The organism is Kitasatospora sp. cg17-2 (assembly GCF_054031055.1).
In genome coordinates, this window is sequence record NZ_CM132923.1 from 57672 (window position 1) to 115342 (window position 57671).

At 73.6% G+C, this 57671-nt stretch carries 51 protein-coding genes (2 of these 51 cut by a window edge); 18 read left to right on the forward strand and 33 right to left on the reverse strand.

Annotated features, from left to right (window positions below):
- The 4 genes from ACW14Y_RS00220 to ACW14Y_RS00235 all read right to left on the reverse strand — a co-directional run.
- A protein-coding gene (locus ACW14Y_RS00220; RefSeq protein WP_456985418.1) for a cellulose binding domain-containing protein crosses the window boundary here: on the reverse strand, nt 1–1337 show its 5' portion. It extends 253 nt beyond the left edge of the window; only the first 1337 of its 1590 coding nucleotides appear in the window; it begins with the start codon at nt 1335–1337; its stop codon lies beyond the left edge, outside the window.
- A 162-nt stretch (nt 1338–1499) separates the two neighbouring features.
- Nucleotides 1500–2459, reverse strand: coding sequence for a hypothetical protein (locus ACW14Y_RS00225; protein WP_456985419.1), 960 nt, complete (start codon nt 2457–2459; stop codon nt 1500–1502).
- A 206-nt stretch (nt 2460–2665) separates the two neighbouring features.
- The gene (locus ACW14Y_RS00230; RefSeq protein ID WP_380395085.1) at nt 2666–3601 is read right to left on the reverse strand and encodes a sugar kinase; all 936 of its coding nucleotides are present in this window, start codon (nt 3599–3601) and stop codon (nt 2666–2668) included.
- Nucleotides 3598–4248 carry a bifunctional 4-hydroxy-2-oxoglutarate aldolase/2-dehydro-3-deoxy-phosphogluconate aldolase gene (locus ACW14Y_RS00235; RefSeq protein WP_380395086.1) on the reverse strand — a complete coding sequence of 217 codons (651 nt, stop codon included), beginning with the start codon at nt 4246–4248 and terminating at the stop codon, nt 3598–3600. Before ACW14Y_RS00235 ends, ACW14Y_RS00230 begins: the two co-directional genes overlap by 4 nt.
- A 110-nt stretch (nt 4249–4358) precedes the next feature.
- Between ACW14Y_RS00235 and ACW14Y_RS00240 the strand changes: the two genes are divergently transcribed.
- Genes ACW14Y_RS00240 through ACW14Y_RS00250 form a run of 3 tightly spaced genes read left to right on the forward strand, consistent with a single transcriptional unit; the run spans nt 4359 to nt 7195 of the window.
- Nucleotides 4359–5531 carry a mandelate racemase/muconate lactonizing enzyme family protein gene (locus ACW14Y_RS00240; protein WP_380443380.1) on the forward strand — a complete coding sequence of 391 codons (1173 nt, stop codon included), beginning with the start codon at nt 4359–4361 and terminating at the stop codon, nt 5529–5531.
- Between the two features lie 3 nt (nt 5532–5534).
- Nucleotides 5535–6476, forward strand: a complete 942-nt coding sequence (locus tag ACW14Y_RS00245) for a dihydrodipicolinate synthase family protein (protein ID WP_380299928.1) — start codon at nt 5535–5537, stop codon at nt 6474–6476.
- Nucleotides 6473–7195 carry an SDR family NAD(P)-dependent oxidoreductase gene (locus tag ACW14Y_RS00250; protein WP_380443384.1) on the forward strand — a complete coding sequence of 241 codons (723 nt, stop codon included), beginning with the start codon at nt 6473–6475 and terminating at the stop codon, nt 7193–7195. Before ACW14Y_RS00245 ends, ACW14Y_RS00250 begins: the two co-directional genes overlap by 4 nt.
- Before the next feature lie 196 nt (nt 7196–7391).
- Here ACW14Y_RS00250 and ACW14Y_RS00255 read toward each other — a convergent pair whose 3' ends face one another.
- From ACW14Y_RS00255 to ACW14Y_RS00305, 11 genes are all read right to left on the reverse strand, one after another.
- The gene (locus tag ACW14Y_RS00255) at nt 7392–8273 is read right to left on the reverse strand and encodes an SMP-30/gluconolactonase/LRE family protein (protein WP_456985420.1); all 882 of its coding nucleotides are present in this window, start codon (nt 8271–8273) and stop codon (nt 7392–7394) included.
- Complete coding sequence (locus ACW14Y_RS00260) at nt 8270–9097, reverse strand: IclR family transcriptional regulator (RefSeq protein WP_380395446.1); 828 nt, start codon at nt 9095–9097, stop codon at nt 8270–8272. The genes ACW14Y_RS00255 and ACW14Y_RS00260 overlap by 4 nt, the downstream gene beginning before the upstream one ends.
- A 194-nt stretch (nt 9098–9291) precedes the next feature.
- Nucleotides 9292–10602: an ABC transporter substrate-binding protein gene (locus tag ACW14Y_RS00265; RefSeq protein WP_456985421.1), complete on the reverse strand. Its 1311-nt coding sequence runs from the start codon at nt 10600–10602 to the stop codon at nt 9292–9294.
- Nucleotides 10603–10716: 114 nt separating this feature from the next.
- On the reverse strand, nt 10717–11595 hold the full coding sequence (locus tag ACW14Y_RS00270; RefSeq protein WP_380299933.1) for a carbohydrate ABC transporter permease: 879 nt from the start codon (nt 11593–11595) through the stop codon (nt 10717–10719).
- Nucleotides 11595–12533, reverse strand: a complete 939-nt coding sequence (locus ACW14Y_RS00275; protein ID WP_456985422.1) for a carbohydrate ABC transporter permease — start codon at nt 12531–12533, stop codon at nt 11595–11597. The genes ACW14Y_RS00270 and ACW14Y_RS00275 overlap by 1 nt, the downstream gene beginning before the upstream one ends.
- A gap of 142 nt (nt 12534–12675) precedes the next feature.
- Nucleotides 12676–14205 carry a glycoside hydrolase family 16 protein gene (locus ACW14Y_RS00280; protein WP_456985423.1) on the reverse strand — a complete coding sequence of 510 codons (1530 nt, stop codon included), beginning with the start codon at nt 14203–14205 and terminating at the stop codon, nt 12676–12678.
- 221 nt (nt 14206–14426) lie between these two features.
- The gene (locus ACW14Y_RS00285) at nt 14427–17318 is read right to left on the reverse strand and encodes a helix-turn-helix transcriptional regulator (RefSeq protein WP_456985424.1); all 2892 of its coding nucleotides are present in this window, start codon (nt 17316–17318) and stop codon (nt 14427–14429) included.
- 125 nt (nt 17319–17443) lie between these two features.
- Nucleotides 17444–17968, reverse strand: a complete 525-nt coding sequence (locus ACW14Y_RS00290) for an ATP-binding protein (protein ID WP_456985425.1) — start codon at nt 17966–17968, stop codon at nt 17444–17446.
- A gap of 149 nt (nt 17969–18117) precedes the next feature.
- Nucleotides 18118–18813, reverse strand: coding sequence for a response regulator transcription factor (locus tag ACW14Y_RS00295; RefSeq protein WP_456985426.1), 696 nt, complete (start codon nt 18811–18813; stop codon nt 18118–18120).
- Nucleotides 18810–19994 (reverse strand): sensor histidine kinase, encoded by a 1185-nt coding sequence (locus ACW14Y_RS00300; RefSeq protein WP_380394599.1) that lies wholly within the window; start codon nt 19992–19994, stop codon nt 18810–18812. Before ACW14Y_RS00300 ends, ACW14Y_RS00295 begins: the two co-directional genes overlap by 4 nt.
- Before the next feature lie 155 nt (nt 19995–20149).
- Nucleotides 20150–20890, reverse strand: coding sequence for a hypothetical protein (locus tag ACW14Y_RS00305; RefSeq protein ID WP_456985427.1), 741 nt, complete (start codon nt 20888–20890; stop codon nt 20150–20152).
- 222 nt (nt 20891–21112) lie between these two features.
- Here ACW14Y_RS00305 and ACW14Y_RS00310 point away from each other — a divergent pair, with 222 nt between their 5' ends.
- From ACW14Y_RS00310 to ACW14Y_RS00325, 4 genes are all read left to right on the forward strand, one after another.
- Complete coding sequence (locus tag ACW14Y_RS00310; RefSeq protein ID WP_380299941.1) at nt 21113–21643, forward strand: hypothetical protein; 531 nt, start codon at nt 21113–21115, stop codon at nt 21641–21643.
- A 42-nt stretch (nt 21644–21685) separates the two neighbouring features.
- A complete protein-coding gene (locus ACW14Y_RS00315; protein ID WP_456985428.1) occupies nt 21686–21919 on the forward strand; it encodes a hypothetical protein in 234 nt (77 codons plus the stop codon).
- Nucleotides 21920–22053: 134 nt separating this feature from the next.
- On the forward strand, nt 22054–22656 hold the full coding sequence (locus tag ACW14Y_RS00320) for a hypothetical protein (RefSeq protein WP_456985429.1): 603 nt from the start codon (nt 22054–22056) through the stop codon (nt 22654–22656).
- A 395-nt stretch (nt 22657–23051) separates the two neighbouring features.
- On the forward strand, nt 23052–23588 hold the full coding sequence (locus ACW14Y_RS00325) for a DUF2716 domain-containing protein (protein WP_456985430.1): 537 nt from the start codon (nt 23052–23054) through the stop codon (nt 23586–23588).
- Nucleotides 23589–23633: 45 nt separating this feature from the next.
- On the opposite strand, the gene ACW14Y_RS00330 is transcribed toward ACW14Y_RS00325, so the two are convergent.
- The 3 genes from ACW14Y_RS00330 to ACW14Y_RS00340 all read right to left on the reverse strand — a co-directional run bounded on the left by ACW14Y_RS00330 (nt 23634) and on the right by ACW14Y_RS00340 (nt 25181).
- A complete protein-coding gene (locus ACW14Y_RS00330; RefSeq protein ID WP_456985431.1) occupies nt 23634–24020 on the reverse strand; it encodes an ATP-binding protein in 387 nt (128 codons plus the stop codon).
- 415 nt (nt 24021–24435) lie between these two features.
- Nucleotides 24436–24717 carry a hypothetical protein gene (locus ACW14Y_RS00335; RefSeq protein ID WP_380299946.1) on the reverse strand — a complete coding sequence of 94 codons (282 nt, stop codon included), beginning with the start codon at nt 24715–24717 and terminating at the stop codon, nt 24436–24438.
- Between the two features lie 128 nt (nt 24718–24845).
- Nucleotides 24846–25181, reverse strand: coding sequence for a hypothetical protein (locus ACW14Y_RS00340; RefSeq protein WP_456985432.1), 336 nt, complete (start codon nt 25179–25181; stop codon nt 24846–24848).
- Between the two features lie 500 nt (nt 25182–25681).
- Between ACW14Y_RS00340 and ACW14Y_RS00345 the strand changes: the two genes are divergently transcribed.
- Together ACW14Y_RS00345 and ACW14Y_RS00350 are read left to right on the forward strand one after the other, a co-directional pair.
- Nucleotides 25682–26233 carry a YciI family protein gene (locus ACW14Y_RS00345; protein ID WP_456985433.1) on the forward strand — a complete coding sequence of 184 codons (552 nt, stop codon included), beginning with the start codon at nt 25682–25684 and terminating at the stop codon, nt 26231–26233.
- A 1545-nt stretch (nt 26234–27778) separates the two neighbouring features.
- Complete coding sequence (locus ACW14Y_RS00350; RefSeq protein ID WP_456985434.1) at nt 27779–28528, forward strand: hypothetical protein; 750 nt, start codon at nt 27779–27781, stop codon at nt 28526–28528.
- Between the two features lie 277 nt (nt 28529–28805).
- Here ACW14Y_RS00350 and ACW14Y_RS00355 read toward each other — a convergent pair whose 3' ends face one another.
- Nucleotides 28806–29321 (reverse strand): hypothetical protein, encoded by a 516-nt coding sequence (locus ACW14Y_RS00355; RefSeq protein ID WP_456985435.1) that lies wholly within the window; start codon nt 29319–29321, stop codon nt 28806–28808.
- Nucleotides 29322–29735: 414 nt separating this feature from the next.
- Between ACW14Y_RS00355 and ppnP the strand changes: the two genes are divergently transcribed.
- Nucleotides 29736–30020, forward strand: coding sequence for a pyrimidine/purine nucleoside phosphorylase (ppnP, locus tag ACW14Y_RS00360; protein WP_380443185.1), 285 nt, complete (start codon nt 29736–29738; stop codon nt 30018–30020).
- Nucleotides 30021–30090: 70 nt separating this feature from the next.
- On the opposite strand, the gene ACW14Y_RS00365 is transcribed toward ppnP, so the two are convergent.
- The 5 genes from ACW14Y_RS00365 to ACW14Y_RS00385 all read right to left on the reverse strand — a co-directional run bounded on the left by ACW14Y_RS00365 (nt 30091) and on the right by ACW14Y_RS00385 (nt 36399).
- Complete coding sequence (locus ACW14Y_RS00365; protein ID WP_380299953.1) at nt 30091–30513, reverse strand: hypothetical protein; 423 nt, start codon at nt 30511–30513, stop codon at nt 30091–30093.
- A gap of 62 nt (nt 30514–30575) precedes the next feature.
- The gene (locus ACW14Y_RS00370; protein ID WP_456985436.1) at nt 30576–32261 is read right to left on the reverse strand and encodes an ABC transporter family substrate-binding protein; all 1686 of its coding nucleotides are present in this window, start codon (nt 32259–32261) and stop codon (nt 30576–30578) included.
- Nucleotides 32262–32310: 49 nt separating this feature from the next.
- Nucleotides 32311–34440: a dipeptide ABC transporter ATP-binding protein gene (locus ACW14Y_RS00375; RefSeq protein ID WP_456985437.1), complete on the reverse strand. Its 2130-nt coding sequence runs from the start codon at nt 34438–34440 to the stop codon at nt 32311–32313.
- Complete coding sequence (locus ACW14Y_RS00380) at nt 34437–35402, reverse strand: ABC transporter permease (protein WP_456985438.1); 966 nt, start codon at nt 35400–35402, stop codon at nt 34437–34439. The genes ACW14Y_RS00375 and ACW14Y_RS00380 overlap by 4 nt, the downstream gene beginning before the upstream one ends.
- A 13-nt stretch (nt 35403–35415) precedes the next feature.
- Complete coding sequence (locus tag ACW14Y_RS00385) at nt 35416–36399, reverse strand: ABC transporter permease (protein ID WP_380299957.1); 984 nt, start codon at nt 36397–36399, stop codon at nt 35416–35418.
- A gap of 422 nt (nt 36400–36821) precedes the next feature.
- Between ACW14Y_RS00385 and ACW14Y_RS00390 the strand changes: the two genes are divergently transcribed.
- The 4 genes from ACW14Y_RS00390 to fxsT all read left to right on the forward strand — a co-directional run bounded on the left by ACW14Y_RS00390 (nt 36822) and on the right by fxsT (nt 45354).
- Entirely contained in the window at nt 36822–37229 is a 408-nt protein-coding gene (locus ACW14Y_RS00390; protein WP_380299958.1) for a CU044_2847 family protein, read from the forward strand.
- Between the two features lie 5 nt (nt 37230–37234).
- Nucleotides 37235–39448, forward strand: a complete 2214-nt coding sequence (locus ACW14Y_RS00395) for a VMAP-C domain-containing protein (protein ID WP_456985439.1) — start codon at nt 37235–37237, stop codon at nt 39446–39448.
- 76 nt (nt 39449–39524) lie between these two features.
- The gene (locus ACW14Y_RS00400) at nt 39525–40505 is read left to right on the forward strand and encodes an AAA family ATPase (protein ID WP_402725073.1); all 981 of its coding nucleotides are present in this window, start codon (nt 39525–39527) and stop codon (nt 40503–40505) included.
- Nucleotides 40506–40509: 4 nt separating this feature from the next.
- Nucleotides 40510–45354 (forward strand): FxSxx-COOH system tetratricopeptide repeat protein, encoded by a 4845-nt coding sequence (gene fxsT / locus ACW14Y_RS00405; protein WP_456985440.1) that lies wholly within the window; start codon nt 40510–40512, stop codon nt 45352–45354.
- A 29-nt stretch (nt 45355–45383) separates the two neighbouring features.
- On the opposite strand, the gene ACW14Y_RS00410 is transcribed toward fxsT, so the two are convergent.
- Together ACW14Y_RS00410 and ACW14Y_RS00415 are read right to left on the reverse strand one after the other, a co-directional pair.
- Entirely contained in the window at nt 45384–46823 is a 1440-nt protein-coding gene (locus tag ACW14Y_RS00410) for an MFS transporter (protein ID WP_456985441.1), read from the reverse strand.
- Nucleotides 46820–47182: a MarR family winged helix-turn-helix transcriptional regulator gene (locus tag ACW14Y_RS00415; RefSeq protein WP_380443170.1), complete on the reverse strand. Its 363-nt coding sequence runs from the start codon at nt 47180–47182 to the stop codon at nt 46820–46822. The genes ACW14Y_RS00410 and ACW14Y_RS00415 overlap by 4 nt, the downstream gene beginning before the upstream one ends.
- A gap of 1058 nt (nt 47183–48240) precedes the next feature.
- Here ACW14Y_RS00415 and ACW14Y_RS00420 point away from each other — a divergent pair.
- On the forward strand, nt 48241–48753 hold the full coding sequence (locus tag ACW14Y_RS00420; RefSeq protein ID WP_456985442.1) for a DUF6584 family protein: 513 nt from the start codon (nt 48241–48243) through the stop codon (nt 48751–48753).
- A 20-nt stretch (nt 48754–48773) separates the two neighbouring features.
- On the opposite strand, the gene ACW14Y_RS00425 is transcribed toward ACW14Y_RS00420, so the two are convergent.
- A complete protein-coding gene (locus ACW14Y_RS00425) occupies nt 48774–49748 on the reverse strand; it encodes a helix-turn-helix transcriptional regulator (RefSeq protein WP_456985443.1) in 975 nt (324 codons plus the stop codon).
- Nucleotides 49749–49842: 94 nt separating this feature from the next.
- On the opposite strand from ACW14Y_RS00425, the gene ACW14Y_RS00430 reads away from it, so the two are divergent.
- Complete coding sequence (locus ACW14Y_RS00430) at nt 49843–50244, forward strand: RidA family protein (RefSeq protein ID WP_456985444.1); 402 nt, start codon at nt 49843–49845, stop codon at nt 50242–50244.
- 381 nt (nt 50245–50625) lie between these two features.
- Here ACW14Y_RS00430 and ACW14Y_RS00435 read toward each other — a convergent pair whose 3' ends face one another.
- Both ACW14Y_RS00435 and ACW14Y_RS00440 read right to left on the reverse strand, forming a co-directional pair.
- Nucleotides 50626–51861, reverse strand: a complete 1236-nt coding sequence (locus ACW14Y_RS00435; RefSeq protein ID WP_456985445.1) for an alpha/beta hydrolase family protein — start codon at nt 51859–51861, stop codon at nt 50626–50628.
- Nucleotides 51862–52014: 153 nt separating this feature from the next.
- Nucleotides 52015–53037: a hypothetical protein gene (locus tag ACW14Y_RS00440; protein WP_456985446.1), complete on the reverse strand. Its 1023-nt coding sequence runs from the start codon at nt 53035–53037 to the stop codon at nt 52015–52017.
- Nucleotides 53038–53198: 161 nt separating this feature from the next.
- Between ACW14Y_RS00440 and ACW14Y_RS00445 the strand changes: the two genes are divergently transcribed.
- Nucleotides 53199–53726, forward strand: coding sequence for a hypothetical protein (locus ACW14Y_RS00445; protein ID WP_456985447.1), 528 nt, complete (start codon nt 53199–53201; stop codon nt 53724–53726).
- Between the two features lie 273 nt (nt 53727–53999).
- Here ACW14Y_RS00445 and ACW14Y_RS00450 read toward each other — a convergent pair whose 3' ends face one another.
- On the reverse strand, nt 54000–54362 hold the full coding sequence (locus ACW14Y_RS00450) for a hypothetical protein (protein WP_456985448.1): 363 nt from the start codon (nt 54360–54362) through the stop codon (nt 54000–54002).
- Between the two features lie 222 nt (nt 54363–54584).
- Nucleotides 54585–56015 (reverse strand): MFS transporter, encoded by a 1431-nt coding sequence (locus ACW14Y_RS00455; protein ID WP_456985449.1) that lies wholly within the window; start codon nt 56013–56015, stop codon nt 54585–54587.
- Between the two features lie 60 nt (nt 56016–56075).
- Here ACW14Y_RS00455 and ACW14Y_RS00460 point away from each other — a divergent pair, with 60 nt between their 5' ends.
- The gene (locus ACW14Y_RS00460) at nt 56076–56654 is read left to right on the forward strand and encodes a winged helix-turn-helix transcriptional regulator (RefSeq protein WP_456985450.1); all 579 of its coding nucleotides are present in this window, start codon (nt 56076–56078) and stop codon (nt 56652–56654) included.
- 459 nt (nt 56655–57113) lie between these two features.
- Here the strand turns inward: ACW14Y_RS00460 and ACW14Y_RS00465 are convergent, their stop codons facing one another.
- Both ACW14Y_RS00465 and ACW14Y_RS00470 read right to left on the reverse strand, forming a co-directional pair.
- Complete coding sequence (locus ACW14Y_RS00465; protein ID WP_380299973.1) at nt 57114–57404, reverse strand: hypothetical protein; 291 nt, start codon at nt 57402–57404, stop codon at nt 57114–57116.
- A gap of 35 nt (nt 57405–57439) precedes the next feature.
- Nucleotides 57440–57671, reverse strand: the 3' end of a protein-coding gene (locus tag ACW14Y_RS00470; RefSeq protein WP_456985451.1) for a polymorphic toxin-type HINT domain-containing protein. Its footprint extends 3737 nt past the window's final position; the window shows 232 of its 3969 coding nt (coding positions 3738–3969); its start codon lies beyond the right edge, outside the window; it ends in the stop codon at nt 57440–57442.

The following is a 57671-nucleotide window of genomic DNA, read 5'->3' on the forward strand; positions in this document are numbered from 1 at the left end:
TCGACCTTGGCGTTGAAGCCGTCGCCCCAGGACCCGGTGAGGGACATCCGGGCGGTGCAGCCGGTCGGGCCACCGGGCGTCGTGGGAGCGGAGCCGGTGGTGGCCTCGACGGCGGCCGACGGGGCGGAGGCGTTGCCTGCGGCGTCGTGCGCGGTCACCTGGTAGCGGTGGCGGCTGCCCGGGGTGAGCCCGGTGTCGGTGAAGGAGGTGCCGGTGGGCGAGCCCACCCGGGTTCCGTCGCGCAGCACGTCGTAGCCGGTGACCCCGACGTTGTCGGTGGACGGCTGCCATTTCAGGGCCACCGAGCCGGTGTCGGCCGAGGCCACCGCGAGGCCGGCCGGCACGGTGGGCGCGGTCCGGTCGGCGGGCGGGGTGCTCCCGCCCGAGACGGTGTAGGGGGCGGGGGCGTAGTACGTGGTGCAGGGGTCGCAACCCGCCGGCCGGTCGAAACTGTACTCGCGCCCGCCCTGGAGCAGTTGGTCGTCGGCGTCGATCACGCGGATCCGGTAGCCGCGGTGGTCGGCGGTGGCCGGGCGGATCTCGTACCGCTGGCCGTTGTCGGAGGTCATCTGTGCGGGGTGCCAGCCGCCGTCCGCGAAGTACTGGACGCCGTGGATGCCGTTGGGCAGATTGGTGATGATCACCGGCCCGTACGACTCCTTGGCGTCCAGGGCGAAGCCGATGGAGATGTCGCCGCGGTAGTCCGGCGCCGGGACGAACGACCAGCTGAGCTTGCGGTTGTTCCAGCGGTTGGCGGACTCCAGGTCGGGCAGGCGGTTCCCGTTGAGCGTGAACTGCGACAGCGTCGGCTTGGAGAGGTCGAGGTGGTCGCGGCTGGAGCGGCACCACTCGTTGCGGTCGCCACAGCTGTCGGTCACCACGGCGTCGACGGTGGCGCCGTTGTACGCGTCGGCGGCCCAGGTGCCTCGGGCGCAGATGCCGTCGCCGGCCTGGCCGGGGTTGTCGCCGTTGCAGTAGTCGCCGAGCGTGATGCGCACCCAGCGGCCGCAGTTGAGGCCGTTGGCGAAAGTGCCGGTGATCGCGGCGCGGTCGGCGGGGACGGGCCTGGGCAGGCCCTCGCCGAAGTATCCCGGGGTGTCCCAGACGTTCAGGGCCACGAACCGGTCGCTCTCGATCTGGGCGGGCGGCACACCGCAGCCGCCGGCCTTCTCGCCGGTCCCGTCGAAACGGGTCCCGACGCCCTGGTGGATCTGGGTGCCGGCCGCGGTGGCCGGGCCTGCCGCGAGGGCGGGCACCAGGGAGAGGGCAAGGAGCAGGACGGTCAGGATCGCGGCGGTTGTCGCCGGTCGTCGCCGTCGGGGCAGGGCAGTCAGCACGAACGTCCTCCGTCTGAGGAAGTGGGACTGGAAGGTGCCTGACACGGGCCGGGGAGGGTGACGCTCCCCTTCGGCCCGACTGAAGACCAGTGTGGCAGATCTCATCCATAATGAGGATTCGTATCCCGCATTGTGGATTGTGGATTTGACCAGTGCAGCCCGTCAGGGCGTGATCACCGCGTCGACGCCGCTGACGGTGGCCCGGAGGTCGGCGCCCCTGGTGCTGTTGACGATCTGGACAGCGATGAGCCGACTGTCCCGGTCGGGCGCCCGGCCCCCCAGCAGGTCACGCAGGCGCGAGGCCAGGTCGGTGAAGTCGACATCGACCCGCGTGTCCACGCCGGGGCTCAGCGGGCGCTCGGTCAGGACCATGACCCGGCAGCCGTCGCCCGCGCAGTGGTTGTCCCAGGTCACCCGGTCGGGTCCGGTCGGGTCGGCCGAGGTGCCGGGGTCGTAGGCGATCACCGAAATGACGTTCTTGCGCCCGTCCGGCTGCAGGTACACCAGGTCGGTGGTGAGGATCGCCCGCCGCTCGGCACAGCGGAAGCCCGAACGCAGCTCGACCCGGACGGTGTAGCCGACCCGCAGATGACCGTCACCCAGACCGTAGGCACTGCCGTCGGGGCGCCGGCGCAGCGAGCTGGACGGGTACTGGTAGGAGAGCGAGGTCTCGCGCAGGAGGCAGTCGCCGGCCTCGGCGCTGTCGTTGTCCAGGGTCAGGGCGAGCCCGCCGGAGGGCGGGCCCGCCACCGCGGTGGTGTAGCCGGGGCGGTGGCCGAAGTCGGCGCCGTTCCAGTTGACCGTGACGAAGTCCCAGGCCGGGCACTGCGGTCCGGCCGCGCCCTGGTAGGGGAAGCCCGGTGGTGCGCAGGTGCTGTCGACCCGGCCCGGGAGGTCGACCGCGCCGCACGCCTCCTTGCTGTGGTGATTGGCGGGGTCGGCCGTGCGGGCGACCCCGTAGAACTCGCGGACGGTGGAGAAGCAGCGGGTACGCGGACCGGGGTCGAAGAGGATCGAGGTCCCGGCGGCGTGCGCCGGGACGGCCGGCATGCCAGTGGCGAGGAGGGCGGCGACGGCGGTCGCCGCTCTCGGGACGGTGCGGCGCGGGCTGCGCGGACGCATGGGAAGGTGCCTCCTGTCGGGTGGAGCTGACGGGTCGAGGGGCTGTCGGGAACGGCGGACGCGGTGCGGCGGGGACGGATCCAGTTCTAGGGCCCGGGCACGGCGGGCCGCGTCGGGGTGGCACCCCGACCCGGCCCCCTAAGTTCCGGGCCGGCACGCCACCGCGGAGCACGCCACGGACGGACCGGCGAAAGCGAAGGCGAAGGTCAGCGCAGCGCGGTGCCGTCGCCGTGGGCGAGCAGCGCGAGGTCGGCGCGGGAGGGCAGGGCCTCCCAGTCGCCGTGCGCGCCGACGCAGAACGCCCCCGCGGCGATGCCGCGGGCGAGGCGGTCGTCCGTCGGCAGGCCGTCGAGGGCGGCGGACAGATAGCCGGCCACGAAGGCGTCGCCGGCGCCGATGCTGTCGGCTACTGTGGTCGGCACCGCGGCCCGGAAGAGGCTCTTCCCGGGGGCGTGCGCCCGGGCTCCGGCGGCCCCGGCGGTGACCACGACCTCGGACGCCCCGGCGGCCAGCAGCGCCGGGACGGCGTTCTCGGCCCCGGTGAGCAGGTCGAGTTCGTCCTCGGAGGCGAAGACGGTGTCGACCCAGGGCAGCAGTTCGCGCAGGACGGCGGCGGCAGCGTCCCTGCTCCAGAGGCGGGCCCGGTAGTTGACGTCGAGACTCACCCGGGCACCGGCGGCCCGGGCGGTGCGGGCGGCGGCCAGGGTCGCCGCCCCGGCCTCGGCGGACAGCGCCGGGGTGATGCCGGTGAGGTGCACGCGGTCCGGAGCGCAGGCGGTGACGGCGGCCTCGGCCTCGGCGGCGGTCAGGGTCGATCCCGCCGATCCGCGGCGGTGGTAGCTGACCCGGGTGATGTCGTGGGCGGCCCGGTCGAAGACGACGAAGCCGGTGGCGGCGTCCGGCGTGGTGCGGGCGTACCGGAGGCCGACGCCTTCGGCCCGCAGGGTCCGCAGCACCAGCTCGCCCGGCTGGTCGGCGCCGACCACGCCCAGCCAGTGCGCCTCGTGGCCGAGCCGGGCGAGGCCGATCGCGACGTTGCTCTCCGACCCGGCGACGGAGAGGTGGGCCGGGCCGCCGAGGCGCAGCGGGGCTGCCGTGCGCAGGGCCGCCATGGTCTCACCGAGGGTCAGGACGCCGCTCACCGGGCCTCCCCGGAAGGGGTGGCGGTGCCGGCGCCGACCGCGTGGAGCAGTGCGCCGGCGCGGTCGGCCAGCTCGGCCAGGCTCCCGCCGCGGCCGGCATCGCCGAGCAGCGGCGAGCCGATGCCGACGGCGAGCGCGCCGGCGGCGAGGTAGGCGGGCGCGGTGCGGGCGTCGATGCCGCCGATGGCGATCAGCGGCGCGTGCGGCAAGGGGGCGAGCAGGTCGCGCAGGTAGACGGGGCCGTGCGTGGCGGCGGGGAAGACCTTGACGGCGGCGGCTCCGGCGTCCAGGGCGGCGAGGACCTCGGTCGGGGTGAGCGCGCCGCAGAGCAGCGGGAGCCCCAGGGCCGTGCTCCGGGCGGCACCCGGGGTCAGGCCCGGGGTGACGGCGAAGGAGGCGCCGGCCGCGGCGGCGAGTTCGGCGTGCTCGGCGGTCAGGACGGTGCCCGCGCCGATCAGGACGTCGGGCGGACTGTCGGCCCTGGCACGGGCGATGGCATCGAGCGCGCCGGGGGTGGTGAGGGAGATCTCCAGGGCGCCGATCCCGGCCTCGGCGAGCGCGTGGACACAGGCGACGGCGAGGTGGGGACTGTCCGCCCGGACGACGGCCAGGACCTTGCGGTCGGTGAGTTCCTTCAGCAGATTCACGGGTTCCTCCAGTGGTCAGGGGGTTTCTCCCAACCCGACGAATGTGGATACTACTTTCAACATACGCACATGAACAGTCATGATGTGGATGCCGAACCTATGGAGCCTTCTTGCGCATCATCGATGTGAAGACCTTCGTCCTCAAGCAGCCCACCGGGCCGTCCGGCCCCGCGTACGGCGGCGAAAGCCGGGCCGACGCCGAACGGCCGGACCCGGGGTACTTCACCCGCCCGCCGTGGCGCAGTCTCTACTCGGCCCGGATGGAGACCCTGCTGGTCCGCCTCACCACCGACGACGGCCACCAGGGGTGGGGCGAGGCACTCGCCCCCGTCGCCCCCGAGGTGGTCGGGGCGATCGTCGACCGGATGCTCGGACCCTGGCTCGCCGGCCGCGACCCGCGGGCCGTCCGGCCCCTGTGGGACGCGATGCGCGATCTGATGCGCGAGCGCGGCCATCTGACCGGCCATCAGGCCGATGCCATGGCCGCCCTCGACATCGCGCTCTGGGACCTGCTCGGCCGCATCACCGGCCTGCCCGTCGCCCAGCTGCTCGGCGGCGCCTACCGCACCGAGATCCCCGCGTACGTCTCCGGGCTCGCCGAACCCACCGACGAGCTGCGCGCCGCACTCGCCGCCCGGCTGGCCGCCGAAGGGGCCACCACCGTCAAGCTGGCGGCGGGCCACGGCGTCGAGGCCGACCTGGCCACCTACGACGCGGTCGCCGCCGCCGCGCCCGGCGTCCGGATCGCCCTGGACGCGCACTGGGTCTACTCGCTGGCCGACGCGCTCCGGCTCGGCCGCGAGCTCGACCGCCGCGGCGCGCTGTTCTTCGAGGCCCCGATCGCCCCCGAGGACATCGAGGGCCACCGCGAGCTGGCCGCCCGGATCGCCACCCCCGTCGCCGTCGGCGAGTGCCTGCGCAACCGCTACGAGTTCCGCGACTGGATCACCCGCCGCGCGCTGCGCGTCGCCCAGCCCGACGTGGCCCGCACCGGCCTCACCGAGGCCGCCGCCGTCGCCGCGATCGCCGACGCCCACCACGTCCCGGTCGCCCACCACCACTCGGTGGGCCTCGGCGTCTCGCTCGCCGCGGGGCTGCACGCCTCGGCCGCGGCCGCCGACTGCCCGTTCTTCGAGTACCAGCCCGGCCCGCTGCCCTACGCCCAGCGCATCCTGCGCACCCCGATCACCGCCGGCCCGGCCGGTTTCGTGCTGCCCGAGGGCCCCGGCCTGGGCATCGAGATCGACACCGAGACCGTCGAACGCCTCGCCGAGGAGAGCTGACCCGTGTCCCCCACCCACACCCCCACCGGTCTCGTGCCCATCCTCGCCACGCCGTTCGACGACACCGGCGCGCTCGACCTGCCCTCACTGCGTTCCCTGGTCGAGTTCCAGCTGGCGGCGGGCGCGGACGGGCTGGCCGTGTTCGGGATGGCCAGTGAAGGCTTCGCACTCACCACCGCCGAGCGCCGCACCGTGCTGTTCGAGGTGCGCTCCGTCGCCGGTCCGCACGTCCCGCTGATCGCCGGCGTCAACGGCACCGGCACCGCCGTGGCGGTCGAACAGGCCCGACTGGCCGCGGACGGCGGCGCCGACCAGCTGATGGTCCTGCCGCCCTTCCTCGTCAAGCCGAACCCCCGGCAGGTGATCGACTTCTACGCGGCCGTCGCCGCCGCCACCGACGCCTCGGTGATGGTGCAGGACGCGCCCGGCGTCACCGGCGTCACCATCGACGCCGCCGCGATCGCCGTGCTGGCCACCGTCCCCGGCATCACCTCGGTCAAGGTGGAGGCCCCGCCCACACCGGTCAAGATGGCCGCCGTCGCGGCCGCCGCCCGTCCTGGCTTCGCGGTCCTGGGCGGCCTGAACGCGGCCGCGCTGTGCGAGGAGTACGACAACGGCAGCGTCGGCACCATGCCCGCCTGCGAGTTCACCGACCTGCTGCGGCCCGTGCTCGACGACCTGGCCGCCGGACGGCAGCAGCCCGCCCGGGCCGCGTTCACCCGGCTGCTGCCGCTGATCCACCTCGGTATGCGGCCCGGGCAGGCGTGGGCGGTGCACAAGGAGGTGCTGCGCCGGCGCGGGGTGATCGCCTCCGCGGCCGTCCGGCTGCCGGCCCAGGAGCTGGACCCGCTGACCGCCCGGGCCCTGGACGCGGTCCTCGCCGACCTGGAGCCGGTGCCGCCCGCCGGCCTGCTGCCCTCCGCGCGGCGCGGGGGCCTCCGATGAGCCGGGCCGTCCTGCTGATCGGCTCCTCCTCCCCCATCGGGCGGGCGATCGCGGAGGCGTTCGCCCGCGGCGGCGACCGGGTGGTCGGCGTCAGCGTCGAGCCGGACCCCAATCCGGCGCTCGCCGACACCCTGGTCCTGGACGCGGGGACCCCCGAGGGCGCCGACCGGGCGGTCGAGCACACCACCGCCCTTCTCGGCGGCCTGGACGTGCTGGTGCTCGCGGCGGCCGTGATGGCCCCCGGCCGGGCGCACGAGATCGGGCCCGAACAGTGGCGGGCCGCTCTCGACAACACCCTGGACACCGCCTTCTTCCCGGCCGCCGCCGCACTGCGGGTGCTGCCGGCCGGCGGGGCGATCGTCGCGGTCGGCTCGGTCAACGCGACGCTGGCCGCGCCCTGGCTGCCCGGGTACGCGGCCGCCAAGGCCGGCGTCGAGGGCCTGGTGCGCCAACTGGCCCTGGACTACGGGCCGCGCGGGGTACGGGTCAGCGCGGTGGCGCCCGGGACGATCGGCAACGAGCAGGTGCCGCAGGTCGCCGACGGCTACCCGCTGGGCCGGGTGGGGCGCCCCGAGGAGGTCGCCGAGGCCGTGCGGTTCCTGGCCGGGGCCACCTTCGTGACCGGCGTCGTCCTCCCGGTCGACGGCGGCCTGTCGATCGCCTCCCCGGCGGCGTTCCTCCGCCCCGATCTGCGGGAGCGCCTGTACGACGGGGCCTGAGCCGCAACGACGCCGGTGCCCTGCGGTCCCCTCCGAGACGGGAGGTGCCGCAGGGCACCGGCGTACCCGGCCCGCGCGCGGCGGCGACGAGGACGCAGCCCGGCCGGCCGACGGTGGGACCGAGCGGCCGCGGTGCACCGGAGCACGCCGCGCGGACGCGGCGGACGCCACCGGCCGACGGAAGGACGCGGCGGCGTCAGCCGACGGCGGGAAGAGCGGCCCGGCGCGCGGCGGGGCCGCTGACGCCGACGTCCACGGTGTAGGTCCAGCCGGAGGCGTCCTCGCCCTCGACGGTCGCCGTGGTGACCACCAGCTGCCGGCCGACGAAGGCGCAGGCCGTCGGCCGGGAGCAGGGCATCCCCACCCGGCCGAGCTCACCGCCGTCCGGGGCGAGCCGGACCACGGCGGCGCCGTCCCACAGCGCCACCCACAGGCAGCCCTCGTCGTCGACCGCGAGCCCGTCCGGCACCCCCTGCGGCACGGGCAGCGGCTCACCGTGCGGCCGGGGGACGCCGTCGCCGTCCAGGCGCAGCCGGTGGATCAGCCGAAGCCCGGTGTCGACGACATAGGCCAGCGATCCGTCGGGGCTCCAGCCGATGCCGTTGGCGGCGAGCATGCCGTCGAGCAGGACGGCCGGGGGCCGGTCGGGGGCGAGCAGGTGGAGCCGCGCGACGGGTTCCAGCGGGCGGCGGTGGCCGATCGAGCCGACCCACAGCCGGCCGAGCGGGTCGACGGCGCCGTCGTTGAGCCGGGCCCGGCCCGGGTCGGGCTCCGGCCGGGCGGCGACGGCGGCCCGCTCCGGTGCGGTGCCGGGCCGCCAGCGGAGGACGGCGCCGTCGAGAGCGAGCAGCCAGTCCTCCCCCGCACCGGCCCGGACGGCGCAGCCGAGCTCGCCCCCGAAGTCGGCGAGCGGGGTGGGCGCGGTCAGCGGTTCGGGGGCGTCCGGGCGGGCCTCGGCCAGCCAGAGCCTCCCCGCCACCAGGTCGACCCAGCTGAGGGTGCCGGTGGCGGTGTCGAACCGGGGTGCTTCGCCGAGGCGCGTGCGGGGCAGCGCGGTGCGGACCGGGCCGCCGCTCACCTGCCGGGCTCCGCCGCCAGCGGTGTCTGGCGCGGCTGCGGCGCCCGGATCGCGGAGAAGCCGAGGCCGACGGAGAGCTCGTCGGCGGCCTCGATCACGGTGAGCGCCCAGTCCTGCTGACGGTTCGGCAGGTCGAGTTCGGAGAGCGGGCCGCTGATCGAGAGCGCGGCGACCACATTGCCTCCCCGGCCGCGGATGGGGGCGGCGACGCAGGCCCGGCCGAAGGCCAGTTCCTCGACCTCGGTGGCGCAGCCGCGGCTGCGGACCTCGGCGAGGGCGGCCTCCATGGCGGCCGGGTCGGTGAGGGTGTGCGGGGTGTAGGCGTCGGCGCGGCCCTCGGCGTAGTAGGCGCGGACGTAGGCCGGGTCGAGGTCGGCGAGGACGGCCTTGCCCATCCCGGTGGCGTGCAGGGGGGCCGTGCGGCCGGCCATGGTGAAGTTCTTGGGCGCCCGCGCGCCTTCGAAGTTGCACAGGTAGGAGAGCTGGTCGTCGCGGAACTCGGCCAGGTTGACGCCCAGTCCGGTGCTCTGGGCGAGGTTCTGGACGATCTGACGGGCCGTCCGGAACAGCGGGGAGCTGTTGAGGGCCACCGAGCCCAGGGTGACCGCGGTCGGGCCGAGGCGGTAGAGCCCGGTGCGGGGGTCCTGCAGCACGAATCCAAGGCGGTCGAGCGAGGCGACCATCCGGGAGACGGTGGACTGGCCCAGCCCGGTGCGGGCGCACAGTTCGGAGATGCGCAGTTCGCTGTCCTCGTCGGAGAAGCAGAGCAGCAGCGACATGGCGCGTTCGACGGCCTGGGTGCCGGCCCCGGATTCGGCGGTCATGGTCCTCCTCGGTCGGGCGCGGCACTGCACGCTCGCGCCATCGGTCATCCACAGCTTGCAATACGCTTGCATATCATGAGCGCCGCACTTGCGCCATTGTGGACCTCCGGGCCCACCGACGGCTGCCCCGCCGCCCGGTCGGGCGGCGGGGCAGCTGGACGCGGCAGCGGGCGGCTCGGCGCCGCGGGGGCGGGTCAGGCGTTCTGGGCGAGGATGTCCTCGACCTTCTTGCGCAGCGCGTTCAGGCCGCTCTGCACCTGGGACTGGCCCGCCATGATCGCCGCCACCCCGTCGCCGATCGCGGTGTCGATCTGGGCGTAGGAGGCGAGCCGGTCCCAGGCGGCCGCCCGGGCGTGGTCGGCGACCTCGGTGCGGAAGCCGTTCTGGAAGGTGTCCTGGGCGAGACCCGGCACCTGGGCCGCGACCTTGGCGTCCGCGGGCGCGAGGGCCGACTGCTGGTACAGCGCGGTGGCGGCGGACAGGTCCCCGGCGACATAGGCGATGAAGTCCTTGCTGGTGCGCTCGCCCTTGCCCGCGCTGCAGAACAGTCCGCTGCCCCAGAACCGGTTGCAGGACGGCGCGCCCTTGGCCCGGGGCCGCTCCAGCGGGCGGATCGCCGCGACCAGCTCGGCGCTGCCGCCGTTGGTGGTGACGAACTTCCGGGCCAGCGGGGCGTCGTCGTAGACCACGGCCTGGCCCCGGCCGAACAGGATCCGGGCGTCGCCCCGGGCCACCCCGGACTTGGTCAGCCCGGCGTCCTGGAGCTGCTTGTACCAGGAGACGGCGGCGACCGACTCGGCGTCGCCGATGGTCACCTCCAGGCTGTCGGTGACCACCGGGCTGCCCCAGCCCCACATCCAGTGCACGGCGTCCTTGAGGTCGGGGTTCTTGGTGACGGCCGCGTACGGGACGAGCTTGCCGTCCTGCTTGCGGATCCGCTCCAGGGCGGCCGCGAAGTCCTCCACGCTCAGCCCCGACCGCAGGCCCACCTCGTCGGCGATCCGCCCGTCGCAGACCATGCCGATGCCGGAGGCGTTCACCGGCAGGTAGTAGAGCTTCCCGTCGACCCGCAGCGAGTCGACGGTCCGGGTCGGCAGACTCATCCCGGCCGCCAGGTCGGAGACGTCGGCGAGGATGCCGGTGGGCACCAGCACCTGCCAGGGGCCGGCCTGGCCGACACCGGCGAAGTCGCCGGATCTCGCGGCCAGCGCCAGCTGGGTGGACGCCTGGTCGTACGGGTAGATCACCGGCTTGACGGTCCGGCCGCTCCGCTTCTGCCAGCCGTCCACGGCGGTCTGCCAGGCCGCCTTCTGGGACTCCTCGCCGAGGACGTTGTTGTAGAAGTTGATGGTGCCGATCTCGGTGGCGCCACCGGACCGGTCCGTGGCCGGGGCGGGGGTCGAGCAGCCGGTCAGGCCGGCGGCGCCCAGCGCGCCGAGTGCGCCGATTCCGGCGAGCAGACCGCGGCGGGACAGGGGTCGGTGGGTGTCGGGGGTGCGGGACATCGCTGCTCCTGGGGAGGGGTGACGGCGGGACGGGCAGTGCGGGCGGTAGGGGCGGTGACGGGACGCGGCCGGGCGGGCGGTGGGGGCGGTGACGGGACGCGGTCGGGCGGGCGGTCAGCCCTTGACCGCTCCCGCGGCGAGGCCGGAGACGAAGTGGCGCTGCAGGACCACGAAGACGAGCGCCAGCGGGAGCGAGGTCACCACCGAGGAGGCCATCAGCGCGGGCCAGTCGGCCGCGCCTTCGTGGATGAAGGCGGTGGTCAGGCCGACCGGGAGGGTCTGCTTGTCCGGGCCGGCCAGGGTGAGGGCGAACAGCAGGTCGCTCCAGGCCCGCATGAAGGCGAACATTCCTGCGGTGACCAGGCCCGGGGTGATCAGCGGGAGGACGATCCGGAACAGGATCGCGAGGTTCGACAGGCCGTCGACCCGGCCGGCCTCGATCAGCTCGCCCGGCAGGCCGTCGATGATGCCCTTCAGCAGGAACGCGGAGAGCGGCAGCGTGAAGGTGGTGAAGGCCAGTACCACGGCGGTGTAGGTGTGCAGCAGCCCGGCCGAGCTGAACATCAGGTACAGGGTGACCAGCAGCAGGGCGCCGGGCAGCAGTTGGCCGAGCAGGAACATCACCATGATCGCGCTGCGGCCGCGGTAGCGGAACTTGGAGAGCGAGTACGCCATCAGGCCCGAGACCAGGACCGACAGCAGCGCGGTGGCGGTGGAGACCACCACCGAGTTGCCGAAGGCGTGCAGCAGCGCCGGGTCGTCGAAGAAGGCGCGGAAGTTCTCCAGGGTCGGGTGCAGCGGGAACAGCGGGCGGTCGGCGGCGAAGACGTCCGAACGGTGCATGAACGCCGTCGCGAACAGCCAGTAGACGGGCAGCAGGCCGAACAGGCCGAGCAAGGTGAGGGCGACCCGGCCCCACGGGCCGAGGGCGGGGGTGGCGATGCCCTCCCCGACGTGGCGCGAGGGGCGGCGGCCGGCGGCGGTCAGGGCCATCAGCGGGACTCCAGCTTCTTGTCCAGCAGGAAGTAGCCCGCGCACACCGCGGACAGGGCGACCAGCCACAGCACGCCCATGGCGGCGGCCCGGCCGAGCGAGAACTCGGTGAAGGCGTAGCGGTAGAGGCTCACGGCCAGGGTCATGGTCGAGGTCCCGGGGCCTCCGCCGGTCATCACGAAGATCATGTCGAAGGACCCGAAGTTGTAGATGAATTCGAGCATCGCGACCAGGGCGAGCGGCCCGGCCAGGTGGGGCAGCGAGACGTGCCGGAAGCGCTGGGCCCGGCCGGCGCCGTCCAGGGCGGCGGCCTCCAGCTGCTCGCGCGGCAGGGACTGCAGGGCGGCCAGCGCGACCACCATCACCCAGGGGAAGGAGTTCCAGGTCTTGGCGACCACCACGGCGGCCATCGCGGTGGCCGGGCGGCCGAGGAAGTCGACCTCGGGCAGGCCCGCCGCGGAGAGCAGGTGGTCGAGGACGCCGTAGCTGTCGTTGAAGATCCAGGCCCACAGGAAGGACACCACCACTCCGGGCAGCAGCCAGGGCAGCATCAGCGCGCCGCGCAGCAGGCCGCGGCCGCGCATGCGGGAGTTGAGCAGGACGGCGAGGGCGAGGCCGACGGAGAGCGGGAAGACCGTGGCCAGGCCGGAGAAGACCAGGGTGGTGCCGAGCCGGTCCACGAAGTCGGGCCAGACGGCGGCGTAGTTGTCGAGGCCGGCGAAGCGCCGCTCGGGACGGATCAGGGACTGCTCGTAGAAGCTCGTCGCCACGCCGGCGAACAGCGGGTAGACGGCGACCACCAGGAACAGCGTCAGCGCGGGCGCGGCCAGCATGAATCCGAAGGTGCGGTCCCGGGCGGCGGCCGACCGCAGCCGGCCCGGGGTGGCGACGGTGCGGGCCGCGGTGCGGACCGGCGGGGGTTCGGTCGTTATCGCCATATTGACTCCTCATAGTGTGACGACACGTCACCGTAGCTCAGAAGACACATCCAGTAAATAGATGTCTGTTGCACTATATGCATGGGATCGCCGCCGGGGGTGCAGCGGGTCGGGGTCGTCGCACCCCCGGCGGCGGCCGCGGTCAGCCCAGGGCGGTGACCGTCAGGCCGGAGACGGTGAAGGGCTGCTGGTAGCCCTTCACGCCGATCCGCCCGGTGCCGAACACGAAGTCGTCCTCGGCCAGCTTCCGCACGCCGTCGACGTAGCCGGTCAGGGTGTTGTCCACGACCGTCAGCCGCAGCCGGTGGACCTCCCCGGCGGCCAGCGACGCCGGCGCGGTGGCCAGCACGGTGGAGACCCCGGCCACCTTGCGCACCAGCGCCACCTGCTGCTTGGCGGGTTGCAGTTGCAGGTAGTAGTAGTTCTGGTCGTCCTTGGCCCGGGCCATCAGACCGGCGCCCTGGCCGTCGCCGTCGAGGGTCACGTCGGCCTCGACGGCGACGTTGGTCCAGTCCGGCGCGAACGGGAGGGTGTTGGGCAGCGGCGGATCCGTGACGGGCTGGCCCAGCAGGGCGATCGCGTCGCCCTGCGCCGAGGGGTGGCGCAGTCCGCCGCCGGCCGGGACGGTCGACCAGACGGACCCGGGCTTCTTCCACCAGCGGGACCCGCCGTCCGCGAAGTCCTCCCCGACGGTGGTGAACGCGGGCGGCAGCGGCGTCGGGTCGTCGACCGGCGGGACCTGCCCGCCGGGGGCGTAGTAGGCGACCCGGTTCACCTGGTAGGTGCCGAAGGTGGTTCCGACCGGCACGTCGGCCCCGATGTAGGCGGCGGTGGTCAGCACCGCCGAGATCCAGATCGACATCGGGGAGTTGTAGGCGGCGGCCGGGTAGCTGGCCGTACCCGGCATCGGGTCCCGGACCGGGTTGGGCACGGTGCCGACCGGCTTGCCGTCGAGCACGTAGGTCAGCGAGGTGGGGGTGTAGTGGAGGCCGTAGCGGTGCTCCTCGTTCCACAGCGGCGTGCCGTCCGCCTTCTTCCACGGGAACCGGGGCTTGAACTCGGTGTTCTTGATGTCGTTGCCGGAGGTGTTGTTGTTCCAGGTGATGACACCGCCGTCGAGCTTGGTGGTGGCGGGCACCGTCCCGTGCGGGGCCACCGACTGGACCTCGAACACGTCGAGTTCGCTGAACGGCCGGTCGTACACCGGACGGCCCTCGGCGCCGTCCCACATCTGGGTCCAGAACGCGGGGTGCCAGCCCGGGGTCAGCGACGGGAGGGTCGCGGTGATCTCGTAGTACCCGTAGCCGAAGCGCTGCCTGGAGGAGATGCCGCCGCCGCGGAAGCCGTCCTTGCCGGCGGACGCGCTGACCCGCCGCATGTCGATGCGCAGCTTGCCGCCGCTCACCGAGACGTTGGAGTCGTTCGACCAGGAGGTCTGGCGGACGTTCCACTTCTCGGGGTCGAGCGCGGTGCCGTCGAAGTCGTCCGCGAACACCTCCGACAGGCAGGGCAGCGGGTAGCTCACGCCGGTCGGGTCGGCCGGCGCGGTGCACGGCGCACCGGCCTCCGCGCTCGCCGGGCCGGTGACCGACAGGACACCGAGGGCGGTGACGAGGCAGAGGGACACGGCGAGCGAGCGGCGACGCGGGCTGGTGGTCTGGCCAGCAGTCATGGGGGACCGCCTTTCGAGCTGATGGGTGGTGGGACATATGGTGGTCAGCTCATCCACTTTTAGCAATAGCCATTCATCATTTGGTTCACTCATCCATATGCGGGCACGGCTGGCTCGGCCATGGTGCCCGGTGCCACCGATCCAAGGCCCGGACATGCCGAAGGACCACCCCGCTCCTGGCGGCGGCGGCAAAGATCAGGGGGTCGGGTAAGGGGTCGCGCTCAGTCGCGCAGAGCGTCCGCGAGCTGCGCGCGGGCGGAGATGCCGAGCTTGCGGTAGATCCGCGACAGATGGACCTCGACCGTCTTCGGCGTGATGAACAGCTGCTGCGCGACCACCCGGTTGGTGGCCCCGGCGGCCGCCAGCTCGGCCACCCTCAGCTCACTGGGGGTCAGCGCCCCAGGCCCGGACAGCGCCGACCTCCGAGGACGCGCTCCGGCCGCGCGCAGCGCCGCGCGCACCCGCTCCGCGAGCGGCCGGGCGCCGCACCGGTCGGCGGTGTCCAGCGCCGACCGCAGCACCGAACGGGCCTCCGCGCCCAGTCCGGCCGCCTGCAGGGCGGTGCCGAGGTCCGCCTGCGCCGCCGCCCGCTCCAGCAGCGCCGTCGAACCCGACAGCACGGCCACCGACTCCCGCAGCAGCTCCAGCGCGCCGTTCCGCTCGGGCGCGAGCGCCGCCAGCGCCCGCAGCGCCCGCCCGACCGGCGCGGGCGCCCCCCACCCGCGGGCCAGCTCCAACTCCTCCGCCACCAGCTCCCGGGCCTGTTCCGTCCGGCCCTCCGCGTGCAGCGCCAAGGCCGCCGGCACCCGCCACTGGACCACCGCCGGATTGAGCACACCGAGTTCCCCGGCGGCCCGCCCGACCTCCAGGGCGTCCCGCGCCACCAGCGCCGGGGCGTCACCGCGAGCCAGCCGCAACCGGGCCCGCGGCCCGCCCAGCAGGTGCGCCGGACCCTCGCCCCGCAGCACCCGCCCGGCCTCGTCGAGCTCCCCGCGCAGCAGCAGCGTGTCGCCCAGCGCGGCCCGCACCACGGGGCCGAGCACGGTGGTGCGCAGCCCCGCCCGCTCGTAGATCCGGGCCGCGTCCAGACCCTCCCTGGCATCGCTCTCGGCCTCGGCCAACTGCCCGGCCTGCAACCGGCCGCGGGCCCGTACGGTGCTGACCGAGGCCAGGATCCGCAGTGAGCCGCGCCGCCGGGCGTCCGCCATCAGGGCGTCCAGCCGGGGCATCGCGCCCGGGTCCTCCGCGAGCAGCAGCACAGCGAGCGCGAGCGCCAGCGCGGTGACGGTGTGCTCGGAGGTCTCCAGCAGCCCTCCGGACAGCGCCCGGCGGGCGCGCTCCGCCGCGTCCGGGCGGCCGGTCATCGCGTCCTGGTAGGCGATCGCGCAGTCCAGCATCCGGGCCCCGGGTCCCTCGCGTTCCGCCAGCCGCCGCAGCGCCGGCATCCGCTCCGGCAGTTCGCCCCGGCCCGCGCGGGAGGCGAAGGCGGTGAAGAGCATGGTGGCGGCGAGCCGGCACCGCAGGTCCTGCGCCGGGACCCCGCCGTCCTCCCGCTCCAGCGCCGCCACCGCCTCCTCCAGGTCGGCCATGGCCTGCCCGGTCGGCTGGACGTAGGTCGCCGCCTCACCCAGCAGCGCGGCGATCCTGGCCCGCTCCACCGGCCCCGAGGCCGTCCGCAGCGCCGTGCGCAGGTGCCCGGCCGCGCCGGCGATGTCCTCCGTGATGGCCGATTCCGCCAGCTCCAGCAGCAGCGGCACCCGCTCCGCCGCGGGCGGCGGCTCCTCCAGGGCCCGGTGCAGGAAGACCGCCGCCTCGGCGGGTGCGCCCACGGCCGTGGAGCGGTCGGCCGCCCGGCGCAGCAGTTCCACGGTGTGCGGATCGCCGGTGGGAGCGGCGTGCAGCAGGTGCGCGGCGATCCGGGCCGGGTCGCCGGTGCGTGCCTCGACGAGCCGGGCCGCCCGCCGGTGCAGGCGGGCCCGCTCGGCGGCGGGGACGGCGGTGTACACCGCGGCCCGGATCAGGGGGTGGACGTAGCGCACCCGGCGCGGTCCCCGTCCGTCGCCGCCGTCGTCGCCGGCCCGGACCTCGCCGTCCCGGACCGTACCGGGGTAGCCGATCTCCTCCAGGCAGCGCAGAGCGGTGTCCGGATCGATGCCGGCCAGGGCCGCGACGTCGGCCAGCGGCGCGTCGTCCCCGAGCACCGCCAGGGCGGCGGCGAACCGCTGCGCCCGGGGCCCGAGCCTGTTGCGCCGCCGCTCGACCAGCCGGGCGACCGCGTGCGGCCCGAGGTCCACCACGTAGCCGGCGTGTGCCGCGTCCGTCGGCAGGTCCTGCTCGCGGACGGCGCGGGCCAGCTCGCGCAGCAGCAGCGGGTTGCCCGCGGTGGCGTCGTGGCAGGCCCGGACGAACGCCGGATCGACCTCGCCGCGGGCCAGCGACCGGGCCAGGAACCGGCCGGCGGCCACCCGCCCGAGCGGGCGCGGACGCAGCACCGTGAACGCCGGATCGGTGGCGACCTGGTTGAGCAGCGGCCCGCTGTCGCCGGTCTCGTCGCTGCGCGCGGCGGCCACCAGGGCGACCGGCAGCTCGGCCAGCCGGGGCAGCAGGAAAGCCAGCCAGCGCAACGACGGCGGGTCGCACCAGTGCAGGTCGTCGACGGCGAGCAGCAGCGGGGCGTCCTCGGCCGCGTTGACGGCGAGCCACAGCAGGCTGTTCAGCGCGGCGAAGTCGCCGATCACCGCGGCGTCCGGACCGGGCTCCAGCACCGCGGCAGCGGTCAGCGCCGGACCGGCCAGCAGAGCGGCCCGCCGCTCGGGGGACGCGCCGGCCAGCAGTGGTTCGAACAGTTGCCGCACGACCCCGAAGGCGAACGCGGTCTCCAGTTCGGTGGCCCGTGCGGTGAGCACCCGGGCACCGGCTGCCCGGCCGCGCTCGCGGGCGTGGGCCAGCAGCGCGCTCTTGCCGATCCCGGCCACACCCTCCAGCAGGACGGCCGTGCCCTCGCCCCGTGCCGATGCGGCCAGGGCCCAGTCGAGGACGGCCGCCTCGTGGCCGCGTTCGAGCAGGGCCGGGTCGTCCGCAGGGGTCGCTGGGGGGCCGGGTTCGACGCTCACACGCCCATTTTTGCCGTTCGGACCGGAGCGGGCACACCGCGGCCCGTCCGTGCCGTCGCGGACGGACCGGCCCCTTGGCCAGGCCGGCGGACGGCCCGGCGCGGGCACCCCGGCCGGGGACGCGTTCAGTCCGCAGCGAGGCAGGCCCAGCGCACCACGCTCCCGCCGTGCTGCGGACGGGCCCCGTGCGTGAGGGCGACCGACGCCACCAGGAGCAGGCCGCGGCCGTGCTCGTCGGGCGGAAGCACCGCGCCGCCTCCCTCGGCGGCGGGCCCGCCGTCGGTGACCTCCACCCACAGCCGCCGCCGCGGCCGGTCGTGCCGGAGCCGCAGCGCGATCGGCGGAAGCGCGTGGCGCACCGCGTTGGTCACCAGTTCGGACACCACCAGGACGACGGCCTCGACGGCGGCCGGCCCCACTCCCCACGAGTCCAGCGACGCACGCGCCGCCTGCCGGGCCGGGCCCAGGGCATCGGGCCGGTGCTCGACCGCCCAGTGCTCCCCCGCGCCCGGCGACGCGGGGCCGGTGGAGTCGGGGAGGTCGGGGCAGTCGGTGGAGTCGGGGAGGTCGGTGAGGTCGGTGAAGTCGGTGAGGTCGGTGAAGTCGGGCAGAAGGTCTGGTGCATGGGCGGGCACGGGCACGGCGATCACATCCCGGAGGTGCAGGTACGTCCTCTGCCTCCAGTTGTGCCATCCCGGGCCGGCCCCGGCGTCAGGGGTGCCCCCCTACGAACCCCCACGATTCACCACCCTGCGGGCGGCGGCCGCTCCGGGCGGCGGCGGGTCAGGACGCCGGCGGGTCAGGACGCCGGACCGGCCACCCCGTGGCGCCGGGCGTAGTTGGCCGCGGCGACCCGGTCCCGGCACCCGGTCTTCGCGAAGATCCGGTTGATGTGCGTCTTGACGGTGTTCCCGCTCAGGAACAGGGCCGCGCCGATCTCCTGGTTGCTCAACCCGTCGGCCACCAGGGCCAGCACCTCCGCCTCCCGCGCGGTCAGCCCGTCCGGCGGCGGCCCCGGTGCGGCCGGGGTGCCGCCCGGCGGTGCGGCACCCGCGCCGGCGAGCAGCGCCCCACGAGCCCGCGGGTCGAGCACGGCCAGCCCGCTGCGCGCCGCGTGCAGCGCGGCGGCGATGTCGGCCCGGTCCGCGTCCTTGGTGAGGTAGGAGCGGGCCCCGGCCCGCAGCGCGGTCAGCACCGAGGCGTCGTCGACGTAGGTGGTCAGGACGACCACCGCGATCGCGGGATGCTCGGCGGCCAGCCGCCGGGTGGCCTCGACCCCGTCCATCCGCGGCATGTGCAGGTCCATCAGCACGGCGTCCGGGTGGTGCCGCTCCGCCTGGACCAGCGCCTCCTCGCCGTCCCCGGCGGTGGCCACCACCTCGATCCCGGGCAGCAGGTCCAGCATGATGGCCAGCCCTTCCCGGATGCTGGCCTGGTCGTCGGCGACGACGATCCGCAGCGCGGCGGGCGGGCCGGAGGCGGGCGGTGTGGTCACCTCGGCACGTCCGCGGTGAGGACCCAGGTGCCGTGCGCGCTGCCGGTGCTCAGCGCTCCGCCCAGCAGCGCCAGCCGCTCCCCGATGCCGGTGAGCCCGTAGCCCCCGTCCACCGTCACGACAGTCGGTCCGGGCGGCGGGGAGCCCGCGCCCGGCGGGCGCAGCGGATTGGCGACGGTCAGCGACACGTGGTGCTCCTGGTAGTCGAGGGTGACGGCGACCGGCTGTCCGGGCGCGTGCTTCGCCGCGTTGACCAGGGCTTCCTGGGCAGTCCGCAACAGGTGGAGGTTCTGCTCGGGAGCGAGCGTCCGGTCCCCCGTGCCGCGGAGCTCGAAGGTCGCGGGCGCTCCGTAGCGGGACCGGTGTTCCGACACGGCAGCTTCCAGGGCGTCGGGGAGCGGGATGTCGCCGCCGCGCAGCGCGTGGACCGCGCGCCGGGTCTCGACCAGTCCGTCGGAGGCCATCCGCCGTGCCCGGTCCAGCACCTCCGCCAGGCGGGGGTCGACCGCCCCCGACGAGTCCGGGGTGGCGAGCGCACGGGCCAGCTGGATCTGGATGCCGAGTGCCCCGAGCGAGTGCGCCAGCACGTCGTGGATCTCCCGGGCGATCCGGGTCCGCTCGTCCAGGACGGCGGTGCGGCGCTGCTCGGCACGCAGTTCCTCCGAGCGTCGCAGCAGCAGGTCCGCCTGCTCGGCCCGGATGCGCTGGGCCCGCCGGTTGTGGCCGGCCAGCAGGGCGACCGCGAGCAGCAGCGGATAGCCGAGGAAAACCCCGTGCCCGGCACCCGACAGCACCGCTCCGACCTGGATCGCGAGCACCCCGAGCCCGGCGACCGTCCAGCCCGCGGCCAACGGGAGGTCACTGCCCGCCGCGATCACCGCAACGGCCGTGAGGCCCACCATGGTGCCCGCTCCCGGCTGGGCGGCTGCCACGCCGGAGACCACCGCCACCGTCCCGATCAGCACCGGGACGGCCGCCCCGGGCGGCCGCGGGGCCCGCGCCACGGGGCGGCGCAGGTCCAGGAACGCCCAGGCCGCCAGGCAGCACCCGCAGAGCAGGTACGCGGACGCGACCGCCGTCCGGCCGGCTCCGCCCGGCAGGCCGGTGGAGCGGACGAAGGTGTCGAGGCCGATCAGCGCGAAGGCGACGCCGCGGACCGCCCAGGAAACGATGCGGAGCACAGCTCCACGATAAGCCGCCCCGTCGTCCCCGAAGAGCCGCCCGGACGGGCTGCCCGGCGGCCCGGAGCGCGGGTCGCGTCCCAGGGCCGGAGCGTGCGCAGGAGCCGGGGCGTGTACGGGAGCCGGGGCGGGCACAGGAGCCGGGGCCGGGGACGTCACCGCTCGCCGCCGCGGGGACGGTCGGCGCGGGAACCGGCGGCTCCGCGCCGTTCCCGCTCTCCCCCGGCCCGCCGTTCCGGCCTGCGCGCCGGGTCCCGGTCCAGCCGTACCCGCCGTCGGCGCTGCCGGCCCACCGCGTCCACGGCCTCCCGGTCGTCGGCCCGCTCCCCCGCCCCGGACGGCCCGGCCCCGGCCCGGCCGCGCAGCGTCGGCACCGACCGGTGGCCGGCCGGGCGCGCGGCATCGGCGCCACCGACGGCCGGCCGGTCCGTGGCCCGGACACGCCCCACCAGGACGGCTGCCTGCCCGAGCCGGTTCGCGCCGAGGAACAGCAGGGCCGTGGCGCCGGAGCCGACCAGATCGGCCCCCAGCGCCGGCCCCGCGTACGACATCGCCGCCCGCAGCCCCGCCAGCACGAGCCACCAGCCGAGCCCGGCGAGCGGCATACGCGTCCACGCGACCCCGGCCCGGTACTCCAGCCGCAGCGCCCGCCCCTGGCAGGCGCCGACCGCCACCGCCGCCGCGGCACCCACCGCGAACAGCAGCACGTCCGCCGGACGTGCCTCGCGCAGCGCCGCGGGCCCACCGAGTCCGGCCCTGGTGAACAGCCCGACGGCGAGCAGGACCAGTGGCGCCGTCACCACCCGGCGCAGGTCCAACGGGCCGCCCTGCCACTGGCGCCTCACCACCACGGCGACGATCGCGATCACGGGCAGCACCCGCACAAGGGTCTCCATCGGCAACGTTCCCAACGGTCGGGGCGGCACCGCGAGGCCGCCGGGGACCAGCCACGCTAGGCATCCGCGCCCGGCCGGGCGTCACCCCGTGCGGTGACGCCCGGGGTGACATCGGGCCACCGGACCTCACCCCGGGACCCACCGCCGAGGGCGACGCCCGCCCCGGCCTCGGCGGGAGAGCGTGGGACCCGTCGCACCGCCGAAGCCACCGAGAGGCATCCCGTGAACCCCACCACCCAGGCCCTGGTCATCAACGCCGCCGTGCTCGTCGCCGTCCTGGAGGCCGACCTCGGCCCGCACCGCAGGATCGGGCCGTTCCGGATCCTGCGCCCCGTGCTCGCGGCCGGGGCCATCGTGCCGCTGTTCGTGAAGAACCCCGCCGTCTCCGGAACGGGTCTCGCCCTGGAGATCGGCGGCGTCGTCGCCGGACTGCTGTGCGGCGCACTGGCCGCCGCGACCCTCCGGATCCACCGGAGCCCGCGCACCGGACGGCCCGTCAGCCGGACCGGCTGGGCGTACGCGGCCGTGTGGACCGGAGTCATCGGGGCCAGGGCCGCGTTCTCCTACGGCTCCACCCACTGGTTCTCCGGACCGCTCGGCACCTGGATGCAGGAACACCGGGTCTCCGGCGACGCCCTCACGGACGCGCTGCTGCTGATGGCCGTAGCCATGATGCTCACCCGCACCGCCGCCCTCGCCCTCGGCTTCTGGAGCGTCCGGACCACCGGCCCCCGGTCCGGCGTCGCCGCCTGACGGGAGCAGCACCGGGGCAGGTCGGGGACGACACCCTCCGGAGTGTCGACCGCCTCCGCGAGGCATCGACCGCACCTGGGCCGCACCGCGCTCCGTCCGCAGGGCCCGTCCGGACGGCACCCCGTCCACGTGGTCCCGGACGACCTGTCCGCCCACAAGAACTGGCACATCGCCGGCGGCCCCGGCGATCACTTTCTCCACCGGATCGACCTCCGGCCCGCCGCCCGCACGCGCGAACTCGACGTCCTCAGGCAGGGACCGAACCCCTGGGCCTGACAGGCCGTCCCGGGCAAGAACCACGAACCCGCGGGCCGATCTGAGTACGGATGCTCAGGAACCGCGCCCGGTCGCGCGCCTACGGTGGCGGAACGATACGCAGCAGGGGGTGCGGTTTGTCGGGCAGGGAGTGGGTGAAGGCGGCTCTGGTCGCGGTGGCGAGTCTCGCTGTCGCGTTCGGGGTGATGGTGGTGCTGGTGGCGGTGGAGTGGTGGTCCCTGACCTCCGAGGAACACTCCTCCAAGCCCGAGCCGGAGGTCGTGCAGTACACGCCGGCGCAGTTCGAGGAGCTCGGCGAGCGGACCGTCCAGGAGACGCTGGGCGAGCTGGGCCTGGTGCTGAGCGACAGTGGCTGCACCGTCGAGCGGCACAGGCCGCGCCCGGACGGCACGGCGAGCAAGCTGGCGACCTTCGACCGGCGGTTCACCGCCCGGACCAGGATCAGCGCCGCCCACCGGCAGGAGATCGAGGACCGCGTCCAGGCCGCGTGGCGCCTGCACGGCTACTGGCTGGACCCGGCCGTCTGGACCCCGAAAGTCCCGGGCCAGGGCCCGGACATTCTCAGCGCCGACACGTCGCAGGGCACCGACGTGCGGGTCGAGCTCTCCCCGGAAACGGACGGGACGCTCACCCTCACCATGTCCGTCAGCGACACCCACGTCGCCTACGCTCCGGAGCACGCCCGCCCGCTCTCGCCCCTGCGGCCGGACACCGAGGATGCCTACTGGTCGCACTGAGGCGAACCGGGAACGGACGGGCCCGTGGACCTTGTGTGAGTTTATCGGGTCATATGGGAGCCGCTGCTTCGGCGTGAACGGGAGCCAGGTGTAAGCCATTCGCGGCGGTGTTGTACTCGGCCCTCGTGGGTGTTCTTCGGTGAGTTCGGGAGCCGTTCCGGCGAGATTGGGAGCCACTGATCGGGTGACCTGACGGGTCCGAGCGGAGTGTCCGTGGGGGGCGGGGCGGTCGCGTCGGTAGCGTGTCCTTGCGGGCCCGGGTCGCCTCCCTGACAAGTCGCGGCCGGGGCCTCACCCTGGATGTGCGGGAGGGCAGGACTCGTGAGGTCCAGCCCTCCGGCTGTGGCAGCAAAATTGGGCAGTGGGATTCGTTCTTCTGAGGTTAGGTTCGTCGGATGACCGATGAACCCCTCAAGCGTCTGGCCAGGGCCGAATACGACGGCATCTGGGACCGTTTCGATGACAAGTTCGAATTCCGCCCCAGCATCCATGCCTTTCCCGGAATCACCGAGACTTCGCCGTCGATCACATGGAGCCTCGACGCGCTGAGCGACGACCCCGGCGATCGAAAGCTCGACCGTCTGGTTGATGTGGTGCAGGAAGGACTCGCTGGTTGCAGCGCCCCGGGGGAGTCGTTGTGGATCTTGGACTGGCAGCACACGTGCTATCGGCTCCGTCCGGATCTGCCGGCGACCGACATGTTCCTGCCCCGAGTTCTTGAAGGGCGCTCGCGCGAGGGCTGGCCGCTCAGCCCGTATCCGGATGGGGACTACTTCATCTTCCTGGCAGAGGACCTGCGTTTTGGCACTTTCGGCCACCCCTGGGAACACTCCCTCTGCGTGTTCGGTGGCGAGCTGCTGGAAGCCATCCAGGACGACCTGCAGCAGCTGCTGCAGGTCGTCCTTCGCCGGGACGGGAAGGCTGCCGGCTGAAGCTCACGCCACTCGCTCCCACGCAGAGAGCCACCCAACAGCGCGTCAGTTCGTGCTGGAGAAGAGGGATTCCTGGGTGGCCTGGTAGCGGTAGGACTCGGTGCCGGTCTGGATCAGCGTGCAGCGGAAGGTAATCCGGTCGGCGATGGCCGCGCAGAGGCGGGCGTCGCCGAAGGCCTTGTCCCACTCGGTGAAGGGCGAGTTCGTGGCGACGGCGGTGGCCTTGCGCTCCTCGCGTTCGGTATCGCGTCGATGAAGCCCTCCACCGGCTCCAGCATGCTCTTGCGCGGCGGCGGGGCCTTGCGCTTCGGCGGCACCGGCGACTCCAACGCCTTCTTCACCGTGTTCCGCGACACCTTGAACCGCGCGGCGAGTTCCCGCCCAGACAGCCCTTGTTCGCGCTGAACCCGGCGGATCCTCTCGAACAGCCACTCACGTGACCTGTGCACCAGCGGTCTCCCTGACCTGGACCGTGATCAACAGGCACAGCGTGACGGCCAAACAGCCCAAGCTCTCACGATTACTCCGAAAGCGGCATGTTCCACACCATCACACCTACTGGCTCCCGAACTCACCGAAGAACCGCCGGCTCCCCAACAGGCCGAATCCGTGGCTCTACTTCACCCCGGTGAAAACACCTTGTGGCACTGGCGTGCACCAACGGGGTGGTGTTCGGGCTACCATCGGACGCTGCGATCGGTCCCTGCGGACCGCGCACCCGAACCCCCCGGTCAGGGCCGGCATCGGAGCTTCCCCGGGTGGCCTCGATCACTCCGGGCGGCGTGCGCCAACGGGGGAACCGCCGATCGGCAGGGTCGGGGCGGGATGGGTCGGTGAGTGCCTGTGGTCAGCCCGCGTCGGTCTCGTCGATCAGGTAGTGGAGCTCGTCGAAGACCTGGAGGACGACGACGACCAGGACGTGGTCGGCGACCATGAACTCGACCACGACGCCGGGGGCCGCGTAGGCCTTGCGCAGGTGCTCGTCGGGGCCGATGGGTGCCGTCGCCGTCTTGTGGTACGGGTCGCGGGCGAGCACGGTGAGGGCGCGCTCCAGGAGGTCCCGCCGCTCGGCGGGCAGGGCATCGATGGTCGCCTTCGCCTCGACGGTGAACTGCACGCGGTACGTCATGCCCGCCACCATAGCCGCAGCGCCGAGCGGACCGGAACGCTCCCCCGAACACAAGCCCGAGGCTTTCAGGGCCGCACCCACCCTGCACCGATCGACGACCGGCCTCGGCCTGGGCGCGGGGGCAGTTGTCAGCCCGGCCCGCCGTACGGGATGTGGTTGCCCGGCTCCAGGACGGGCTCGGCCCGTGCGGCGTGCGAGAGCACCGGTCGCCAGGTGAGCGTGCCGCCCTCGTCGTCGGCGAGGCTCGTCCGCACTCGTGGCGTGAGGCGTATCCGGTAGCGAAGGCCCTCGACCTCGACGGTGCCGCAGTCCCCGTCGTCCGGGTCATGCGGCGCGGCCGAAGCACGGGCGGCATGCCAGCCGGCCTTGGCCGCGAGGTGCATCCACACCTCGACGGCACGCTCACGGCTCGCGAAGTTGCCCACCTTCGCGATGATCCGCGCCGGGTCGGTCCGCTCGTCCAAGGCCGTGTCGCCCCTCCATCTGCTCCGCACCGCCCGTGTGGTACCCGGTGCGGGCTCCTCTTCGAGACGATGTGCGATGCCGACCTCGGCCACCGGAGCATCACCGGCGGCGGGCACGTCCGCCCGGACGACGAGCTGACCCACCATGCCCTTCCGGACCGGCCCGACTGTCGCCGGACCCGCCGGTCGGACACCGCCGGCCCCCGCTTGCCGACCGCCCGGAGGACCTCCGTCGAACTCGGCGCCGCCGGCAGGCCCTGGACCGTCCGGGACACCCACAACCTCGCCGCCTCCTGGGGAAGTTCCGCGTCGGCCGCCTGCTCGACGCAGCCCTCACCCACGAAGCCGACCCACGTCGCCTGTCCCTCGTCCTCGGCGTCGACGAGTGACCGCAATCCACTACGCGAACTCGGCGCGTGTGCGTCCGGGTGAGGCTGCCGGGCGCCCGGCGCAGTGAAACCCATTCGACCGGGTCGCCTCCCTGAAGGGACCATGGGGGCATGGAGTTCCTCTTTTACCACCGTGACCGGCCCGGTTCCCTGCCGCTGCGCGACGAGCTGCTGGAAGAGCATTGGTCCTACATGGACCAGTATGCGAAGGAGATGATCGCCCGGGGCCCGACCCTCACCGACGACGGCGACACGCCCACGGGCAGTGTGCACATCCTCGACCTGCCCGATCCCGCCGCTGCCCGCGCGTTCGCCTTCGAGGAACCGGGCTACCAGGCCGGCGTCTACCGGGACGTGCTGCTGCGGCGGTGGCGCAACATGCTGGGGCGCACCATGTGGGACTTCCCCGGCGGCCGCACCGGGGGCAACCGGTATCTGGTGCTCGGCCTCGGCGAGGGGCAGGTTTCCGACCTCGCCGTGCCGGCCGACCGGGACGAGCTGATCGCCTACGGGCCGCTGCTGTCCGACGACGGCGCCACCTGGCTCGGCACGGCGGTGTTGCTCCGGGCACCGGACCCGGAGACGGCACGCGCCGTCCTGGTTCCGGACCGGTACGCCGACATCGAGGTGCACAACTGGCAGTTCGGCGGGCGGCCGTCATAGTCCGACGACGTCCGGCCGATGTCGGAATGTTGTCCGCGGACAACACTGCGATCGGACGGGGCCCCTGACAGGACGGCGGGCGCCGCAACGTCGACGCCGCAGGTCGGATCCTGGTCCGGGGCCACGGACTGCGGTGTAACGGCCTCACCAGCAGGCTTTCGACACCACCCAACCCGGAAACGCTGGTTGGCGTGTTCTCGGGGTGGGTGTCGTACGACGCGCGCAGAACGGCCTGGGGGATGACGCCGCGGGCGGCGCCCGGGGTGGCGGGCTGCTGGCCTGCGCGTCGCGCAGGGGTCTCCAGAAGGGTGCCGGCCGTGGGTGCCCGGCCCGGGCGGGCGGGTGTCTCGTCCCCCGGCCGGCCCCGGCCCCGGTGGCTTCCTCGTTCTCCCGCTTGCGCATCGGGCTCCGCCCCTCCTGGGACCGTCGGCGACGTCCCGTACTCAACCCGACGGCTGCGGCACGGCAGAAGGCGCTTCGGGGCAGAGCCGGGGCCTTTGCGGCGGTCTCCCGCGGCTCTTCCGTACGGGCGGCACGGCAGCGGGGGAAGGAGGCGGTCGGCGCGGTCGACGAGAGCCACCGGCCCCGGACGGGCCAGGCGCGCGTTCCCGGGCCGGCAGGACCGGTCGGGGCGGTGTGCCGGGCGTGGCCGGGGCGGGGCCGGCGGTCGCCGGGTGCCGCGGCGCCCTGCGCTCGCGACACGGGCCTTCACCGGTGGAGCCCGGCGTGCCGCGCCCGGTCCTGGCACCACGGGTCGTTCGGGGAGAGGAGCAGCGCGGCCACCTGCTCGCCCGGTCGGGACCGGCAGCATCAGCGGAACACCGCCCCACCGCCGGGGGTTCCGCCGCGGGGTGCCGCGGGTCGTAGCGGGCCCAGCCCGGGTCGCCGGTGCGGGCCAAGGCGGTCCAGGCACCGTGGACGCGGGCGGCGAGTCCGGTGGGGACGGGATCGGGGCCGAGCAGGCGGGTGTCGGCATGGAGCCAGGGCCGGTGGGCGTTGTCGAACACGAAGGGCAACTCCACGGTGTGGGCGGCGCCGAGTCGTCCGCCCAGGGCTGTGGAGCGGTAGGCGAACGAGTAGCGGTGGGTGCGGCCGCCGGAGATCCGGGCGTGGGCCGCCGCCAGGCGCGCCGTGCCGGCGCCGAACCCTCCTCGCGCGGGCGAGCGGCGCCCGGCCCCCCTCCCCCGGGAACTGCCCCCGCTGACGCCGTCCAGACCGTGCGGCGGCCGGTTCTCGGCCGGCCGTCACCGACCGGACCGGGGTTGCACCGTTCACCGGACCCGGATGCCCCGGGGCCGGACAAGGACGAGCAGCACCCGGGCCGCGAGGCCTTCGCCACCTGGTGAACTGACGCGGCTGCTCTTCGTAGCAGCGCACAGGACGGCTGCAACCGGCCTGCAGGGACAGCGGTTCGAGGCAGAACCGACCCTCGTGCGACGTGGGCCTTCCCCGATCCCACGGCGAGAATTCCGCATTCCGCGTACGGCACGCCGTGTGGGCCGTACATTCGCCGGTACGGATGGTGACAACGCAACGGGAGTGATCGTGGCAACGTTCGGAACGGACACCAGTGTGGGCGCGACCATCCTCGCGCTGGAGGAGCAACTGCCCGCCACGGAGGAACGGTTGCTCCGGGCGCAGGCCGAACTCGACGCCGCGACGACCGAACGGGACGCCGTCCACCAGGCTCTCGAAGCACTGCGACTGCTGTCCGGTCCCCCGGCTCGCACCGACGAGGACCAGAGGACGCCTGCGACCGAGGCCCCGCCCGTACCGGCCGAGGCCTCGCGGGACACCGAACGGGCCGCCTCCGCTCCGGGGGCACCGGTCCCTGCCGGGCCCCCCGCTGCGGCGAGCGCCGCGAAGAAGAAGACGCCCGCCAGGAAGGCCCCGGCCCGGAAAGCGGCCGAGCCGGAGAAGGCAACACCCGCACGGGCCAAGGCCCGTGGCGCGAAGGCTGGCGGCGGCGCCAGGACGGCAGCGAAGCAGGAACCGGCCGCCCGAACCGGACGGGCGGCGCGCCCGCGCCCGGTCGGTGCCGAGCCCCCGACCGCGGCGCCGGCCGCCGGACGGCGGACGGTGACCGACGCGGACAGCATCCTGGCGGTCCTGTCCGGATCGGCAGAACCGATGCGCGCCCGTGAAGTGAGCGACAAGCTCGGACTGGAACCACTGCAGACGAACGTCAACGCGGTCCGCACCCGGCTGGAACGCCTCGCGAAGGACGGCCGCGCACAGCGCCCCGGACGCGGCCTGTACACAGCGACCGCCCAAGCGACCGGGTCCGGGGCCTGAGCCGAGGGAGCGGGCGCCTGCGGGGCCGGGAGATGTGCCCGCTCCGACAGGCCTGACGGACAGTCTCCTCGGCCCCGGCCGGGACACGACCGTTTCGGCGTACCGCACGTCCGTCAGCACCCGCCCGGCGGGCAGGCGCCTCCGGGACGCCTGCCCGCCGGGCCCGCGGCTCGCGGCTCGCCACGGACGGGGCTGTACCGTCCCCGTGCGTCGACGGTGACCACCTCGTCACCACGGGTTGGACTCCGGCTCGGCTCCGGTGGTGGAGACCCGGGGACTACTCCTCGCCCGGGCCGGCCCGGTGCCCGGAAAGGAACTCGCCCATGGCACCCACGACCCGTGCGACTCGTCGGTTGCTTTCGCCGTACCCGGCGAGTGTCAGCAGCTCGATCTCCTTTCCGCCGGTCAGGGTCAGGACCGGAAAACTGGAGACGGCCAACGTCCCGCCGGAAAAGCCCTTACCGATCACCGCCACTTCTCCCCATCCCGCCCTCCTCGTCGCGAACAGTCCATGATAGGCAACGCCTTCGGACGACAGGACAGTGCGGCAGAACGGTATACGCAGGGTCAACCAGATCCCCGGAATCCCGGTCAGGAGAACCGAGAAGGGGTCAGCGAGGACGGACAGTTCCACCATCACCGCCACCGCTATGACCAGCGCCATGAAACCGATGAGAAAATGCACACAGAGCCACGGGTTGCGAAAGGTCCGCACCGCCCCCTTCCGGTCTTTCAACATCACCACACCTTTCCCGTCCGCCTCGAACATGGATACGGCTGCGGGGACCGGCACTCAGGTGTTCCCCACAGTCACTGGAATCAACGGTTCACACTCGTCACACCAAGGGCCCGGTCCTACCATGGACTTCGCCCGGCGTCGCCCGGCCCATCGTGCCCGTCCAAGGCGTGACACTGCTGAGACTCCGTGTCGACATCGGATTCGGCACGCGTTCACCGGCCCTGGCGACCTCCGTCCCGACCCCGGGGAAGCCTGGGGCGTCTTCGCGTTCCTCCACCGCGAAAGTCTCCCCCGTGCTGCCCGACCCTGGCTCCGGGGCCAGGGCCGGGCAGCGGCGGGACGGTGGTCGACTGCGGCTTCGACCTGCATGGAAGGCCGGTGACGGCTACCGGTAGCCTTCCCTCGCCGGGGGCCGGCCCGCGACGGGCGGGACGCCCCCTTGTCTGCCTGTCTTCCGAGAGGATGCCGATGTTCAAGGTCAACGAGTACTTCGACGGCGCGGTCAAGTCGATCGCCTTCACGCCGGAGGAGGGTCCGGCGACCGTCGGCGTCATGGCGCCCGGTGACTACGAGTTCGGCACCGCGAAGCGGGAGATCATGCACGTGGTCAGCGGCGCGCTGACCGTCAGGCTGCCCGGCTCCGAGCAGTGGGAGACCTTCAAGGCCGGCGAGCGGTTCGACGTCCCGGCGGACAGCAGGTTCCAGGTCAGGAGCGCGGTGGAGACCGCCTACCTCTGCGAGTACCGCGACTGACATCGCGGACCGCCCCGCCGCCGGGAGCCGGGATCCGGAGGTCGTCCCGCCGACGGGGTCCGAGCCGGTGTCAGAGGCCACCGAGCCCCGGCGGGTCGTTGATGGGCGTACCGCCGGTGCGCGGTCGTTCGGGCCGGTTGAGGGCGCCGGACAGAGGGCCGAGCCTGCCGCCGAAACTGCCCCGGGGCAGGACCGCGGCGAGCAGCTCGGCGTCCTGCGAGGAGAGGTCGTCGTTGGTGGCGGGCCTCCACGGCCGGTGGCCGTCGAAGTGGGCCTCCAGCGCGGAATACCCCGCCTGCGTCGTGCTGCAGTTCCAGTAGTGACCGCTCACGGCGGGGCTCGCGGCCTTCCAACCGGCGGCGAGCAGGACGGCCGTGGCCACGAGCGGGACGAGGAAGAGGCGGCCGGCCCCGTCCGTGGCCAGAGCGGTGGCCGTCAGCCCCAGGGCGAGGCACGGCACCTGGATCAGGACCAGCAGCTCGTGGCGGCGCACCGCCGGGCCGGTCCGTCCTCACACCCCGAGGACGGGCCGGCCGCGCCCGGGCGCCGGGGGTGCTACTTCTGCCAGCCGATGGTCTCGGGCAGCGGGCTGAGGAAGATGGTGGCGCCGACGTTGGCGAGTCCCTTCCGCAGACCGTACGTCGAGGGTCCGCTGTAGAGCGGCAGCAGGGAGTACTGCTGAAGGGCCTTCTGCTCCAGCTTGTTGACGGCCGCGATCTGCTCGCCGAGGTCGGCGATGTCCCCGGTGGCGCGGATCTCCTGGTCCAGTTCGGGGGTGCCGGCCCCGGTGATGTTCGACTCGCGGTCCGAGCAGTAGAAGTCGCACAGGGACCGCGCGCCGAAGGGGTCCGTCGAGCGGTTGCCGGAGATGAACAGGTCGAAGCGGCGCTCGCTGAGCACCTTGGAGAAGTCGTTCGAGGAGACCTTGTTGACGTTCAGCCGCACGCCGACGGCCTTGAGCATCGCGGTGAACGCCCCGGAGACGGCCTTCTCGACGGGGTCGTCGCCGAGCAGGGTGTAGCCGAGTTCGAGCTCCTTGCCGTCCTTGGCGCGGATGCCGTCGGCCCCGGGCTTCCAGCCGGCCTCGTCCAGGGTCCTGCGGGCCTCCTGCGGGTCGTACTTCAGCACGGCGGCGACGTTGTCCTGGTAGCCCTGCTGGAAGCTGTAGAGGACCGCCGAGCCCGGCAGCGGCTCGCTGTAGTCGAGGCCCTGGAAGCGGATCTTCGTGATCTGCGAGCGGTCGATGCTCTCCTGGACCGCCTTGCGGACCTGGACGTCGCCGAGGAACGGGGACTTGGTGTTGAGGTACAGCGCGTACTCGAAGGGGCTGCCGCCGCTGCGCACCTCGGCGTCCTTGACGGCCCTCACCTGCTTCAGGTTCTCCGCGTCGCCGACCGGGGCGTAGTCGATCTCGCCGTTCTTGAAGGCGTTGATCGAGGCGGCGCGTTCGAGGTTGACGTAGACGCGCTTGTCGAGCTTGCCCTTGCGGCCCCACCAGGCGGGGTTGCGGACGAAGGTGATGTTGCCGGACTGGGCGTCCCAGGTGCCCACGGTGTACGGTCCGGTGCCCCATTCCGGGTGCGCCGTCTTGACGTACGCCTTGTTGAAGTTCTCGACGGTGGCGGCCTGGGGGTGCAGGAAGGTGGTGAACAGCGCGGACCAGGAGGCGTTGACACCCTTGAAGGCGATGACCGCCTGCTTGTCGTCCGCGCCCCGGGTGACGGACGTGATGCGGTCGTAGCCGTCGGTGGAGGAGGCCGCGTACTCCTTGTCCGATCCGTTGTTGGCCTTCCAGGTGGCCTCGACGGCACGCCAGTCGATCGGGGTGCCGTCGTTGAACACGGCCTTGGGGTTGAGGGTGATGACGACCTTCTGGTCGCCGCCCTCGACGGAGACCTTCACGTCGCTGTAGTAGTCCGGGTTGTACTGGACCTCGCCGGTGGGCGAGTACGTGATGGCGTCGGCGTTGTACCAGGACCAGATCCGCAGCGCGTTGAGGGTGCCGTTGACGTTGAAGGGGTTGCCCTGCTCGTCGAAGGTGCCCGCGGTGGTGTAGGTACCGCCGTCCTTGAGGTTCTCGTACGGCTGGGGGTTGTAGTCGGTCACCGAGGACGCGACCTGGGCGGTGCTGCGGGTCTCCTTGCCCGAGGAGTCGCCCGAGGAGGACGAGGAGGAGCAGGCGGTGGCGGCGACCGAGACGGCCGCGACCAGCGCGAGGGGCAGAGCGAACTTACGACGCACGGGATGTCCTTGATGGGGAGGAGGAAGAAAGGAAGGAGGAGAGCGGGTGTCAGAGCGCGTGGCAGGCGTACCGGTGGTCGGAGCCGTCCGGCGCGCCGACCGTCGCGGGCCGTTCGGTGCGGCAGCGCGTGCGCACGCTCTCGTCGGCCTCCCGGTGGAGCGGGCAGCGGTCGACGAACACGCAGCCCGCCGGCAGCCGGGCGGCACTGGGCTGCTCGCCCTGGAGGACGATGCGCTCGCGGCGGCGCTCGCGCCGCGGGTCGGGCAGCGGGACCGCCGACAGCAGGGCCTTGGTGTACGGGTGCCGCGGGTGGGCGAAGATCTCCTCGGTGGCGCCGGACTCGACGATGTGTCCGAGGTACATCACCGCGATCCGGTCGGAGAAGTAGCGCACCACGGCCAGGTCGTGCGCCACCACGAGGTAGGCCAGGCCCAGTTCCCGCTTCAGCCGGACGAGCAGGTTGACGATCTCGGCCTGCACGGAGACGTCCAGGGCGGACAGCGGCTCGTCCAGGACCAGCAGCTTCGGCTCGCGCGCCAGGGCGCGGGCGATGCCGACCCGCTGGCGCTGGCCGCCGGACAGCGCGGCGGGGAACCGGTCCCCCACGGCGCGGTCCAGTCCCACCAGGTCCAGGAGCTGCGGGATGCGGGAGCGCACGGCCCGCCGGTCGGCGCCGGCGGCCTGGAGCGGTTCGGCCAGCAGGTCGAAGACGGTCAGCCGCGGGTCCAGTGCGTCCGTCGGGTCCTGCAGGACGATCTGGATCTCGCGCCGCAGCTCCCGCACCTGCGCCGCCGAGCGCAGCGTCGCGACGTCGGTGCCCGCCACCTCGATCCGGCCGCCCTCGGGGGCGCGCAGGCGCAGCACCTCGCGCAGCGTGGTGGTCTTGCCGCTGCCGGACTCCCCCACCAGCGCGAGGGTCTCCCCCGCGCGCAGCTCGAAGCCGACGCCGTTGACCACCTGCAGGGTGCCCACCCGGCGCTTGAGGAGGGCGCCCTTGGTGACGGGGAACGTCTTGACCAGGTCCTCCACGCGCAGGACCACCTCGCCGACGCTCCCCCGCCCGGCGCGGGCCGGGGGGACGGCAACGGCGGGACCGGCCGGGTCCAGGGTGCCGTCGGCGATCTCCTGCGCGCGGTGGCAGGCGACGAGCCCGGGCCGCCCGGCGGGTGCGGCCAGGTCCGGTTCGGCGGTGCGGCAGACGTCGCGGGCCACCGTGCAGCGCGGCGCGAAGGCGCAGCCGCCGGGCAGGGCGGTCGGGGAGGGCGGCTCGCCGCCGATCGGGACAAGCGGCCGTCGCACGCCGCTGTCCGCGGAGGGGACGGCAGCCAGCAGCCGGGCGGTGTAGGGCATGGTGGGGCGGGCGAAGAGCTCGTCGACACCCGTGTGCTCGACGATCCGTCCGGCGTACATGACGGCGACGTCGTCGGCGTGGCCGGCCACCACACCCAGGTCGTGGGTGATCAGGACCAGGCCGGCGCCGGTCTCGCGCTGGGCCAGGCGCAGCACGTCGAGGATCTGGGCCTGGACGGTGACGTCGAGCGCGGTGGTGGGCTCGTCGGCGACCAGGACGGAGGGCCTGTTGGCGATGGCCAGGGCGATGACGACGCGTTGGCGCATGCCGCCGGAGAACTCGTGCGGGAACGCCTTGGCGCGCTCGCGCGGGTCGGGGATGCCGACCAGGTCGAGGAGTTCCACCGCCTGCTCCCAGGCGTCCTTCCTGGACAGGTCCCGGTGCACGCGCAGGGCCTGGGACAGCAGCCGGCCGACGCTGAAGACGGGGGTGAGCGCGGACATCGGGTCCTGGAAGACCATCCCGATGTCCTTGCCGCGGACGCGGGCGAGTGCGGCGTCGTCCATCGCCGCCAGGTCGCGGCCGCCCAGCAGGATCCGGCCGCCGACGCGGGCGGTGGAAGGCAGCAGGCCCAGAAGGGCGAGGGCGGTGGCGGACTTGCCGGAGCCGGACTCGCCGACGATGCCCAGGGTGCGTCCGGGGAGGAGGTCGAAGTCGACGCCGCGCACGGCGTCCACCGGTCCCTGCTCGGAGGGGAAGGAGACCCGCAGGTCGCGTACGGACAGGACGGGAGCGGGCGGCCCGGCGGGAGCGGGCGGGGCGGGAGCGAGCGGGCCGGGTGCGGGCTCGGCCTCGGGCCCCGTGGGGCGGACAGGTACGGGGTTCATCGTCGGCCTCCTGCCGCGCCGGTGGTGGACGTGGGGTCGAGGGCGTCGCGCAGGCCGTCGCCGACGAAGGTCATCGAGACGGTGAGCAGCACGGTCAGCCCCGCGGGGAAGGCGAAGAGCCAGGGGGCGCTGGTGATGGTGCCCGCGCCGTCCGCGAGCATCGTGCCCAGCGAGACGTCCGGGGTCTGGACCCCGAAGCCGAGGAAGGACAGGGCGGTCTCGCTGAGGACGGTGGAAACCACTCCCAGGGTGAGATTGACGATGAGCAGGGAGCCCAGGTTGGGGACGATGTGGCGCAGGACGATGCGCAGCGGGCGCACGCCCATGAACTCCGCGGCGAGCACGTAGTCACGCTCGCGCAGGGACGTCGACACCGACCAGACCACGCGGGCCGTGGACATCCAGCCGAACACCGTCAGGACGAGGACCAGGACCCGCCAGTCGCCCGCCAGCTTGTGCGACACCAGGGCGAGGACGAGGAAGGAGGGCACGATCAGCAGGAAGTGGATGACGGCGAGGGTGGCCTTCTCCGTGCGGCCCCCGAGGTAGGCGGCACCCGCGCCCACGACCGCGGAGACGGCCACGGTCAGGACGGACACGGTCACCGCGATCACCAGCGAACGCTGGAGGCCGTGCGCGGCGGAGGCGTAGACGTCGTTGCCGCCCTGGTTGGTACCGAACCAGTGCTCGGAGCCGGGGGGCTGGGTGAGGGCGGAGAAATCGGCGTCGGAGAAGTGGTAGGGGGTGAGCAGTTGACCGAACGCGCTGAACAGCACGAGCAGGAGCAGGATCGCCACGCCTACGACGGCGGTCCGGTTGCGCCGGAAGCGGCGCAGGTAGAGGCGGCGCCGGCCGAGGTAGCGGCCGTCGTGCCCGGTGGCGGTGGCGAGGGCGCTGTCGGTGGCGAGGGCGCCGTCGGGGGCGGCGGGGAGGCCGCTGTCGGGGGACGTGGCGGGACTCACGGGGGTACCCATCTCAACTCACCCGCACTCTCGGGTCGAGGAGGACGGTGGTGATGTCCGCGAGGATCGCGCCGATCGCGGTCAGGGCGGCGGCGAAGGCGGCGGTCGCCACGGTGCCGTGCACGTCGTTCTTGTTGATGGTCTGGACGAAGTACTGGCCCATGCCGTTCCAGCCGAAGACGGTCTCGGTCAGCACGGCACCGGTGAAGACGGCCGGGATGCTGAAGGCCACGGACTGCGCGGTGGGGATCAGGGCGGTGCGCAGGGCGTGCCGGCGGATCGCCTGGGCGCGGGTGAGCCCGGTGGCCCGGGCGGTGCGCACGAAGTCGGAGCCGATCACGTCCAGCAGCAGGGAGCGCTGGGTGAGGTGGTGGCCCACGTACCCGGTCAGGGTGAGCGTCAGCGTCGGCAGGATCAGGTGCGCGAGGCGGTCGCCGAGCGTCGCCCAGAATCCCTCCACGTCCGGGGACTGCTCGCCCGCGACGTACAGGAAGTGCCAGCCCGCCTGTTCGTTCAGCCGGATCGCGAGCAGGACCAGGGCGAGTGCGGCGATGGACACCGGGACGTTGAACAGCGCCATGGACACGGCCTGGGCGGCCCGGTCCCGCCAGCCGTACTGGCGCGAGGCGGTGTGGACGGCGAGCGCGACACCGACGAGGACGGACAGGAGCGTGGCGCCGATCACCAGTTGGGCGCTGACGAGGGATCGGTAGCCGATCTCCCCGTTGACCGCGACCCCGACCGGGGAGCGTCCCCAGTCGAAGTGCAGGACCACCCCGGTCAGCCAGTCCCACCAGCGGTGGAGCAGCGGCTCGTGCGGGTCCAGGTTGTAGGGGGCCAGGGCTCGGGAGACCTGTTCGTCGGTACGGACCGGGCGCAGTTCCTTGAAGTTCGAGCGCGGGTCGAGGAACGAACTGGCGAGGAAGTAGGTGGCGTTGGTGGCCACCACGATGACCAGGAACCAGCCCGCCGCCCTGCGTGTCACGTACCGGAGCACGGATGCCACCTCCCCACGGGGTACGGCGGGCAGGGCTGGGAAACGCCGGGTCTGGCGGAGCTGAGCATGGGGTGGCGCTCTTTCGGTCCAAGGGGGGTGCTTGCACTGTGGTGCAGAGGCCAAGTCTGTGTGCGAGCGACACGGGGCACCAGTGGTCCAGACAAGTGGACACGAAGACGAAACAGCCCCGACGTACAAGGACGTGTCCGTGTCACACTCCGGCCGTCCAGGGCCCGTCCGGGCCTTGTCCGACGTCAGTTCCTCGGCCAGGTCGAGCTCCTGGTGTTGCCGAGGCCACTCCGGCTCGGGACGGAACTCGTCACCGTCGGGAGCACCGTGACCCTGCCGCGTTCTGGGCGGCGGGTCGGGAATCTTTGCGGAACACGGCCCCGGGCCGGTGGGAAGTCACGATAATCCTGGCTGTGACGGAGTTCATCGAGTTGGGTCTTCAGGACGGCACGGCGGTCAGGTTACGGGTCTTCCCCACAGGCACCGCGGCCGAGCGGTCGGGGGGTGGGCCGGACCGGCGGCGGCCGCCGGACCTGGACGGCGGGGAGGCGGTGTCCTCCGGTGCCGGGCGGCGGGCCGCCGCGCTCGCCCAGGGCGCGCTGCGGACGGCGCTGCGGCCGCTGGTGCCGCTGCTGCAGGAGGTGCACGACACGGTGGCCGCGGTGCCCTCGCGCCCGCAGGAGGTGTCGGTGGAGTTCGGCGTGCAGTTCGGCTCCGACCTGAGCATCGGCATCGTCGGCGGCACGGCCGAGTCCAGTCTGACGGTGTCCGCGACCTGGCAGCTCCCCGCGACCGGGCCCGCACGGACCAGCGGGACCTGAACGCGGTGCGCACCTGGTTCGGCAGTGGACGGGCGGCCGCCGAGGCCGGCCTCCTGGCCGCGCACGTCACGGTGCTCACGGAAGCCGGCGACCAGGCCGGCGCGGGCCTCTACCTCCGGGACGGGCTGGCGCTGACCTGCGCACACGTCGTCAACGACGCGCTGGGGCACGAGCAGTTCCGTCAGGAGCACCCCGGCGCCGGACCGCTGCGGATCGAGCTGGCCGGCAGGATCCTCCCGGCGCGCTGCCGCCACTGGTTCCCGCCGCGCGCCGCGGACGGCGGGGAGGTGCCGGACTGGGCCGAGTCCTGGGAGGGCGACCTGGCCGTACTGGAGGTCACCGGGTCGCGGCCGCCCGACGCCGCCCCCCAGTACTGGCGGCAACCCGACCGGGACCAGCGGGTCCGGGCCTGGTTCAGCGCGGCGTCCGGCGCGAGCTTCGTGGACAGCACGGTCACCTCCGTGGAGACGTCCGTCGCCTACCTGGACCGGTGCGGCACCGGCCCCCGGATCGGCCCGGGTTACAGCGGCGGCCCGCTCTGGTGGAGCGACGGGGAGGCGGTGGTCGGCCTGGTCCTGGGACGGCTGCGCGGCGACGGCTACATCAACCGGGCCTTCACCGTTCCCTGGCGCACCGTCCACCGTGAACTGGCCGGCCGGCTCGGCGAGGCCGCGGCGGACACGCTGCTGCCCGCCTCGGCCGGAACTCCCCGGGGCCGGCCGGCGTCCGAGCGGGCGCCGGAGGCCGCCGTCGGCCGGTCGGCGCACCACCTCCTGAAGACCCTGATCGGCCGTCACCTGACGGCGGACGTCCGGGCCCAGCACGCCCGGGCGGTGGCCGCCGCGTGCGGGCTTACGGTCCTGAAGGACGCCGGCACCGCACCCGAACCGGACGAGCTGGCCGAGGTGCTGCTCGCCACGCCCCGCGGCCCGGCCGCGTTCGTCGAATCGCTGCGCGGCTCCCGGGACGGGCTCGCCGATCTGCTGCTCGCCAGGATGTCGGCCCTCGGGGTGACCACACTGCTCTCGCCCGAGGAGCACACCTGGCTCCAGCAGCAGATCGCCGAGCCCGTCCCGGGTCTGCCCATCGGCGTGGCCGCGCAGGAACCGCTGGCCGGGATCCTGCTGACCGAGGACCTCCGGCTGCCCCTCGAACCGAACAGCGAGGCGGTCGAACGCGAGCGGTTGCCGAAGCTGGTCGCGCATCTGGAGAGCCTGTACCGGTACCCCTCCCGGCTGGTGCCCGAGCTGCTCCGGTTCACCGAGTACCGGGCCGCCCAACTCGCGGCCACGGACCCCGGAGCCGCGGAGGAACTCCGGGACTGGGGCAGCCGCGTGCTGGACCGTCTGGGCATCCCCGAGGAGGCCCTGCAGGAGCACCGCGCCCGCGCCGAGCAGTGGTCCGCACGGCGGGCCGAGCAGTGGAGCAGCGGGCGGCTGGCCGTCAGCCTGAGCCTGTACGAGCGGCCCGGCAACGGCACCCCCGGCCGCTACCTGTTCCAGGTCTGGGCGGCGGAGCCCGACGGCAGTCTGCGCCTGGCGACCGACGGCACCCCGACGCCCCTGCCGCCCGACGCGATCGCCCGGCAGGTCCGCTCGATCGCCCTGGTCCGGGGCACCGACGCCGTGATCGAGTTCTTCCTCGACGCCCACGAGCTGGCGCTGCCGATCGACACCTGGAACGTGCGCGACCCCGAAAGCACGCTCGGCATGGGCCCGGAGCCGCTCGGCCTGCGCCGCCGGGTGCTGGTCCGGCTCGGCCGCGCCCTCAGCGGGGACGACATGGCCGAGCGCGCCCAGGAGCTGATCCGGCGCTGGGAGCACCGCGAGACCCCTCCCGCCGTCCACCTCGACGAGACGTGCACGGAGCGCCATCACGTCGAATCCGTCCTCTTCCGCGACCTGACCGCCGCCCGCGCCGTGGTCCGCACCCCCCGCGCCGCCGTCCGGCAGCAGCACGCGGCGCTCTGCCTGTACCTCGGGATCCCCACCGTCCTGTGGGACCGCGCGGACCCCGAGGTGCTGCCCGCCGACCACTACGACCCGCTCGACCCCGACGGGCCGCACGACACGCTCGCCGAACGGGTCCGCCGGTACCGCACGCTCGTGAACTACAACGGCGCCGCCTACCCGCTGCGGCCCGTCCTCGCGCAGGAGCGCCCGGACTGGCCCGCGCCGGACGTGCTGGTGTGCTCCGCCCCCGAGGAGGAGCCACCGTGACGGCCGCCGGCACCCCTGCCCGCACGACAGCGACCACGGACCGGCGGCAGCCGGACGGACGAGGGAGAACGGTTCGATGACCGAGGACACCGGCCCGGCCTGGAGCCTGTTCCGGGGCGACGGCGTCAGCCGGCCCGTCACCCGGATGCCCGAGGCCCCGCCCTGGCGGCGCTTCGGGCACACCGCCGGCGAGGGCCCGCCGGTGCACCCCTACCGGCTCGGCCCGGACGAGGCCGACATCGTCAACGCCGCCCTGCACCTGCGCCGCCCACTGCTGATCACGGGCAAGCCCGGCACCGGGAAGTCCTCGCTGGCCCACGCGCTCGCCCACGAGCTGGGCCTCGGCGAGGTCCTGCACTGGCCGATCAACTCGCGCTCCACCCTGCAGGCCGCGCTGTACCGCTACGACGCCATCGGCCGGCTCCGGGAGAGCGCCCGGCCGGCCGGGCAGGACGCGGGGACGGACGCCGCCCCGGGCAGGTTCGTCCACCTCGGCCCCGTCGGCACCGCGCTGGTGCCCGGCGACCTGCCGCGGGTGCTGCTGGTCGACGAACTCGACAAGGGCGACATCGACCTGCCCAACGACCTGCTCACCGTCTTCGAGGACGGGTTCTTCGACATCCCCGAACTCGCCCGCAACGGCGAGGACACCGCGTCCGGCCCGCCCCCGGCCGAGGTGACCGTCCGCCCGGCCGACCCGGACGGCCCGCCGGTCGTGGTCCGCGCCGGACGGATCACCTGCACCGAGTTCCCCGTCGTGGTGATCACCAGCAACGGCGAACGCGAGTTCCCGCCGGCCTTCCTGCGCCGCTGCCTCCGCCTCGACCTGCCCGAACCCGACCGCGACCGGCTCCTCGAGATCATCGACGCCCACCTCGGCAGCGAGGTGCTGGAGGGCGCCGCGGCCCTCGTCAACGACTTCGTCGCCCGCCGTGCGGAGGGCGAGCTCGCCACCGACCAGCTGCTCAACGCGGTCTTCCTGCGCCACGGCGGGATCCCCGCCGACCGCGGCCACATCCACCGCGCGGTCCTGCGCAGCCTCGGCGAGGGCGGCTGACGCCATGGCACGGGACGGGAGCGCGAACGGGGACGGGGACGGGGACGGGAACAGGGACGGAGACGGGGGTGGGGAGGAGGAGGGGACGGACGCGGCGCGGAGGCTGCTCGACGCGCTCGCCGCGGCCGGCTTCACGCCGGACGCGGACACCCTGCTCGACGTGCTCCTGCTCGCCGCACGCCTCCCCCCGCCCGCCCCTGCCGGACCGATCCCCCACTCGCTCCGCCCCGACGACCCGCGCCCACGACCCGCCGTCCCCGGCGCCGAAGACCCGGCGGCCGCCCCCGGGCCCGGCCGGGCCGCCCCGCCCGGCCACTCCGCCCCGGGGCACGACGCACCGGACCCCACCGGGCCCGGCCACCTCGCGGACGGACCCTCCGGGGCCGTACCGTTGCACGCCGCCCGCCGCCCCGGCGGGCCCGGACACACCGCGCCCGGCGGCGGCCGGGCGATCCGCGTCCCCGAACCGAAGGAGCTCGGCCAGGAACGGCTGCTGGTCCGCAGCCTGCGCCCGCTGCGGCTGCACGGGCCCAGCCGGCACGAGCAGCGGGTCGACGAGACCGCCTCCGCCGAGGCCGTCGCCCGGACCCGGCTGCCCACCGTGGTGCTGCGCGCCGAACGGGAACGCTGGCTGCGGTGCGTGCTCGTGGTCGACGACGGGGTGTCGATGCTGCTGTGGCGCCGCCTGGTCGCCGAACTCACCGACCTGTTCCAGCACACCGGCGCGTTCCGGCAGATGCAGGTACTCGGGCTCCGCTCGCGCGGGCCGGACCCGATCGCACTGCGCCCCGGACCGTTCACCTCCGCCCCCGGCACCGTCCCGCCCCGCGCGCTCACCGACCCGACCGGACGGACCCTGGTGGTCGTGGTGAGCGACGGTGCCGGGCTGGCCTGGCGGGACGGCCGCATGCGGCACGTGCTGGACGACTGGGGCCGGGCCGGACCACTGGCCGTCGTCCACACCCTGCCGCGCCGCCTGTGGGCCGGCACCGGCCTGGCGGCCCACCACCACACCGTCCGGACCGAGCGGCAGGGCGCGCCCAACGCCGCCTGGCGGGTGCGCGACCCGATGCTGCCGTGGGCCGACGCCCACCGCCCAGCCGCCCACCGCCCCGGCGACCGGCTCCCGGTGCCTGTCCTGGAACTCACCCCTGCCGCCCTCGCGGACTGGGCCCGGCTGGTCGCCGGCGCCCGCGCCGAGCAGGAGGTCCCGCTGTGGCAGCCCCGCGGTCCGGGCGCCGGGCCACGCCCCGGCGTCCCCCGCCCGGCCGACCCGATGGCCCGGTTCCGCCGCTTCACCGCCGCCGCCTCGCCCGCCGCGCACCGGCTCGCCGCGCACGTCGCCGGGCTCGCCCCGGTCAACGTCCCGGTGATGCGGCTGGTGCAGTCCGCCCTCGACCCGGCGGGCCGGGCCGGCACCCTGCCGCTCGCCGAGGTGTTCCTCGGCGGCCTTCTCCGCCCGGTCGCCGTCCCGGGGCAGGGCAGCACCGAACTCCCGCCCAACCAGCGGATCTTCGACCTGGCAGAGGAGGTCAAGCAGGAACTCCTCGCGGCCGTCCCCGCCGCCGGTCTGCTGGCCGTCGCCCACGCCGTCTCGGAACAGGTCGCGGACCTGCTCGGACGCTCGCCGGACTTCCCCGCCTGGCTGGCCGACCCCCGCCTCCCCGACGACGTCGCCCCCGACGGCGTCCCGTTCGCCCGGCTTCGCCCGAGCCTGCTGCGCCACCTCGGGGTGACCCTCGAACCCGTCGTACCCGGCCCGGGTGCGGCTGGCACGGGCGGGACCGAGCCGGGCGGAACCGAGCCGGGCCGGGCCTTCCGCGAACCCGATGCCTCGCCACTCGTCCCGCCCCCCGGCGAGCCCGATCCGACGGCGGGGCGCCCCGGCGGCGAAGCGACCGCCCTGTTGGACGACCTCTACCTGAGCTACGTCCCCGAGGACCGCGCCTGGGCCGACTGGATCACCGTCCTGCTCACCGACGCCGGCCACCGGGTCGTCCCGCACGCCCACGGCACCGGCTCCGACCTGCACGGGGCCGACGACCCCGACCACCGCGTCGTCGCAATCCTGTCCTCCGCCTACCTGCAGTCCCAGCAGGCCCGTGCGCTCTGGGGGTACGTTGCGAGCACCGCCCCGGTCGGCGCCCGTCGGATCATCCCCGTCCGGGTCGGCGACGTGCGCCTCACCCCGCCCTACAACAGCAGGAACCCGATCGACCTGATCGGCTGTACCGAACAGGACGTCGTCACCATCCTGCTGCGCGCCCTCGGCCACACCGGAGCCGAGACGCTCGAACGCTCGCCCGGGGCACCCCGATTCCCCGGCACCAGACCGACCTATTGGCAGGTCCCACAACGCAACCACTCGTTCACCGGCCGGACCGACGTCCTCGACGGCCTGCGCACCCGCCTCGCCGACGGCACCACCGCGGTGATCCAGCCCCCGCACGCCCTCCAGGGCCTCGGCGGCGTGGGGAAGACCCAGATCGCCCTCGAGTACGCCCACCGCTACATGTCGTACTACGACCTGGTCTGGTGGATCGACGCCGAGCAGAGCGAGGACGTCATCACCGGCCTCGCCGGCCTCGCCGTCCGGCTCGGCCTGCCAGTCGGCGACGACCTCAACGGAGCCGCCCAGGCGGCCCGCGACGCGCTCCGCCGGGGCGTCCCCACGTCCGACTGGCTGCTGATCTTCGACAACGCCGACGAACCCGGCGAGATCCTCCGGTACTTCCCCGACGGCCCCGGCCACATCCTGATCACCTCCCGCAACCGGGGCTGGTCCGGCCAGGCCTACGTGCTCGACGTCGACGTCCTCGACCGCGCCGAGTCCATCGACCACCTCACCCGCCGGGTCCGCGGCCTGAGCCGCCAGGACGCCGACCGGGTCTCCGAGGCCGTCGGCGACCTCCCGATCGCCGTCGAGATGGCCGCCGCCTGGCTGGAGACCACCCGCACCCCCGTCGACGCCTACGTCGAGCAGCTCACGGCCGAGGCCGCCCGCGTCCTCGCCGCCGGCGAGAGCCCCGTCGACCACCCCACCCACATCAGTGCCATCTGGAACGTCTCCATCGAGCGGCTCCGCGAACAGTCCCCTGCCGCCGTCCGGCTGCTCGAACTCTCCGCGTTCTTCGCCCCCCGGCCGATTTCGGTGCGGCACATCCTCTACACCGAGCAGATGAGCCTCGCGCTCCGCCCCTACGACCACGGACTCACCGACACCTTCATGCTCGGCAGGGTCCTGAACGACGTCGGCCGCTACGCCCTCGCCAGGGTCGACCCCGCCACTGACTCCTTCCAGGTCCACCGGCTCGTCCAAGCCGTCGTCCGCGACCACCTGACGGAGGCGGAGCAGAACACCGCCATGCACCAGGTCCACCGCATCCTGGTCGGCGCCCGGCCCACCCACGGAGACGTCGACGATCCAGCCGACTGGCCCGCCCTGGACGCCATCTGGCCGCATCTCGCGCCCTCCCTCGCACAGGACTGCGACGATCCCGACGTCCGGGAACTGCTGATCGACCACGTCCGCTACTTGTGGAACCGAAGTGCCCCCGACCAGGCCCTGGATCTCGGCCGCCGGCTCGACAGCGAGTGGACACGGCGTGCCGGAACCGAACCGGACTCCTCCCAACGGAAGGTCCAGCAACGGCAGATCCTCGGCCTTCGCCTGCAGACCGCCCATGTGCTGCGTTCCCAGGGCTCGTACGACGAATCACTCGCCCTCGACCGGGCCACCCTGCTCGAACAGCGCGAACTCCAGGGCGAGGACCACCCGTCCACCCTGCTGGCCGCCGGCTCGACGGCCGCCGACCTGCGCCACCTCAACCGCTTCCGGGAAGCACTCGACCTCGATCAGGACACCTACCACCGGTTCGTCGAGCTGTTCGGCGAGGACCACCCGCACACACTCACCTCCGCCACCAACCTCGCCATCGACCACCGCATGGCCGGCAACAGCCTCGCCGCCCTGGACCTTGATCGGAACACCCTCGCACGGAGCCTCGCCGTCCGCGGCCCGCTCCACCCCGCCACCCTCGCCGCCAAGGCCAACCTCGCCCGCGACCTGCGCGAGGCGGGCGACTACCCGGGCTCCGTGGCACTGCTCCGCGAGGTCACCGAAGCCTTCGCCGACCTCAGGCTGTTGGACCTGCCCGAGGACCTGCGCAGCGCCAAGTCGCTCGCCGTCTCCCTCCGCCGGGCGGGTGAGTACCGCGAAGCCCGCGAACTCACCGAACGCACCGACGCGCGCCACCTCGAACGGCCCGGAGCCCACCCCGCCGACGCGCTCGCCTGCCGACTCAACCTCGCCGCGGACTTCAGCGCCGCCGGCGACAAGGAGACCGCCCGCGACATCGCCACCGACGCCCACGATCGCCACCGCCGCTTGTTCGGCGACGACCACCCCTTCACCCTCGCCTGCGAGAACAACCTCGGCATCTACCTGCGCGGCTCCGGCGACCTCGCCGGAGCCGTCGAACACGCCCGCTCTGCAACGGAAGGCCTCGGCCGGGCCCTCGGCGACGACCACCCCTTCACCCTCAACGCCGGCAGCAACCTCGCCAACGCGCTCGCCGATTCCGGCGAACTGACCGAGGCGGAGGAACTGGCCCGCAACGCTCACCACGGGCTCGCCGCCCGCCACGGCGACGGCCATCCCGACACCCTGGTCTGCCAGGCCAACCTCGCGATCACCCTCCGCGCCGGCGGCCGCCGCAGCGAAGCGGAGGCCCTGCGCGAGCGCGCCCTGACCGGACTGGTCGGCCTCCTGGGCGACGGCCACCCGTCGGTCGTGCGTACCCGGGGGTGGCAGCGCAGCAACCTCGACCTGGAACCGCAACCGCTCTGAGCCCACCGCTGCCGGGGCGGCGTCGCTCCTCAGCTTCCGGTCCGACCCGCCCCGGGCGGGTGTCGGCGGGCGAGGGCGAGGGCGGCCGCCGTCGTGACCGCCATCGCGGCGACGCCGGCCAGTGCCGCGGTCGTGTAGGCGTCGTCGTCCGGGAAGAGGCGGCCCGGGGCGGTGCCGGCGGCGAGGACCAGGCCGCCGACGGCGCTGCCCAGGGAGAACCCGACGCTGCGCACGACGTAGTTGAAGCTCATGGCGCTCGACGTCTCGCTCCTGGGGGTGACCGCAAGGATGACGCCGGGCACCGCGGCCGAGAAGCCGCCGACGCCGAAGCCCAGCACGCCCATGACCGTGAGCAGTTCGGCCAGGTTGGACCGGGCGGTCGCGAACAGCACGAACCCGCTGCCGACGACGGCGGCGCTGCCGGCCAGGAGCACGGGGCCGTCGATCCGTTCGCGGACCCGCTGCGTGATCCTGCCGGCGACGAACCCCAGCACGGAGAACGGGACGAGGACCAGCCCCGCCACGAAGGTGGTCAGTCCGAAGCCGTAGCCGGCGCCGTGCGGGGTCTGCGCGTAGCGGGTGACGAGCGTGAGCAGGAGGTACATGCCGCTCCCGCCCACGAACATGGCGAGGTTCGCCCCGGCGACCGCCGGGTGCCGTACCGCCCGGACGCCGACCAGGGGTGTGCTGGTCCGCAGTTCGGAGACGGTCCAGACGCAGAGCAGGAGGACGGCGACGACGGCGAGGGTCGCTGCCACGGCGAGGTGCCGGCTCCACAGGCTCCTCCCGCCGGCCAGGAACAGGACGAGGGCCAGTCCGCCCGCCAGGACGAGCGCGGCGGCCACGTTCACGTGGGCGGAGCGGCCTTCGGGAGCCGCGGGCACGGAGCGCCACGCGGTCACGAGGGCGAGGGCGGTGACGAGCAGGCCGAGGCCGTAGGCGGCCCGCAGTCCGCCGAACTCGGCGAGCAGCGCGGCCAGCGGGTAGCCGACGCCTGCTCCGACGACGGAGACGACCGAGAGCAGGGCGATCGTGGCCGCGCCGCGTTCCTCGGGGAGATGGTCGCGGGCCACTCCCATCATCAGCGCCGTGAGTCCGAGTCCGACGCCCTGGGCCGCCCTGCCCACGAGCAGCCAGGCGAACGGCAGTGGCAGCACGGTGAGCGCGCTGCCGGCGACGACGATCGCCAGTGTGGCGAGGATCGTGGCCCGCCGGTGCGGGCCGGCGCCGAGCCGGCCGAGGACCGGGGTGGCGACGGCGCCGCTGAGCAGGGTGATGGTCAGCGTCCACTGCGCGCTGTCGAGGGAGACGTGGAAGGTGGTCGCCACGCTGGTGACGAGCGGTGTCCCGAGGCTGGCGACCGCCGCCACGACCAGGGCGACGAACACCAGGGCGGGGACCAGCGGACGTGCCTCGGAACGTATCGGGGCGGTGCTCGTGGGCCGGTCGTGGGCCCGGGCGGCGGTCACCGGTCCGTCTCCTCGCGGGCGTGGCTTTCGAGTTCCGCCAGGTGCCGCAGCGCCGGAAGGGCCGCTGCCAGGGCCTCCACCTCGTCGCCGGTGAGCTGGTCGATCAACCGCGTGTACGCGTCGACGCCCGCTCGGCGCCGGGTCCGGACGTACGACGCGCCGTCCTCGGTCAGGCACACCAGCGTGACCCGTTTGTCGGACGGATCGCCCTTCCGCTCGACCAGTCCGGATTCCTCCAGCACCCGGACCAGGACGGTCATCGCGGGCTGGGTGACGCCCTCGGCCGCCGCCAGGTCGGTGATCCGTCGCGGGCCGGTCCTGTCCAGGGTGGCCAGGGTGGCGGCGGACGTCAGGCTCATGTCGCGGGGAAGGCGTCTCACGGCCCGGGTGGCCAGACCGTAGAGGGCTGACCCGATGGCATCGGATGCGTCGTGCGCGGCGTCTCGGCGACTCATGGCAGAAGCATAGCGGCTTTATATGAATCCTTTATGCTTCTCTCGATCGGGCTTCGGCGAGGGCTTGGCCGCGCGTGCCAGGAGCTCCTGGATCTCTCGGCACGCGCAGCCAGGCGGTGGCACCGCGGGACCATGAGCGAGGGCGGGCCGCACGAGGCCGGGTCGCCGGTCAGCCGCGGCGGCTCCGGCGGGCGAGCCGGACCAGGACGACGCCCGCGAACTTTGCAGGAAGTGCACCGGGAGCCCGACGTCGACGACGCCCCGGCGCCCCTGGGCTGGTTGGCGCCGAAACGGAGATGCTTTCCTGATTGCTGACCGGAACGCGCGACGGAACGCGACAGCGGGTGTCCGCCCGAAGGTGTCGGACACCCGCCGCGCGGTCGGGTTCGTCGGTGGCCGTCGGGGCCCGTGGTCAGCGAGCGGACCAGACCGGGCAGTCGGCCATGTGGCGGGTCATCATCACCACCGTCCCTCCGTCGGAGACCTGCCGGTCGCGCGAGACCGTGCAGCACGTCACCGGTTCCGGAGACATCTCCCGGACGACTGCGGGAGCCTCGTCCCGGTCCGGCATCTCGGTACGCGGCCACGCGGGCTCCACGAGCGTCGGCCCGGGCCGACGAGGGGGACCCGGCGCCGGACCTGCCCGACGGGCACCCCGAGAGCGCGGGCACGGGCGTGAAGACGACGACGGTCGCGGCGTTCGGACATGGTGACACCATGCCCTCTCCCACCCCCTCGACGCCAGCGACCCGGCAGACGCCTCCGGACCGCCCCACCGACGGGGCACCCGAACCGGCCCCCGCAGGGTGCCCTCGCGGTCCCCGGATCGCGACGCCCGACAGGAAGCGGCGCAGTCGCCAAAGGGTCGTCGGGGTCGTTTCCTGGAGAACCTGGGGCTCAGGTTGTCCGAGCGGGCTCGTAACTCCTTTGACCAGGTGTTCCTCGTTCGTCACCATGATCCGGTGACAGTTGGGACCACCCTCACCAGGGTCGACGCGGACCTTCGCGCCGGCCGGATACCCGTCGCCCGTCAACGCCTGCGCGGCCTGGTGGGCTCGTACCCGGCGGACCTCACGGTCAGGCGGCGGCTGGCCGAGGTCTACCGGTTGTACGGCGAGCCGGCCGAGGCAGGCCGCTGGTCGTATCTCGACGCGGACCGGGATCCCGACGAGGCGGCGGCTTTCGAGGCCCGCCACCCCGATCCGCTCGACCGGATGACGGCCGTCGCCTGGCGCGGCCCCGAGGAGTCGGCACCGACGGACACCGCCCGGGCCAGGCTGGCCGAACTCCGGGCGGCGGCCTCCGCGCGGGCGGGCCGCCCGATCCACTGGCACGACCGGCCTGACCGCGCCGAGCACACCGAGCAGGACGACTCGACCGGGACACTGTTCTGCGCGGGACTCGCTCTCGCAGGTCTGGCCCTCCTGGGCTTCGCGACCCTCGGCGTCGTCACCTTCGTTCGCTGGTGGCTCTGAGCCGCGAAAGGTGACAACTCTCAGGACGGCACTCCGTAGCAGGTGGCGATCGCGGCGGCGCGGTCGCGCAGGGAGTCGCGCAACCACTGCGGGGCCAGCGCCTCCGCGTTCGTGCCGAGCTGCCACACCGCCCATTCCGCGTGTCGCGGATCCTGGAAGGTGACCTCCAGCCGCAGCCGGCCGTCCGCGTCGGCCTCCTCGACAAGGACCGCCAGCGCGGTGCCCACCAGGTCCTCCCGCCGCGCCGGGTCCACCCGCACCTGCACGGTGACCTGATCACCGCCGGTCCGGAACCGCCGGCTGCGTTCCTGCCAGGCCCGGTCCAGATCGACCCGGTCCGGCCGCTGGGCCGGTTCGGCGAGTTCCTCGGCGGCCAGGATGCGGGACAGCCGATAGGTGCGGTCCGCGCCCGACCGCGTGGCCAGCAAGTAGCCCTGCTCGCGCACGGTGACCAGGCCGATCGGGTCCACCGTGCGCCACTTCGGGGTCCGGTCCACAGCCGCGTAGTGGATCCGCAGTTTGTGTCCGGCGAACACCGCGCGCAGAACCGCAGCCACGATCGCGTCGGGCACCTCCTCGGCGACCAGCCGACGTGAGAGGAGGTCGGTCTCCGGGTCGACGAGCAGGCGCTGAGCCGCGCCGGCCGCGGTGTCCCGATAACTCTCGGGAAGCGCGTCGACCACCTTGAGCATCGCCGAGGCGAGCGCCGAACCGAGGCCGAACGCCTGCGCTCCACGCCGTGATCCGGCGACCAGCAGGGCGAGGGCCTCGTCGTGGTTCAGCCCGGTGAGCTCGGTCCGGAAGCCGGGCAGCAACGCGAACCCGCCGTGCCGGCCGCGTTCGGCGTAGACCGGGACACCGGCCGCGGACAGCGCCTCGATGTCGCGCAGCACGGTTCGGGTGGACACCTCCAGTTCGCGGGCCAGCGTGGCCGCGGACAGCCGACCGTGCTGCCGCAGCAGCAGCACCAGGGAGACCAGACGATCGGCGCGCATACGAAAACGCTACCGGAATACACGACACACGATGTCGTGATTCGTTGGGAGGCTTCCACACAACAAGACCCACCGCACACACGAGGTGACCCGCATGGCACACGCCATTCTCAACCCGGACAGCCTGCACAACCCGGTCCCGTTCGGCTACAGCCACACCGCTGCCGTCCCCGCAGGTACGGAACTGGTGCTCATCGCGGGTCAGTACGGATCCGGCCCGGACGGCGCGGTCGTCTCCGCCGACTTCGCCGAGCAGGTGAAGCAGACGTTCCGCAACATCGGCACCGCTCTCGCCGCCCATGGGCTCGACCTCAGCCACGTCGTCCAGCTCAGGACCTATGTGGTGAACCACGATGTCAGCAAGCTCGGACCGATCACCGGGGCCGTGCAGGAGGGCTGGGGTACGAATCCGCCCACGCAGACCCTCATCGGTGTCGCGAGCCTGGCCGCGCCCGACGTGCTGTTCGAGGTCGAGGCCCTCGCCGCACGTCCCTGACTCGCCGGCACTCGCGCCCGGGCCGTTCGACCCGACACGGGTGGCGGTTCGGTTCGGCGACGGGGTAGCGCGGAGCGGTGCGGCAAGGTGAACGGCGCCGTCGGACCCGAAGGTCCGGGCAGCACCTCGACCTGGTGACGGAACGCCTCGTGGGCGAGCGCGCTGCGGCTCGCCCACGAGGCGTCACCGGGTTCCGCCGCGTCGATGTCGGCTCATGAGCCGTTCCGCCGTTCCGCCGCACCAGCATTGAACACGCGCCGTGCGCCGTTCGGCACCTCTTGCGACCGCTCCCCCAGCCGTGACAGTGCCCGTCGAATGCCGCTCCCGCGCGGGCGGGGACGCCGACATGCGGCCGAGGTCCCCACCCGCGCGGGACGGAGGTCAGGGGTGGAACAGCACCTCCGGGTCGGCCGTGTTCGGTCCGTCCAGCAGCGGCTGCTCGATGCCCTTCAGCTGCAGGTCGAAGAAGGCGCCGACGTAGCGGCGGGTGAGATCGACGGCGCGCCCGCTCGCGATGGTGGTGCCGGGGGCCGGGGGCAGGCCCAGTCCGTCGACGAGGACCGGGAAGTCGGTGAAGCTGTGGTGGTCGGTGCCTTCGACGGTCAGCCAGCGCTTCCAGCCGTCGAGGCGGGTCCAGCTCGTCTCCCAGCTCTCGTCCTCGGCGCCGCCGCCCAGCGGGTGGCCGATCATCAGGAACGGCTTGCCGCCGATCCCGGTGGCGGGCACCAGGACGTCCATGGTCCCGTCCAGGTTCACCCCGGCCCGGATCCGGTCGTCGGTGAGCAGGGCCGGGACGGTGGCCGCGCCACCGGCGGAGTGACCGGCCATGCCGATCCGGTCGCGGTCGATCATCCGGGCGTAGCGCCAGGCCGGGTGGGGACGGCTGGTCAGGCGGTCGATGACGAACGACACGTCCTTCGCCCGGCTCTCGTCCACCTGCGCCCAGTCCTTGGGCCGGCCGCACATCACACAGGGCAGTGTCCGCCCGTCCGGGAAGGTGGTACCGGTGTTCTCGTAGGTGTGGTCGACCAGCGCGACCACGTAGCCGCGGCTGGCCAGGTCCTCGGCGAGGCCGGTGACGGCCGTCCGCGCGTCGACGAAGCCGGGTGACAGCACCACCAGCGGGTAGTGGCCGCCCTGCGGGCGGGCGCCGGTCGCCGACCAGGTCCGGACGCCGGCGAGGACCTCGGTCGGGACGGTGTTGCCGGGCAGCCGGAAGTCCAGCATCGCGCGGGCCGCCCCGGCGGTCATGTACGGGGCCGGGCCGCCCGTGCCGGCGTGGGCGGGGTAGTACATCGAGACCATCAGCTGGCGCGGACCGTCGGAGGGCACCCACGGGTCCGGACGGTCCTGGTCCACCAGGTGCAGGATCTCCCGCCCGACCGCGTACGGGCCGGTCGGGCGCGGGAGTTCGATGCGGACGGCGGCCGGGTCGCCCGTCGCGGCGGCGCCGAGTGCGGGTACGGATGCGGGCGCGGTTGCGGGTACGGGTGCGGTTGCGGGCGCGGCGGAGCCCGCCGGGGACGGTGCGGCCAGAGCCGGAACGGCGGCGGCGACGGACAGGGGCAGCGCGAGCAGCAGGGCTGCCGCGCCGACGGTGACGCGAAGTCGTCTCATGTCGGCGACAGTAGGTCGCGGGCACGGGAACTGACGTCCACTCAGCGGTGTATCCGCCCCCTCCGGAAGGAGCCTTCGCGTCCCCTAAGGGGTGCCTCTCCGGTCATCGGCGCGACCGGAGGCGGACGGGCAGCGTCCGACCGCGCGACGGGCTCACTGCATGACTTCGAGATGCGGGTGGTCGAACGAGGTCGGGCAGACGTAGATCTGCAGGTTGTAGCCCCGGCCGATCGTCACCGTCGGCGGATTGGCACGACTTCGCAGTCCGGTGGGGCCCGACGGCTCCTCACGGTCCTCGAGGGGGATCCAGCTGCCGCTTCCGCCGCCCCATTCGCCTGAGCCGACGGTGAGCAGGGGCTTGTACTGGGCGTCGCAGGTCTCGCAGTGCATGGGCCAGGGATCGCAGAAGCTCCACGGGCCCCAGCCGCCGACCTTCCAGCCGGGAGCGACCGAGAGCTCGTACTGGTAGTAGGCGCCGCCGGGGCCTGCTCCGGAGTCCTTCTGCTGCTCCTCCCCCCAGTCGTGGAGACGAGCGGCGAGCTCCTTCGGGAGTTCGTGCGGTGCCGGGTACTCCGTGACAACCTCGGGGTGCAGGACGCACGGCTCGGGAACGTAGTTGCCGTAGTGCTCGACATCGGCGGGTTCCGGGGGATCCGTGAGCAGCTCGCCGACGCTTGCGGCGTTCCGCCAGACGAGGCGGGCCGCAGGAAGCCAGTTGTGGTGGTCGAGCGGGCACCACAGCACTTGCAGGAGGTCGGCTCCCTCGGGGCCCGCGAGTCCCGGGACGTCGCGAAGGTAGAGCTGGGCGACCGGCAGCAGGGCGTTCGGCCCGGCCTGGGCCGGATGCCCTGCCTGGAGCTTGTCGAGGTACGCGCGCTGGTCGGCGTCGAGGAGGTCCTCGTGGGGCTCGCGGGGGCGGAGCCAGGCGGCTTCGAGCAGCGCCCGCCTGCGGCGGACGTCGTCGAGGGAGACGGGCGGCTCCCAGTGCTGGTGTTCCTCCGCGCAGGTGGGCCATTCCTCGTCGGCCGGCCACAGGAGCGGTCCGCCGACGGAGCCGTCGTGCACGGACGGCCGGCCCGCGCGGGGGTGCAGGCGGACAGCCTGCCGGGCCAGTGGTGCCAGCTCCGGGTGCACGGACGCGACGTCGGCGGGCCGGGGTGGCGTGGTTCTCTGCATCCGTGCTCCTTCGGCAACCACCTGCGGGTTTCGAGCGGACTCTATCTGCGGGCACTGACAGCCCTGTTGTCCGTCCGGCCGACCGACCGCGGTAGGGATCATGGCCGGTTCCAGGAACGCGGTACAGACGGCCCGGGCCCGGCTGCCTACGCTGAGGCGCCATGTGGACCTCCGCCCCGGCGGTGAGGCGTGCAGGCCTCACCGCCGTCATCGCGTTCCTTCTCTGCTTCGTGGCCCTGAGCCGCCCGGCCGTCGCCGCCGAGCCGCCTCCGCCCCGCTTCGTGGTCACCGTCGACGACGCCACCCTGACGCCCGGTCAGACGTCCGCAGTCACTGTCACCTTCACCAACCGGGAGACCGAACCCGTCCAGTTCGTCTATGTGATGCTGCGGGAGTACATGGCCGACTTCCTCGGCTGCATCGGCACGAGCTGGTGCTCGTACGGTAAAGAGAGCACCGGCATGCTGGTGTTCAACCTGACCGCGCCACTGGTCCCGATCGCCCCCGGCGAGAGCCGGACCGTCCGACTGCCCTTCCGCTTCCGTGCCGACCTGGACTGCGCCTCGCGACCTACCGCAGGCTTCATGGTCACGTACTTCTACTACGAGTACGGGCAGGGGCAGGCGACAGATTCCTTCGACCGCCCGGAGTCGATCGCCCACACCACGCTGGTGTGCCCCACCGCGTGACTTCGGCGTACCGACGGTGGCGGCCAGGGCCCGCTGATCCCCGCGCCCGCGGGGATCAGCGGGCCTGGTGGATGGCCTCTCCCCGTGCCCACACAGTGGAACCTCCCCTGAGTCGGCCGACAACGAGGTCGCGCAGACGCTGGCCGGACGGCGTCGCTACTGCAGCGGGATCATGGGCGAGCTTGGCGGGGAGTGAGGCTCGAAGGCGGGCGCGGGCGACAGCGGTGGTGCCGGATCCGGTCGGCGGACGGGACAGTGGTCGGTCGGCGGGTTCTAACCGCGATCCCGGCGAAGGAGCCGCAGGTAGCGGCGGACACCGGACTCCCGGGCCGTCCCCCGCCGCCCTGCGGCGGTCGGTCCCGGACGCCCTGCGGCGGTCTGGCGGGCGTCGCCGGACAGGGCGGCGAAATCCGGGAGGTGGATGCTGGCGGCCTGGATCACGTCCCCGGCGAAGTGCCCGTTCGCCGTGTTGTGCACGGACTGGTGCCCGACCGCCTTCGGCTCCTCGCCGCCGCTGTCCCCGGAGGGGTCGGCAGGCTCCTGCGGGGCGTGAGGGCTGCCGATGGTCTCGGCCTGCACGAGCCTGCCCCCGACGGTTCCGTTGAACTCGTTGTGCACAGGGCGCTGATCACTCATGCGCCGGAATATACGGTCTGCCCCTGAGTGATCACCAGGGTCCATGTGACCGGGGCCGGTTCGGACCGGCCCGCAGCGTCCCAGGAGCCGACGTCGCGGACAGGACGAGTGGGCCGTCCGCCTCCGCGGACCGCTCGGTGGCAGACGGCCCGTCCTTCTCCCGTCCCCTCAGGGGGCTGACCCGGGCGGTGGCGGTCCGCGGCCGCCACCGACGGGTGCCGGCTACCGCGACTCCGCCGCACGGCGCTGGGCGGCCGCGAGCCACAGGGCGGCCACGCAGGCCAGCAGCGCCGCCACGACCAGCAGGATCCAGCCGCGCCGGAAGCCGTCCAGTGCGGCCTGCGGCCCGTGCGGGGTGCCGATCAGGCCGACCGTCAGCGCCACGCCCACCACCGCGCCGATCTGCCGGGCCATCGTGGTGACCGCCGAGCCGGTGGCGAAGCGCGCGGGCGGCAGCGCCGCCGCGGCAGACCCGACGAGGGTGGGCAGGGTCAGGCCGACGCCCAGGCCGGTGAGCAGCATCCCGGGCAGGAGTTCGGTCGCGTAGCCGGGCCGGACGCCGATGGCGGCGGTCCACCAGCCGATGCCGGCGGCGAACAGCAGGGTACCGAGCGCGGCGACCCGTCCGGGGCCGAGCCTGCGCACCAGTGCGGCGCTGCCCAGGGCGACCGGCGGCACCAGCAGCGGTCCGGGGGCGACGGCGAGTCCGGTGCGCAGTGCCGAGTACCCCCAGACCTGCTGGCACCACAGGACCGAGGTCAGCAGCATGCCGGCGAAGGCGAGGGTGAACAGCAAGGCCGCGGTGTTGGCGGCGGCGAAGACCGGCACGCGCAGCAGCGGCAGTTCGACGACGGGGGCGTGGTGGCGCGCCGAGCGGCGCAGGAACCAGGCGGTCAGCAGGGCGCTCGCGAGCAGGCCGCCCAGGACCCGGGCCGAGAGCCAGCCCCATTCGTCGGCCTTGACCAGGGCGACGGTGAGGGTGGCGATGGCGGCGGTGAGCAGGACGGCGCCGAACAGATCGGGCAGCGGTCCGGTCTCCTTGTCGCGACGCGGCGCGGGCAGTACGCGGGCCCCCACGGCGATGGCGGCGATGCCGACCGGGACGTTGACGACGAACACCCAGCGCCAGTCGGCCTCGACCAGCAGTCCGCCGAGGACCGGTCCGAGGCCGGCGGCGATCCCGCCGATCGAGGCCCAGGCCCGGATGGCGCCGGGGCGCTCGGCCGCGGGAGTGGCGTCCAGCAGCAGCGCGAGCGAGGTCGGCATCAGCGCGGCCGCGCCCGCCGCCTGGAGCACGCGGGCGGCGTCGAGCCAGCCGACGGCCGGGGCGAGCGCGCAGAGTGCGGAGGCGACGGTGAAGACGGCCAGCCCGGCGAGGAACACCTTGCGGTGGCCGACGCGGTCCGCCAGTCGTCCGGCGGGGACCAGCAGCGCGGCGAAGACGATGGCGTAGCCGTTCAGCACCCAGGACAGGGTGGCCAGGCTGCTGCCGTGGAAGTGCTGCTGCATCGCCGGGAGGGCGACGTTGACGACGAACAGGTCGAGGTTCGAGACGAAGACCGCGGCGGCGAGCACCAGGAACGCGGCGCGGCGGTGGGGCCGGTCGCGGTCGGGCGGTGCGGCTACTGGGTTTGAAATTCCAACTAGCTCCATGGCCGGGAACGCTAGCGGCAGTGGGTTTGAATACGCAACCCACTGTGGCAGGCTGGTGGAGTGACCCCGCACACCGATGCCCAGCCCGCAGACGCCAGGCCCCCGGCCGCCCGCCCCGCCGCCGCACTGCCGGGCCGCCCCTGCTCCATCGCGGCCGCACTGCAGATCCTCGGCGAGAAGTGGGCGCTGCTCGCCGTGCGCGAGCTCTTCTACGGCAACCACCGGTTCGACCGCATCGCCCGCAACACCGGCGCCCCCCGCGACCGGCTCACCGCCCGGCTGCGCGCCCTGGAGGAGGCGGGAGTGGTCGAACGCCGCGCCTACAGCGAGCGCCCGCCGCGCTACGAGTACCACCTCACCGAGGCCGGCCGGGACCTCGCCCCGCTCACCCAGGCCCTGCTCGCCTGGGGCGACCGCTGGGTGTCGCCCGAGCCACCGGTGGTGCTGCACCACCACCCGGGCCCCTCGGATCACCCGGACGACTCCGACGACCACGGCCACCCGCTGGACGCCACCTGGACCTGCCGCACCTGCGGGGTGGAGGTGCGCAGCCCGGACCTCAGCCTGGAGGTCCGCTCCCCGGGCTGGGACCACCACGGCCCCACCGTCCCCGACGGTGATGCGGGGACGGCACGATGAACCGGAACACAGGAGGCGCGAGGCCGACGCCGAGGACCCGGTAGGCCCTCCCCCGGGCCCGCACGGGCACAGGTCCAGACACCGTGCCGCCCGTCGCGGTGGATCGGAGCCCCGCAACGGGGCGCGCAGCCGTGGGCGAGGCCGGAGGCGGCAAGGTCGTGGACTCCAGTACGCCGTGCCGCCACACGCCCGGCGCTCCAGTGCCCGGCCCGCGGAGTCCGCGGTACACCGGGCCTCGATTCGCGGACCGAGCAGGGGGGCATCTCGTGGACACCGGCATCACGACCCAGAGGGAGCCAATGTGGCTCCGGACCGCGTTCGAGCGGTCCGGAGCCACATTGGGCGGTCGCAAGGTCAGACCCGGCGCACGCGCTGGAGAACCCGCCAGGCGATCACCGAACCGGTGATCCCGAGGATCATCAGGACGGCGTCAGCCCTCCGGGGCGGGCATCTGCACCATCAGTCGACGTCCAGGAGGTCTGCAAATCCCCGATCCGCCATTGCTGACATCGTGCGATTGATTTCGTCCCGAGTAACCCGCCGAACCACGACGACGTTCCTCGCAGAAAAATATCCAAGCCGTTCGATGTCAACGGCGATGGCCTGCGGAAGACGAATTTCGTCAAAGAATGACACCGCACAGCTATTGCCACTCCATGAAACCCGTACGCCGTCAAGCCAGCCTTTATTCTCGATCTCAAACCAATCGAACTCGTCCAGGCCCGCAGGAAGCGCTACTTGATACTCCAAAACCCAGAACCTCCCATATGGCCACCGGACAGCATTCAGGCACAACCAGCAACTGGCCTGACTGCCCCGAGCTTGCCCTGATACTCACCGGGCTTCATGTTGACACCCTTCTTGACCACAAGTTCATAGTGGCCAGGCTTGCCCTTCTGGACGATCTCCAGACCGCTCGGGATACTGGACATATCGACTGGAACGCCGACTCGCCCATACGTTCCCAGCGATTCAGGTTTCGTCGTCAGCGATATTCCACTCCCCGGGATAACATAC

Coding starts and splice junctions, on each gene's coding strand:
- ACW14Y_RS00225 (WP_456985419.1), bottom strand. CDS start 2,459: ATGCGTCCGCGCAGCCCGCGCCGCACCGTCCCGAGAGCGGCGACCGCC.
- ACW14Y_RS00250 (WP_380443384.1), top strand. CDS start 6,473: ATGAGCCGGGCCGTCCTGCTGATCGGCTCCTCCTCCCCCATCGGGCGG.
- ACW14Y_RS00260 (WP_380395446.1), bottom strand. CDS start 9,097: ATGACCGCCGAATCCGGGGCCGGCACCCAGGCCGTCGAACGCGCCATG.
- ACW14Y_RS00265 (WP_456985421.1), bottom strand. CDS start 10,602: ATGTCCCGCACCCCCGACACCCACCGACCCCTGTCCCGCCGCGGTCTG.
- ACW14Y_RS00270 (WP_380299933.1), bottom strand. CDS start 11,595: ATGGCCCTGACCGCCGCCGGCCGCCGCCCCTCGCGCCACGTCGGGGAG.
- ACW14Y_RS00275 (WP_456985422.1), bottom strand. CDS start 12,533: ATGGCGATAACGACCGAACCCCCGCCGGTCCGCACCGCGGCCCGCACC.
- ACW14Y_RS00280 (WP_456985423.1), bottom strand. CDS start 14,205: ATGACTGCTGGCCAGACCACCAGCCCGCGTCGCCGCTCGCTCGCCGTG.
- ACW14Y_RS00305 (WP_456985427.1), bottom strand. CDS start 20,890: ATGGAGACCCTTGTGCGGGTGCTGCCCGTGATCGCGATCGTCGCCGTG.
- ACW14Y_RS00325 (WP_456985430.1), top strand. CDS start 23,052: ATGACCGATGAACCCCTCAAGCGTCTGGCCAGGGCCGAATACGACGGC.
- ACW14Y_RS00335 (WP_380299946.1), bottom strand. CDS start 24,717: ATGACGTACCGCGTGCAGTTCACCGTCGAGGCGAAGGCGACCATCGAT.
- ACW14Y_RS00345 (WP_456985433.1), top strand. CDS start 25,682: ATGGAGTTCCTCTTTTACCACCGTGACCGGCCCGGTTCCCTGCCGCTG.
- ppnP (WP_380443185.1), top strand. CDS start 29,736: ATGTTCAAGGTCAACGAGTACTTCGACGGCGCGGTCAAGTCGATCGCC.
- ACW14Y_RS00375 (WP_456985437.1), bottom strand. CDS start 34,440: ATGAACCCCGTACCTGTCCGCCCCACGGGGCCCGAGGCCGAGCCCGCA.
- ACW14Y_RS00400 (WP_402725073.1), top strand. CDS start 39,525: ATGACCGAGGACACCGGCCCGGCCTGGAGCCTGTTCCGGGGCGACGGC.
- fxsT (WP_456985440.1), top strand. CDS start 40,510: ATGGCACGGGACGGGAGCGCGAACGGGGACGGGGACGGGGACGGGAAC.
- ACW14Y_RS00415 (WP_380443170.1), bottom strand. CDS start 47,182: ATGAGCCTGACGTCCGCCGCCACCCTGGCCACCCTGGACAGGACCGGC.
- ACW14Y_RS00425 (WP_456985443.1), bottom strand. CDS start 49,748: ATGCGCGCCGATCGTCTGGTCTCCCTGGTGCTGCTGCTGCGGCAGCAC.
- ACW14Y_RS00430 (WP_456985444.1), top strand. CDS start 49,843: ATGGCACACGCCATTCTCAACCCGGACAGCCTGCACAACCCGGTCCCG.
- ACW14Y_RS00435 (WP_456985445.1), bottom strand. CDS start 51,861: ATGAGACGACTTCGCGTCACCGTCGGCGCGGCAGCCCTGCTGCTCGCG.
- ACW14Y_RS00440 (WP_456985446.1), bottom strand. CDS start 53,037: ATGCAGAGAACCACGCCACCCCGGCCCGCCGACGTCGCGTCCGTGCAC.
- ACW14Y_RS00445 (WP_456985447.1), top strand. CDS start 53,199: ATGTGGACCTCCGCCCCGGCGGTGAGGCGTGCAGGCCTCACCGCCGTC.
- ACW14Y_RS00450 (WP_456985448.1), bottom strand. CDS start 54,362: ATGAGTGATCAGCGCCCTGTGCACAACGAGTTCAACGGAACCGTCGGG.
- ACW14Y_RS00455 (WP_456985449.1), bottom strand. CDS start 56,015: ATGGAGCTAGTTGGAATTTCAAACCCAGTAGCCGCACCGCCCGACCGC.